Consider the following 57,671-nt stretch of genomic DNA (forward strand, 5'->3'; position numbering starts at 1 on the left):
AAAGCAGCCAACAAAGCAGCAGTTTGAAAGATGAAGGGTATAATTGTCATTTTTATATTTTTTTTACACATTCATTCACTCTTTTATCAGCTTCTTTGCATCTCCTTCCCTAATCTTTATCTATCCAAGTTTTCAGGAGATAAGCAGTGAACATATTCTTCATTTCCGGCGCGTTATTAGTAGCTCTGTTACTGGTTTATCTGATTTATGCGCTACTCCATGCGGAGGATTTTTAAATGGCCGCATCCGCTTTTTTATTGATCACCAGTTTCTTATTGATTTTGATGGTACTGGCAAAACCACTCGGAAACATTATCGCCAACATGATCGACGGTAATATTCCGCGCGGGCTGACTAAAGCAGAATCTGGCCTTTGGCGTTGCTGTGGTTTACAGAAACCCGGCGGCACAGTTAAAGAAATGAACTGGTGGCAATACGCATTAGCTATCATTATTTTTAATCTGACCGGACTATTACTGCTATTAACGCTCTTAGTCACACAACAAGCCCTCCCCCTTAATCCCGAACATTTCCCAGGACTCAAATGGGACCTGGCGCTGAATACAGCAATCAGCTTTATCACCAATACGGATTGGCAGGCATACAGTGGAGAAAACACACTAAGCTACCTTAGCCAAATGACAGGTCTAACCGTGCAGAACTTTCTTTCCGCAGCGACCGGTATTGCGGTGGCATTTGCGTTGATACGCGCATTTTCCCGTCATAGTGTCAACACCGTAGGAAACGCCTGGGTTGATATCACACGTATCACACTTTATTTGCTATTACCGCTGTCTATAGTTATCGCGCTAGTTTTTGTCAGTCAGGGAGTGATTCAGAATTTCGAACCCTATCAATTAGCTCATACCATTGAAGGCCAACCGCAATTGATCCCGATGGGGCCCGTCGCTTCACAGGAAACCATCAAATTATTGGGCACCAATGGGGGTGGATTCTTTGGTGCTAACTCATCACACCCCTTTGAAAATCCAACCGCTATCAGCAACTTCATTCAAATACTGTCTATCTTCTTGATCCCTTGTGCACTCTGTTTTGCCTTTGGGCAAGTGGTTGGTGATAACCGTCAGGGGCATGTTTTATTGTGGGCAATGAGTATCATCTTTGTCGTTGCCACCGTAGGCGTCATGTATGCCGAACTGAAAGGGAATCCCCATTTCAGTCTGTTAGGTGCCAACAGTAATATCAATATGGAAGGTAAAGAGAATCGCTTTGGCATCCTCGCAACCTCAATTTATGCCGTCGTCACAACCGCCGCTTCCTGTGGGGCAGTCAACGCTATGCATGATTCTTTTACTGCTCTTGGCGGCATGATCCCAATGTGGTTGATACAAACTGGCGAAGTGGTGTTTGGCGGTGTGGGTTCTGGTTTATATGGTATGTTACTGTTCGTTCTGCTGACCGTTTTTATCGCCGGTTTAATGATAGGCCGTGCGCCTGAATATCTCGGTAAAAAAATCGAAGTATTCGAGATGAAAATGGTGGCACTGGCGATTCTGGTTACCCCTACACTGGCTCTTTTAGGAACAGCCCTTACCATATCCACCACCAGTGGACGTGCCGGTATTCTGAACCCCGGCGCTCACGGTTTCAGTGAAGTGCTCTATGCCCTCTCCTCTGCTGCCAACAATAATGGCAGTGCTTTCGCGGGCCTCAGTACCAACAGCATGTTCTACAACCTGTTGCTAGCCATCATCCTATTTTTGGGTCGCTTTGGCATGATCCTGCCAGTACTTGCTATTGCCGGTTCTTTGGTCGTAAAAAAACGCCAGCCTGCCAGCAACGGTACACTCCCCACCTATGGCCCACTGTTTATCAGTCTATTGATTTTGACCATCATGCTAATCGGTGCGTTGACTTTTATTCCGGCTCTGATCCTTGGCCCGGTAATTGAACATTTACAAATCTGGCTAATGGCCCGGTAAGCGCCAAAGAGAGGAATACCATGACCAACAAGCAACAGACATTATTCGAGCCCGTTTTGATTCGTAATGCCCTGATTGATTCAGTCAAAAAATGTCATCCGGCTGCACAATGGCGTAACCCAGTGATGTTTGTCGTCTATCTAGGCAGTGGGTTAACCACCATTTTATGGATTGCCATGTTAGCGGGTCAATTTAAGGGAAATGCATTGTTCACCGGTAGCATTGCCTTATGGCTGTGGTTTACTGTGTTATTCGCTAACTGTGCCGAAGCGCTGGCAGAAGGCAGAAGCAAAGCTCAGGCGGCCAGCCTTAAAGGGGTAAGAAAAACCAGTTGGGCAACTAAGCTCACTTCAACCAAACGTAATGGTTCCAGAGAAAAAGTCCCTTCTGACAGCCTACGCAAAGGGGACATCGTCATTATTGAAGCAGGTGAAACTATCCCTTGCGATGGTGAAGTTATCGAAGGTGGCGCTTCTGTTGACGAAAGTGCAATCACCGGAGAATCTGCCCCAGTTATCCGCGAATCTGGCGGTGATTTTTCCTCTGTGACTGGCGGCACCCATGTACTATCTGACTGGCTGGTGGTCGAATGTTCAGTTAATCCCGGTGAAACTTTTCTTGACCGCATGATTTCAATGGTGGAAGGGGCTAAACGTCGTAAAACCCCAAACGAGATCGCACTGACTATCCTGTTGACGGCTCTGACAATTATCTTTCTATTGGTGTGTGTCACCCTGCTACCATTTTCAATATTCAGCGTGGAGATTAACCATTCTGGCCAACCTATCACTGTCACGGTATTGATAGCGTTATTAGTCTGTCTTATTCCTACCACCATTGGCGGTTTACTTTCTGCCATCGGTGTCGCAGGCATGAGCCGCATGTTAAGCGCGAATGTTATTGCCACCAGCGGACGAGCCGTTGAAGCAGCGGGTGATGTGGATGTGCTGCTACTGGATAAAACGGGGACCATCACTTTGGGAAATCGCCAAGCCTCTCAGTTTCTGCCCGTACCGGGCATAACAGAACAGCGGTTGGCAGATGCCGCCCAACTCTCTTCTTTAGCCGATGAAACACCAGAAGGCCGCAGCATTGTCATTCTGGCAAAACAGCGATTCAATCTGCGTGAACGTGATCTGCGCTCACTGAACGCAACTTTTGTACCTTTCTCTGCCATGACTCGAATGAGTGGTGTTAATGTAGAAAACCGCATGATCCGCAAAGGCGCTGTCGATGCCATCCGCCGCCATATTGAAGTCAATCACGGAAAATTCCCAGAAGCAGTGGAAATTTTGGTACAGACAGTGGCACGTAAAGGGGGTACCCCGCTGGTTGTCGCAGAAAATCAACAGGTACTGGGAGTTGTCGCACTAAAAGACATCGTAAAAGGCGGCATTAAAGAGCGGTTCAGTGAAATGCGCCGTATGGGAATCAAGACCGTTATGATTACCGGCGATAACCGTCTGACCGCAGCTGCGATTGCCGCAGAAGCCGGGGTAGATGATTTTCTGGCGGAAGCTACCCCTGAAGCCAAACTAGCCCTGATCCGCCAATATCAATCCGAAGGGCGTCTGGTCGCCATGACAGGTGATGGCACTAACGATGCTCCTGCTCTTGCTCAGGCCGATGTTGCCGTTGCTATGAATTCAGGCACTCAAGCAGCCAAAGAAGCAGGCAATATGGTGGATCTGGATTCCAACCCAACCAAACTGATTGAAGTTGTCCATATCGGTAAACAGATGCTGATGACACGGGGCTCGCTGACCACATTCAGTATCGCCAATGATATCGCAAAATATTTTGCCATTATCCCGGCGGCGTTTGCCGTCACTTACCCACAATTAAATGTCTTGAATATCATGCACCTGCACTCGCCTACTTCGGCGGTTTTATCGACAGTTATCTTTAATGCACTGATTATTGTTTTCTTGATCCCACTAGCTCTAAAAGGCGTGAGCTACCGACCCATGAATGCATTGTCACTTTTACGCCGCAACCTGTGGATTTATGGTCTGGGTGGTCTGATAGCGCCTTTCATCGGCATCAAACTGATAGATATGTTGCTGACTTTGCTGATACTTCAATAAAGGTGATGAAAATGATTTGGTTACGTTCCTCTGTTGTGTTGTTGATATTTCTGACACTGATTACCGGCGTAGCTTATCCATTGCTGGCAACAGGTTTGTCAGAACTGATGTTCCCTTATCAAGCACAAGGCTCAATGGTAAAACAAGATGGTCAAACCGTTGGCTCTGAACTGATTGGTCAACCCTTCACTAAAGCGATCTATTTTCAGGGGCGCCCTTCTGCTACCGTAGATTATCCCTATAACACGCTGTCCTCTGGCGGCAGCAATTTAGCGGCTTCCAACCCGATATTGGATGATGAAATCAAACGCAGAGTTGAGCAACTGCGTCAATTTAACCGTCAATCAGACATTCCTGTGCCGGTTGATCTGGTCACCGCATCCGCTAGCGGCCTTGATCCTCACATTTCACCCGCAGCCGCTGACTTTCAAGCACAAAGAGTCGCTGATGCACGCCATTTACCCGTTAAAGTGATAAAACAATTAATCAGGGATAATATTGAGCCACCACCATCGGAATTCCTCGGTGAGCCAGTGATTAATGTGTTAAAACTTAATCTTGCCCTTGATCATTTGCAAAAGAAAAAACAGAAAGGCTGAACATGGATCAACACGAACCACAACGCCCTGACCCGGATGAATTACTGACACTGGTTAACGAGAAACAGCGCGGTAAATTAAAAATATTTTTCGGTGCCTGCGCTGGTGTGGGAAAAACCTATGCCATGTTGCAGGAAGCGCAAAGATTGCGTGCTCAAGGGCTGGATGTGGTTATCGGCGTAGTAGAAACCCATGAGCGGCAAGGAACAGCCGCTTTACTTGATGGTCTGCCGCAACTGCCACTGAAACAGATCTACTACCGACGACGCAGAATCAGCGTCTTTGATCTTGATGCCGCCATTGCCCGCCACCCGGCGATCATCTTGATGGATGAGTTGGCATTCAGTAATCCTCACACCAGCCGTCACCCCAAACGCTGGCAGGACGTTGAAGAACTACTTGAGGCTGGCATAGATGTACTGACTACCATCAACGTTCAGCATCTGGAAAGCCTCAATGATGTTGTGGGGGATATTACCGGTATCCGGGTCAGGGAAACCATCCCAGATCATATCTTTGATCAGGCGAATGAAATTGTCTTAGTTGATCTGCCCCCAGATGATCTGCGCCAGCGGCTCAATGAAGGTAAGGTATATATTCCTAGCCAAGCAGAACGTGCTATTGAAAACTTTTTTCGCAAAGGTAATTTGATTGCATTGCGAGAGCTCGCTTTGCGCCGGACAGCTGATCGCGTTGATGATCAAATGCGGGCTTTCCGCGACACACAAGGGCATGAACCCGTCTGGCATACCCGTGATAATCTCCTACTATGCATTGGTAACAGCTCAGGTAATGAAAAGCTCATCCGCACTGCCGCTCGCCTTGCGGCCCGATTAGGCTGTATCTGGCATGCAATCTATGTTGAAACCCCAAAACTGTACCAATTACCCGAAGGTAAACGGCGCACTATTTTAAAAGCACTCAGATTAGCGCATGAATTGGGAGCTGAAACCGCGACACTTTCCGATCCAAGCAAAGAAAAAGCCGTATTACGTTATGCCAGAGAACATAACCTCGGCAAAATTCTGATAGGCCGTCGCTGTACATCCAAACAGAAGTTATTTGGCTGGCAATGGCGTCCAGGTTTTGCTGACCGACTGGGGAAACTAGGGCCAGATTTGGATCTGGTCATTGTCGCATTAGAAGAACGCAGCCACTGGGATAAAGAACAAGACAATCGCTCTGTAAGTGAAAAATGGCGAGTACAGATTCAGGGCTGCCTGATCGCTATTGTGCTCTGTACCCTTATCACCTTGTTCTCCCGAACATTCTTGCTGACCCTTGATAAAGCCAATCTTGTCACGCTTTATCTGCTTGGCGTCGTCATCATTGCGCTATTTTACGGACGCCGACCATCAATCTTTGCCGCTTTTATTAATGTCATTAGTTTCGATATCTTCTTTGTACAGCCTCATTGGTCTCTTGCTGTTACCGATATGCAGTATCTGCTGACTTTTAGTGTCATGCTGATCGTGGGTGTGGTCGTTGGAAACTTAACAGCGGGAATGAGATATCAAGCGCGAATTGCCCGTTACCGCGAACAACGAACCCGCAATCTCTATGAAATGACCCGTGAACTAAGCCGGGCGCTAAATGAAGAAGATATTGCCCGTACCAGCTACCATTTTCTTGCCAATAGTTTTCAGGCTAAAACCGGCCTCTTTTTACCCAACGACGATGGCAATTTATATCAACTGACGACCAATAATGGCGGTCATATGCTGATTGATGATGCCATTGCAAAATGGAGTTTTGATAAAAATCTGCCGGCCGGAGCGGGAACAGATACCCTACCCAGTGTACCTTACCAACTACAGCCTATCGCTACACCTTCTCAGACACTGGCTGTATTGGCTATTGAGCCATCCTATTTGCGCCAATTACTGATCCCTGAACAACAGCGATTGCTGCAAACATTTACCGGCCTGATCGCCAATGCACTGGAAAGATTGCAACTCTCACGCCGGGCAGAATCCGCTAAACTGGATACAGAAAGGGAACAGTTACGTAACTCGCTTCTGGCGGCCCTGTCTCATGATTTACGTACACCGCTGACAGTCCTGTTCGGACAAGCAGAAATCCTGATGTTGGATTTATCGGCCGAAGGCTCTCCACATACCAAACAGGTGAATCAGATCCGCCAACAAATTCTCAGCACTTCCCGTTTGGTCAATAACTTACTGGACATGGCGCGTATCCAATCGGGAGGAATTCAGCTCAATCTGGAATGGCAATCGCTAGAAGAGATCGTCGGCAGTACCTTACGTTCACTGGAATATGCACTCAATCGTCACCCAGTCGCGGTTTCCCTGCCATCCGATTTACTGTTGCATTGTGATGCCAGTTTACTGGAACGGGTATTTATCAACCTGTTGGAAAACGCAATTAAATATACTGATGAGCAAACACCACTGGGCATTAAAGCGACAACAGAAAAAAATCAAATTCGTATTGAAGTTTGGGATGCAGGTAAAGGCATTCCACCGGAGCAAGAACAGTTAATTTTCGATAAATTCTCCCGCGCTCGTAAAGAATCTGCCATTCCGGGCGTGGGCCTTGGATTGGCAATTTGCCGGGCAATTATTGACATTCACAAAGGAAAGATTTGGGCGACCAATAACGAAAAGGGTGGAGCAAGTTTTCACTTTGTTCTACCGTTAGAGAAACCACCAGAAATTATTACTGAGGAGATGTGATTATTACCAACAATAACACTATTTTGATTATTGAAGATGAAAAAGAGATCCGACGCTTTGTCCGGCTAGCGTTGGAAGGTGAAGGCTATCGCGTATTTGACAGTGATACGCTGAAACGGGGCCTGATTGAAGCAGGAACTCGTAAGCCTGATTTAATTATTCTTGATTTAGGCTTGCCGGATGGTGACGGTATCAACCTGATCCGTGATCTGCGCCAATGGAGCTCAATTCCCGTTATTGTTCTCTCTGCCCGCGATAAAGAAGCGGATAAAGTTGCGGCATTGGATGTCGGCGCTGATGACTACCTGAGTAAACCTTTTGGCATCAGTGAACTGTTGGCAAGAGTCCGAGTTGCTTTACGCCGTTTTGCCAGAACCAATAAAGAAGAATCGATCATCCATTTTTCTGATGTAGTTGTCGATCTGGTTAACCGCCGAATTACCAAAAACGATGAAGAACTGCATCTCACCCCGATTGAATTCCGGTTACTAGGTGAATTATTAGCGAATAGCGGCAAAGTACTCACCCAACGCCAATTACTCAATCAAGTTTGGGGCCCTAATTATGTTGAACATAACCATTATTTACGGATTTATATGGGGCATCTGCGGCAAAAATTGGAAACCGACCCAACCAGACCAAAACATTTACTGACTGAAACCGGCATTGGTTATCGGTTTATGCCATGACTTGCTCCCGCGGCTAAGTCACAAGATTCTTATTGCAGCAACCCACATGTGAAATATCACAAATCTGTATTTATCGCGTTTTTCGGCTAACATTAGCTGCAATTTACTGGTGCTCAAACTCATTATGAAGATACGGTGAGATCGCGGAGTGAGAATATTTTGAATTAATAAAGGGGAAATAAATTCCCCATATTACCAACATACCAACAACACCCCTATTCGGCTGATAAGGTTGTTTATTCTTCCCAACAATCGAAACAACCGCAGCTTTACCGCCGACAGCGCCACCAATACCGGCAGATTCTACTGCTTCTTTGGCTATGCCACTACAGCCACTACAGCCACTACAGCCACTACAGCCACTACAGCCACTAGAATTATGCTGCCCTTACGATGTAGTTAAATGCTACGTTGCGGGGCCTATTTTCGTGAGCGGTTGGGACTTGTCTTGATGCATCAATGTCAAAATATGTAAGATCAGTACTACTGCCGCCATTTGCTGAACGTGTATCTGCCGTAGCATATCGCGACGATGCCATGACCCCACTCAAAATAGGCGTCTGGGGAGCACCGCCCATCTGAGCATGTATAACTTGAGTTGACCCTGTAATATTTCTGATTGCATCTCCCTGCCAAGATAAAAGCCCACGACCACCATCAACACCTCGATTATCATCCCATCCGCGGATAAATTCTCCTCTTAAATCAGGTAATCTACCGCCAGGATAAGCCTCCGCTAACTTCGGATACTGTAATTTATTAAAAGGTGAGCCATTACAAATGAAATAACCGAAAGGTGGATGGGGTAACGGCCAAGGAATAGGAGAACCCACAGGTATATTAATCTCTTCACGTAATGAATTTATTACCTCCTGAACAAGCTTTTGTGTAGCCGCCAATGTGTCACTATTGCCAATCACATTTGTAAGCTGAACAACACCTTTTTGTGTTAATGAAGCACTGGGAATATCTGTTGTAATTTTTTGCTCTATCGCTTTATTTAATTGATCGGTAAGTTTGGCTACATTTCCATCATCCAGAACATCATTGCCAGATCCCGTCGCGATAAAATCAGCGACGACAGATGATATGGTTGACGATTGACGTAACACCTTATTTAACAAGTGTGTGGGAACATTCTCCGGAGAAAATCCTGTCTGCAAACCCTGGTTTTGTTCATATTTTTCTTGGCTAATGACATTTGCATTATTGCTAATAGAAAAAGCCTTAAAATCATTCTTGTGACTCATATACTTTCCTTAAATTAAATAATGTTATTTTATAATCAACATATTGAATTGTTGTAGAAATAGTCTCCTGCAATTCATGCCAATCAAAGTCTAGTCCAGGGAAAAGAGAATACTGTGTTCTTATTAATTATAAGGTTAACCGTTTTTGTATCATTGGCAGTAATAAGCAGTTCAATATTTTCGAGTCGGAAATATATCCCCAAATTTATATTTAATATCTGGAAACTATTTTTCTTTTATTTCTATTTCATCCTATAACTTTTTCTGTTTTAAATTCCAAACTGAATATCCTGGCATTTGGACAAGAATATCTAAACAACCGTGTTCTGGAATTTCATCGGGTTCTCCATATTAATAAAACACACGCTCGCTATCCTCATTAATACAATTAAATCGTTAGTCCTAAAAAATATCAAATAATATCATTTCATAGAAAACATATTAAAATATTTATTACAAAGATAATTTTTCGCGATTCACACAAATAACAGCCTAGTTCATAAAAATAGCAATGGAGTATTCTTATTATTTATAATGTTAACCGTTTTTTTATTGTTATTAGCAATAATTAATTCAACACTTTGGAATCTAAAATATATCAAAAATTTATATTTAACATACATAAATTATTTTTCTCTTATTTTATTGTTGTCACTATTAATACTAGGCTGGGCCCCGAAATAGATTAAAATAAGATAATCATCTGGCTCTCTCTTTCCGGAAAATCATGTTATGGCTCGTTACGATCTTCCTGTAGCCGCAGAATGCAGATAGAGCAGAATTTTCAGGATGACAAAATGAGCGGTTTGATATCATGCTGAAAATAAAGGATTATATCTGAGATATAAAGCCAATAGTCTTAAATTCAGACCGATTATCTCACATTTGATATTAGCAGAGAATATCTTGCGACACTCTCCGCTAATTTTAAGCTAAGCCTTTTTATATAGTTAACTCTTAAGTCCCATTTGGGTGTAATTACAAGAGAGGATTATTATTCGACCCAACCTCCACTTCAATTTCTGCGTTTAAATAACTGGCGAGATTGGTGGCTGTAACTTTATAGTAGTAAATAAGGTTAGGAGGCGGTATAAGTATTTCACTTCTGCCGGGGTAGATCTCTATAGAATTATACAGAGTATAATTTCCAACTAAGGATGCCCAATAGCCACTCACTTTAACTAGCGCTAAGCTAACGTTTTTTATCGTTATATGAGATTGATGAGCAGGAACTAATATACTGCCATTCTTATAAATATCAATAGTCTGATTAGGGTTTATATATACTCGTGCCATTTTATTGTTTCCTTATTATTACGGTTATTTGACTGTCTATATAGCAGATGACTTTATCGGTAAAATTTAAATTAGCATTTACTCCGAACAGTTAAATATTGAACTTTATCAGTGACGTAAAAATAATAAGATAACCTGATAGTCATATCAGTATTAAATGATTAGTAGATAGAATGTTTTCTGGAATACATTAAATCTCATCATTAAAATTAGTCAGGTTAATTATGAGCTATACATTGGTATCCTTTGGGAAATAAAATAATGATGAATATCGTCTAGACGTTTAATTTTAAAATAATAGATATATTTTATTTTGACATATTTTTAATTTCAAAAAATTGGGTTACTCATTATTACTTAATAAAGCACCGCACTATAAGTCATTCATGGCGCGGTATTTGTATATACCCTTCATCTTTCAGTGTGGATCAATTCAGTCACTGGTCTTTGGCATAGATTTATATCGTCATATTTTCCTTTATCATTTCAAATAAGCCAATTCTTCTGAATACGAACCCCTCGGCTATGCATCAAAAATTCTGACAAATATCCATCATGCGGTACAAGCGGTGCCATCCAGGTTGTCGGAATATCTCCTACATAAACATTACTGATGGTCGTATCACTAAGAATAGCGTCCAGAATTTCTGGCTTTTTCGAAAATACAGTGACAACTAACGAATCTGATAGCATTTGTGAACTCTTCAAACGGTCATAAGGTGCAACAGTGACACATGGAAATGGCAGTTCGCGTTGAATTAAAGGATCTATTGGATTATCGACAACAGTAATGTAAGGTCTAAGGGTATATCCTGATGATGTTTGCTCACCAAACAGCCGAAGGTCTTCATTCTTTTCAGGATAAAGCGACTTCTGTAATAAAGCCGTGGTATTCGATGACCCTAATGGAAATACCTCTTCGGCATTCATCTGATTAAACGCTTCCAATAAACGTTTACCAAAATCAACAGGGTCCCCTTCTACTAATACCGCGCTGGCAGAAACACATGCAGCACCACCAAGAGAAGTAACCGATTGTGCAACAAGTGAAACCGCTTCATCAATATTGACATCTGAACCCACCACAATTTTCGAATGCCCCGGTCCTTGTATTAAAACTTTAGGATTCGAATGATATTTATTAACGACATCTTGCCCGCCATAAATAATAGACAGGTCTGCCGCAAAAACTATTTCGTCAGCACCTTGATGATCTGTTGGTATCAGAGCAACGTAGTTTCCGAGTCCAGCCTGCGTCAGCGAAGAAACTAATCGTTGAGCTGTGAATGGTTCACGAACAGAAGGCTTAACTAAAATTCGATACCCAAAAGCAAGGGCTTGTGGCCATAAAGCATGTGCTCCCGGCCCATTGCCACCCGTCAGAACAGCCAGCACATCCGCTCGTCGGCTGAATAAAGCACATCCTTCCGCAACTCTGTTATCATCCACATCCCAAACAGCACCATGTGGCATGGAGGCTTTGATTATCTCAGGCATCATCATAAGCACTTCTGACGTTTCCATCAGTGACCTTTCGATAATGCCCGCTGGCAGCCCAATGACACGGTGTGTCAATTGCACATATTCTGCCGGAGAAAGTCCGGCAACATTCTCACTGGAATAAATTTTTGCAGCCTTCTTCATTGCTGCATGAATTTCATCCAATCTCAGTTGGGGTGCAATTCTCATCTTGCGAACAATTTCACAAATATAAACTGGAGGGGCTATCGCAGTTTCTCCAACCACTTTATCTAACACGTTGGTAACAGCCGCACGCCGACGTGTAACATAAGATTCTCCCAGTGCGAGAGCCTCCACCTGTTGTAATTTGTTCTCCATTGCTGTTTTTACGTCAGGCTTCACACTATCGATTAGCATTAATAGACCCCTTCTATTACCGCCTGACCAGAAATCTCCTCAACAGGACGCACCAACGTAACGGAAGCTCCTGGGTAATCATCTATCCTTGGCATCCTCATCGCCGTATCACGCTCCAAAATATTAGGAAATAAAGCAAACTTGTTGATGTAGTTCATTACAACCCGACCTCGTTCCCCAAAAGGAACCGGTTTTTGCGTCAGTGGATCGATAACTTCAAACAGGACGTTAGGAGCAAAGCTGTCAAAGATAGGTGACCCTTCAAAATCCTGATTATCTCTTGATTTAGATTCGCCCAATATCATTGTACTGCCATAACTGGCTGTTATTTTGACATCAGGAAAAACTGAGGATTGCAAAAATGCCTGTGTATCTGGGTCCATGTGAGTTCCACCCCAGGCAATAAGGTCCAAAGTCTTATTCAAATGACTGACCAACTCCACTCTCCTAACCATTCGCTCTAAAAGTGGCGGCGTGACAATTAAGTAACTAATATTTTGTGTATTAATAATATCTTCAGCCTGATCAATAATATGCTCGCAATAGGACTCCATCCCGGCAAGATCACCTTGTTGGATCATCTTTTTAACCCAACGTGGATCTAAATCTACAGTGAAGAAATGTCCGCCATTAGCGCGAGCACGAAGACGGCTTATTGCTCCGATAACATGAGGCCCAGAAGGGACTAGCGCCAAAGTATTCTTTATTGCACCTTTATTAACGATATCACCCACGCGCCAAGCGACAAGCTGCTCTAGCCATTCTTCAAATACGACAACTCGCTTAGGGCGTCCTGTCGTTCCCCCGCTTTCAAATACACCGGCAATCACAGCATCTTTCAAACCGCGTGGCACTAAACTTTCAATAGGAATATCCCGAAGTTCATCAGCAATATCAGGAAATAGCATTAAATCAGAGAAAGTACGTACATCTTTCAATGGATCAAAATCTAATGTTTTATGTTTTTCGAGCCAAAATGGCGATCCTGTTTCAGGTGAAAAATGCCAATTCATAATTTGAGATAAGTGAATGTCAAAGCTATGAAAATCGATCATATATATCTCCACATTATTAAACGAAATTTACAGATACTACTGATCAGCCTAAAAAAGATAATCAATTTAAATAATTGGTAAAACGCTTGATTCTCTTTCTATATCTGGGAAAAAAGAAATTATACAACATACAATTTTAATCGGTTTTTTAAAGATAGCCTCAAATTCTTACAATAAATATAGATTGAAAATAGTAAAGTCAAAGATTGCTAATTGATTTTAAAACACATTAGCCGTTGAAAAAACATTATCACTCGTATTAATCGTGATACTTAACTTTAAAAAGATAAATTTCTTTATCGAAACTGTATATAACCAACCTGAAAGTAATTGATTTATATGATTGTATTTCTAAACAATCATTTAATTATCCATATCATTCATTATCGCTGATTAATATATTTATTTAATTTTTATATTATATCATCAGACTTTTTACTCTATTTTAAATATCCTTTATATCAGCTAATACTTTGATTTTATAGAGGGTGGCCTTTCATCTGCCTGTTACCACCCCCCAAAGTTGAATTATCTAAATCGCCTCTTCGTCCTGTTCACCGGTACGAATACGCACAACACGGGCAACATCGAATACAAAGATTTTACCATCACCAATTTTCCCGGTCTGTGCCGTCTGCATAATGGTTTCAACACAGGTATCGACAATATCATCTGGCACGACAATTTCGATTTTCACTTTTGGCAGAAAATCCACCATATATTCTGCACCGCGATACAGCTCGGTATGACCTTTCTGGCGCCCAAAACCTTTCACCTCGGTTACCGTCATTCCGGTGATACCCACTTCCGCCAGAGCTTCACGCACATCATCTAGTTTGAAAGGTTTGATAATCGCATCAATCTTTTTCATGAAGTTTTCCTGTTGTTACCAGTTTTTACGGCCGAAACCAGAGGTAATCGGGTAGCGTCTGTCTTTACCAAAATTACGGGGCGTAATACGCGGCCCCACCGGAGCCTGACGACGTTTATATTCGTTAATATCAACCAAACGAACCACTTTACGTACAATCTGTTCATCAAACCCTGCCGCCACCAGCTCATCAACCGACTTATCCTGTTCCACATAACCTTCCAGAATATCATCCAGAATGTCATAAGGCGGTAAACTGTCCTGATCAAGCTGTCCAGGCGCCAATTCTGCCGATGGCGGACGATCAATGACTCTTTGAGGTATCGCCGGCGAAACGGTATTACGATATTTTGCTAATTCAAATACCAATGTTTTCGGTACATCTTTCAACGCATTAAAACCACCCGCCATATCCCCATACAATGTGGAATATCCCACCGCTGATTCACTCTTATTACTGGTCGTCAGCACGAGACGATGGCGTTTATTAGACATCGCCATCAGAATAACGGCACGGCAACGCGCCTGTAAATTCTCTTCGGTGGTATCTTTGGTCGTACCGGCAAACAGAGGTTCAAATTGTGCCATGAATGCATCAAACATCGGTTCGATCGACACCACATTAAACTCAACACCCAACATATCAGCTTGTTGTTTAGCATCTTCTATACTCATTTCAGATGTATAGCGGAATGGCATCATAACAGCCTGAACATGATCTTTACCCAATGCATCAACAGCAATTGCCAACGTTAAGCCTGAGTCAATCCCCCCAGATAAGCCTAACAACACGCCTTGAAAGCCATTTTTGCGAACGTAATCATGTACTGAAAGGACTAATGCCTGATATACCTGCTGCAATGGCGGTAATTCAGGTGCCGGATTAACCATAGGTTCAATCTTTAATTCATTAAAGCGGCATTGTTGGATTTGTTCATTAAATGCGGCTAACCGATGAGTCATTTCACCACTTGCATTAAAAACTTTAGAACAGCCATCGAAAATCAGCTCATCCTGACCACCAATCTGATTAAGGTAAATCATCGGTAAATCTGTACGCTGGCAATGTTCTTTAATTAATTCATAACGAATATAAGGCTTTTCACGATTATATGGAGAAGCATTGATAGAAAGAATTAAATCCGCACCGGCCTGTTTCAAAGTATCAACCGGTTCGTTAAACCATAAATCTTCACAAATTAGCAGCCCAAGGTTATATCCCTTGAATGGCACCACGCAGCTTTGATCGCCTGCTTTGAAATAGCGTTTTTCATCGAAAACGCCATAATTCGGCAACCGCTGTTTAAAATAACGGGCCAGGATTTCCCCTTGCCAGAATAAGGAAAGCGCGTTGTAAATTTCCCCATCCTGCTCCCAAGGGTGACCAACCAGAATAGCGGTTTGGCAACTGGCAGCTTGTAAACGTGTAAGCTGCTCGCAACAACGCTGATGAAAATCAGCGCGGAATAATAGATCTTCTGGAGAATAACCGGATAGCGCCAGTTCAGAAAATATCACCAAATCAGCGTTTTGTTGCTGTTGTTCCTGCACTGTTTGCAACATACGTTCGCAGTTGCCTTCAATGTCACCAATCACCCAATTAAGCTGTGCGAGGGTAATATTAAGAGTACGGCTCATACAATTTGGCTCTCCCGGGCCATCAATTTTTATACCAGTGTAAAAACTTCCTGAGTAGCAGAAAAGTTATTCTTTAAAATCACTCGCATCTAATTCATTACGCGCCAGTAATTTGTAGAATTCAGTCCGGTTACGCCCCGCCATACGCGCAGCATGAGTCACATTACCTTTGGTCATTTGCAATAACTTACGCAAGTAATTCAGCTCAAATTGATTTCTGGCTTCGGCAAAAGTGGGTAACGCCGTGTTTTCCCCTTCCAGCGCCTGTGTAACCAGCGCTTCACTAATAACCGGTGCGGTAGTCAACGCGACGCATTGCTCGATTACGTTCACAAGCTGGCGCACATTTCCCGGCCAACTTGCCGCCATCAAACATTTCATTGCATCGGCAGAGAAACTACGGACAAAAGGTTTATGGCGCTTCGCTGATTCACGCAACAGATGGTTCGCCAATAAAGGAATATCTTCAACCCTGCCATTCAAAGCAGGAATTTTCAAGTTAACAACATTCAGGCGGTAATAGAGATCTTCACGGAATTCATTTTTTGCCATTGCCTTCGGCAAATCACGGTGAGTCGCTGAGATAATCCGTACATCAATATCCAGATCACGGTTATTTCCTAACGGGCGTATTTTACGCTCCTGCAATACCCGCAATAATTTAACCTGCAAAGCCAGCGGCATATCACCAATTTCATCAAGAAACAGCGTCCCCCCCTGTGCAGCAAGAAACAACCCTTCACGACTGCTAACCGCACCGGTAAATGCCCCTTTGGCATGACCAAACAGTTCTGATTCAAGCAGTTGTTCCGGCAAAGCACCACAGTTAATCGCGATAAATGGTTTTTTCGCCCGTGGACTGGCGCGGTGAATTGCCTGGGCTAACACTTCCTTCCCGGTACCACTCTGGCCGTTTATCAGTACACTGACATCAGATTGAGCAACCATTCGCGCCTGCTCCAACAAGCGCAACATAGCAGGACTGCGGGTGACTATCTGCTCCCGCCACTGTTCATCACTGGCGGGCGTGGATAACGCCAGTGCGCCATCAATCGCTTTATAAAGCGCATCCCGATCAACCGGTTTAGTCAGAAAACTAAAGACGCCTTGCTGAGTTGCCGCTACTGCGTCCGGAATGGAGCCATGAGCCGTCAGAATAATGACCGGCATACCCGGTTGCTGCTTCTGGATTTCAGCAAACAGCGCCATACCATCCATTTCATCCATACGCAAATCGCTGATCACCAAATCGATCTTTTCTTTCGCTAACAGTTTCAGTGCTTCACAGCCACTTTCTGCGGTTGTGACACGAAAACCTTCGCTAGTAAGACGCATTCCCAACAATTTCAACAAACCAGGATCGTCATCAACCAGAAGAAGATGGGCTGGCTTACGCGCTGTCATTGTGCTGCTCCTTTATCTGATTCAGAGGTATTGTTTGACGTACTGTTTTTGTTAGGTAATGTCGTGGTCACTGGCGTTTCAACATGTTTATCCGAATTGCCTGATCCAACACTCCCCTGATTTTGTTTACGGGAAGAGAGCTGACGTTCAATGTCTGTCAGGTTTTCCAGTTTACGAGAAGTTTGCTGTAGCTCAAATTCCAACCGTGAGCAACTTTCTCGCAGACGATCAAGTTTATTATCCGTATCTGCCTGTAATTTTTGGAATTTTGCCCGCTCCTCAGCAACTGCAATTTGCTGAACCTGCTGTTCGCGCCATAACTGTAATAACGGTCGCAACGGGTCTGGGAATTTCAACCGGTATTTGTTGAAGTTTTCAATTATTTTCCGACGCTCAGACAACGTAGGCCCGGCACTGTCAAGTAAAATACTTTGTTTAAAAGCCATATCCCAAGTAATCGGGAGCGTGTATTTCGCCATATTACGTGCTTTCGCTGATGTCAGACGATCTGAACAATCCATCAGTCGCAGCCAGTAAAGCGCATTCTCAATCGATGACGGCGTCTCTAAATCCCACATTAACTCACACTCGGCAATATGGTAATCCGTCACCCGTTGCTCTGGTATTACCATTTGCGTAACTGTCGCTAAATTATTATTAACCGGATTTTTAACGCAACCCGCCAATAAAAAAACGACGAAGATCAGCAGCATCATGCCAAAACCCCAAACTGAAACTCGTGGTAATAACAATCTGGCAACCAACACGTTTTTCCCAAGTTGTACTGCAATATTCTGCCGATCCGTCTTTTGTACAAAACGGTAAATAGACCTGTTATGCATTATTTATTCATTCTCAGCAGCTAATGGCAATTTAATACGGAAACATACGTCAGCAAATTCGCTCTGAATTAATATCAGTTCGCCCCCCATACGCTTAATACAATCCTGCGCAATACTTAGCCCAAGACCGCTACCTTTCACTGCACCTTTACGCTGGAGCGTTCCCTGATAGAACGGTTCAAAAATCATACTGCGTTCTGATTCAGGGATTGGCGTACCTGTATTAGCAACATTAATTTGAACATATTTGCCGATCTGACGACTTGAAACCCAGATGTTACCGGATTCGGCGCCATAGTGCACCGCATTAGAGTAGAGATTATCAATAACCCGCATTAATAGCGTAGGCTCTGCCCATAAAATATCAGCATCAAGCTGGATTTCCGTCTGAATATTTTTCGATCTCGCAGGTAAACTGTGTGATAAAACCACCTCATTAACAATTTCCCGCAGAGAAACCTGCTGTTGCTCCGTCGGGCCATCCGCCAGTTTACGGTTATAATCCAATAATTGCTCGATCAATTGCTGTAAATGTTTACTACTATTATCAAGAATAGCAACCACTTCTTGCTGATCAGCCGTTAATGGCCCGGCCACTTCATCAGCCAGTAATTCTGTCCCTTCCCGCATACTTGCCAGCGGTGTTTTCAGTTCATGAGAAATATGACGCAAAAACTCATGGCGTTGTGATTCCAACCAGGCCAAGCGTTCACTGAGCCAGATAATTCGTTGCGCCAAAGAGCGGAGTTCTCGCGGCCCCTGAAAAGAATCTATGCGAACGCCCAATGATTGCCCTTCTCCCAATCGGTTAATCATGCGTTCAATCCCTTTAACCGGCCCGATAATCATGCGAGTAAATAACGCGACCAATAACGCACTCAGTAGAAATAAAATAAGACTCTGCCAGCCAAAAAATTGCCCTTTTTCAGCAATATCTCCCTGTAATTGTTCTCCACGGCTGAAAATAATATCACGGGTAGCCTGTACCATCTGGCTATTAGCATCGGAAAATTGCTCAAGTAATTGAGCGGCAGGTTGGGTAGGTTCACTATTGAGACAAGCGATTTTTGTTAACTGCGACAGCAAATCATTAAGCATCTTAATATACTGTTGATCATCAAGTATAACCATCTGATCTTTCAGCATCTTAAGGTACTGTTGATACTGCCTTTGGTAAAGGTTTTCCAGCGTCTTATCCCCTAACACGCAATATTGGCGGTAACTGCGCTCCATCTCCAACGCAATACCTGTCATAGCCTCACTGCGGCGGGCATCCGCGAGTGTGGTACGGTTTATATCAGCCGCTTGCTCACTGAGTTGATCAAGACTCTGATAAGCCTGATAAGCCAAAACCAATAACGGCAATAACACTAGCCAGAAGGCCATGACAACTAATTGGCGCAATGAGCGCGGAAATAAACGCCATTTTTTCAAGGAAATCATCTCGTAACCTGTCAGTACACCAATGCTAACCGACAAAGGGCAGATAGAAAAACCCATCGGCTGATAAATTCTGCTATGACCGAAAATCAGTGCAAGATGCAAACAGTACAAAGGGGCAGGTAAACACCTGAGCGATGACGGCGGGATAATAGTTTTTTACTATCCCGCCAGTGAGGATGACTTATGCCTGTTGTTTATCTACAGTCAGGCATAGGTGGTGCCTCACTCCACGTGTCGCCCGATGTTTGATAAGGCTCGAAAGCGATATCACTGAGTTGGACGGTAGGCACCTTACTCTGGCATCATTCGATAGTTTATGTGGCATTTCTCCACCTAATGTGGGCCGACATAAGAAGTTGAATGAGCAACTGTGCTAGCTTAATGCAGGTTCCGTGCCAACGTTAAAATTAAAATCATAATAAATTGATTTTATTATTAAAAATAAAAAACTTAACGTTTCAGCTACAAAATATCTTGTTTCTGGCATAAATAAAATTTGCCTTCTGTCGCCAATTACAGACACTTGAAATCATAGAAATAAAAATAGATATAAATCAAATAATTATACGTCTCCTTTTTGAGACATTCATAATGGCGTTTGTCGGGTAATTGAGACAATGGAGAAATAGGGCCTGAATTCCCAAGAATTTCCGGTACAAGAACTTTTACATTTGAATAAGTAGCACTAGTATCATACTAATGGTCCATATTTGCCCCACATATGGCCTTTATTAGCAAATAATGATGTATTATTAAGAGGCAACAAGGTTTCTATCCGGAGGACAATATGTATCAAACCCCAAATTCGCGAATTACGACAGTCTCCGCGTTTAAAAAAGAACTAGCTTCTATGGATGTATCACAGCCAGTCACAGTAACCCAAAACGGGGAGCCGTTATATGTGGTTCAAGATCCTGTTCAGTTTGAAATGCAGCAAGAACAAATGGCATTGCTACGCCTGCTGTCTTTTGCTGAAAAAGACATAAAATCTGGACGAATCGTGTCATCTAGTGAACTACGAAATAACTTACGGAACTTAGCAAACGGTGATCGTAAACCAAAAGGGAGAGCAATTTTTGCTCACCCTTTTTGTATCAATTGAAAGTGTCCTTCAACTACTTCATCATCCCTGTTTACTTACCTTGCAATACTACCCTAACTGCTTACGAGCATTACGGAAAACTCGCAGCCACGGGCCATCTTCGCTCCACTCATTTGGATGCCAGGAGTTATTCACCGTGCGGGATACCCTTTCTGGATGTGGCATCATCACGGTTGCCCGCCCATCAAAGCTGGTGACTGCGGTAATGCCATTCACTGAACCATTGGGGTTAGCCGGGTAGTTTTCCGTGACCTGACCATAGTTGTTCACGTAACGCAGAGCCACTAACTGGTTGTTTTCAAGCATCTTAAGATGCTGGCTATCGCGGAATTCCACTTGCCCTTCCCCATGAGAAACCGCAATCGGTATACGAGAACCGACCATATCTTGCAAGAACAGTGACGGGCTGTCAGTAATTTCCACCAAACTGAACCGGGCTTCAAAGCGCTCTGAACGGTTACGTACAAAACGCGGCCAATGTTCTGCACCTGGGATCAACTCCCGTAAGTTAGACATCATCTGGCAACCATTACAAACACCAAGCGCCAATGTATCCGGTCGTACAAAGAAAGCCGCAAATTCATCACGAACACGTTCATTGAACAGAATTGATTTCGCCCAACCTTCACCTGCCCCCAACACGTCACCATAAGAGAAGCCACCACAAGCAACCAGTGTCTGGAATTGGCTCAATCCAATGCGCCCAGACAACAAATCGCTCATATGAACATCAATCGCCTCAAAACCTGCTTGGTGGAACGCCGCGGCCATTTCAACATGAGAGTTAACGCCTTGTTCACGCAGTACCGCCACTTTCGGCTTTACCTGCTGCAAAATGTAAGGCGCCGCAATATCGTCTGAAATATCAAAGGTCAGTTTTACATTCAGTCCAGGGTCCTGATTATCCTGTTTAGCCTGATGTTCCTGATCTGCACACTCCGGGTTATCACGCAGACGCTGCATTTGCCATGTGGTTTCTGCCCACCATAAGCGCAAGGTACTGCGATTCTGGCGGTATACCTCAGTATTGCCACTAAAGATAACAAAATCATCACCTGCTTTGGCTTTACCCAGATAATGCACGCAATCGGCCAGGCCATGTTCTGCTAAAACGCTTTCAACAAATCCTCTATCCGATGCTCGAATCTGAACTACAGCACCCAACTCTTCGGTAAAGAGGGCCGCCAGAATATCCTCATCAAATACACTGATATCAGCTTCAATACCACAATGCCCGGCAAAAGCCATTTCAGCCAAGGTTACCAGTAAACCACCATCAGAGCGGTCGTGATAGGCCAGTAATTTTTGTTCCGAAATCAGTTGCTGAATCGCATTGAAGAAACCAGCCAATTGCTCAGCACTACGTACATCCGCAGTTTTATTACCCAATTGACGGTAAACTTGTGCCAATGCGGTACCGCCCAGTGTGTTCTTCCCTTGACCCAGATCGATTAACAATAACGCATTATCTTCATCAGTGGAAAGTTCAGGCGTGACTGTACGGCGGACATCTTCCACTCTGGCAAAAGCGGTAATCACCAGTGACAAAGGTGCCGTCATCTCACGCTCTTCACCTTGTTCATGCCAACGGGTTTTCATCGACATGGAGTCTTTACCCACCGGAATAGTCAACCCTAGCGCAGGACACAAGTCCTCACCCACCGCTTTAACCGCTGCATACAAACCGGCATCTTCGCCAGGATGACCCGCAGCAGACATCCAGTTAGCTGAAAGTTTAATGCGTTTTAAGTTCTGGACATAAGCAGAAGCGATATTGGTCAGAGCTTCACCGACCGCCATTCGAGCGGAAGCAGCAAAATCCAGCAAAGCGACCGGCGCACGTTCACCCATAGACATCGCTTCGCCATAGTAGCTATCAAGGCTGGCAGTGGTAACAGCACAGTCGGCAACCGGAATCTGCCACGGACCCACCATTTGATCACGAGAAACCATGCCTGTCACAGTGCGATCACCTATCGTTATCAGGAAGGTTTTTTCTGCCACAGCCGGCAAATGCATAATGCGTTTCACCGCTTCTGCCAGATCAATATCCCGACGCTCAAGGCTTTCACCGCTCGCTTTTAATGTACTGACATTACGCAACATTTTTGGCGTTTTACCTAGCAGTACATCCAGAGGCATATCGATTGGCTGGTTATCAAAGTGTTCATCATTAAGCCGTAAATGACGCTCCTCTGTTGCCTCACCGATAATGGCGTAAGGCGCACGCTCTCGCCGACAAATCTCCTCAAACAGCGGAAGTTGTTCCGGCGCAACAGCCAGCACATAACGCTCTTGTGATTCGTTACACCAGACTTCCAGCGGGCTCATCCCCGGCTCATCATTAAGAATTTTACGTAACTCAAATCGTCCACCACGACCACCATCACTGACCAACTCAGGCATGGCATTGGAAAGCCCACCCGCACCCACATCATGAATAAACAGGATCGGGTTGTTTTCACCTAACTGCCAACAGCGATCGATCACCTCCTGACAACGGCGCTCCATTTCCGGGTTATCCCGTTGCACCGAAGCAAAATCCAGATCAGCATCGGATTGCCCGGATGCCATAGAAGATGCGGCACCCCCACCCAAGCCAATGTTCATGGACGGACCACCGAGCACAATCAGTTTTGCGCCAACAGAAATTTCACCCTTTTTGACATGTTCATCACGGATATTACCGATCCCACCCGCCAGCATGATGGGTTTGTGATAACCACGTAATTCGCTGCCGTTATGACTGTTTACTTTTTCTTCATAGGTACGGAAATAACCCAACAACGCCGGACGACCAAATTCATTATTAAATGCCGCGCCCCCTAAAGGGCCTTCCATCATGATATTCAGAGCACTAACGATACGCTCCGGTTTACCGAAATCCTCTTCCCACGGCTGTTCAAAACCCGGTATCCGCAGATTGGATACCGAAAATCCCACCAGACCCGCTTTTGGCTTAGCACCACGACCGGTCGCCCCTTCATCGCGGATTTCACCACCAGAACCTGTCGATGCACCCGGCCAAGGAGAAATCGCAGTCGGGTGATTATGCGTTTCCACTTTCATCAGAATATGAGCCTGCTCCTGATGGTAATCATATGAACCGTTTTCCGCACTGGCAAAGAAACGGCCAACAGAAGATCCCTCCATCACAGCGGCATTATCTTTATAGGCTGACAGGACATAATCAGGTGTCTGCTCATAGGTGTTTTTAATCATTTTAAACAGCGATTTTGGCTGCGTCTGACCATCAATAATCCAATCAGCATTAAAGATTTTATGACGGCAATGTTCTGAGTTAGCCTGAGCAAACATATAAAGTTCAACATCTGTTGGATTGCGCCCTAATTTCTGGAAAGCGTCCATCAGATAATCAATTTCATCCGGGGCCAACGCCAATCCAAGTTCAATATTGGCAGTTTCTAACGCACTGCGTCCTGCTTGCAGAATATCAATGCGTTTTAACGGAACGGGTTGCTGACGAGAAAATAATTTTTCCACCTGTTCCAATTGAGTAAAGACCGTTTCCATCATCCGATCATGCAGCTGTGATGACAATATTTGCCACTGTGCGTCACTCATTTCACCACTTTGGATGTAATAAGCCAGGCCACGCTCCAGACGCACAACCTGGGACAGGCCACAATTGTGAGCAATGTCGGTTGCTTTGGAAGACCACGGGGAAATCGTTCCCGGACGAGGCGTCACTAACAGCAACACACCTTGGGGTTCATGTTCAGCCAGCGAAGGCCCATATTTTAATAATTGTTGTAACTTCGCTGAATCAGCATCACTCAAAGGTGCATTAATCTCTGCAAAATGAACATATTCCGCATAAATATCATCCACCGGAAGTTGCTGTTCTTGGCACACAGAAAGAAGTTTAGTGATACGAAATGCAGATAAAGCAGGTGAACCACGTAGAATTTTCATAGTAATCAATTCTCTCATCTTAGAAGCAAAGCTTAATAGATGCCTAAGGGGAAATGAGGCCATTATAGAGGATTGTCTCCCATGACGAAACCGTTTGCGTGACGATTATTAAAGCCCATTATTCTATCGGCAGACCATACAAATAGTATCAATTAAGTTGCACAGCCAGTTTTTGTTCCGCAAAATGCTCAATCACTGGAAATTTAACCATAACAATATAGCGCGTTTACACATAGCACCACATTGCGTTATACAGAGATAACCGTTTGAATAATATAAAAATAAATTATTTCGTTATCATTGTTATCGCTCTTTTTTCTGCCGCCATCATCAGTCTGAACATCAGTTGGCCGAATAAACAACAGGAGCAGATTAACAGGATCATGACCAGAGGAGAGCTACGGATCAGCACCATTAGCTCACCTCTGATCCATCTTACCGGTAAGAAAGAACCAAATGGATTTGATTACGAGCTGGTACAACGCTTTGCTAATTACCTTGGCGTCAAATTAGAAATCAAATTTAGAACAAATATCAATCAGTTATTTGATGACCTGGAAAAGGGTGAAGCTGATTTTCTGGCCGCCGGCCTGACCTATCATCAAGAAAGGCTAGATCAAACCCGCACAGGTCCGGCTTACTATTCTGTATCCCAACAACTGATTTATCGCAAAGGAACTCCACGCCCTCGCTCTTTTAACGACTTAAAAGGTAAACTGCTGGTCGCTTCTGGTTCTGCTCATGCCAGCACATTGAAAGAAATGAAAACGGAGTCCTTCCCTGAGCTCGAATGGGAGGAGACGCCGCAATATAACACTCGCGAGCTACTGGAACAGGTAGCAGAAGGTAAACTGGATTATACGTTAGGTGACTCGATTAATGTCGCGTTACAACAACGTACTCATCCTAATCTGGCCGTCGCTTTTGATGTAAGTGAAGATAACCCGCTGACATGGTATTTAAAACGCATTGACGATTACAGCCTTTATGCTGCCATGCTGGATTTTTTCAGCCAGCTAACGGAAAAAAATGTCATGCCACGATTGGAGGAGAAATACTTTGGTCACGTCAACTCATTTGATTATTTCGATACACTCTCTTTTCTAAGTGCCATCGATAATATTCTGCCTACCTATCGGCCACTATTTGAAAAATATTCCGGTGATATCAGTTGGCAACTGCTCGCTGCCATTGCCTGGCAAGAGTCTCATTGGGACCCACAGGCAACTTCACCCACGGGTGTGCGTGGCCTGATGATGTTAACCAACCAGACCGCTAAAGGGTTAGGCGTCGTTGATCGCCTTGATCCAGAGGAGAGTATTCAGGGAGGCGCGATCTATCTGCAAAATCTAATGAAACGACTACCTGAAAATATCCCTAAAGATGAGCGCATCTGGTTTGCACTGGCAGCTTACAATATGGGTTATGGACATATGTTAGATGCCCGCAAACTGACGGCATCACAGAAAGGAAATCCCGATAGCTGGCTTGATGTCAAAAAACGGATTCCACTATTAAGCCAGAAAAAATATTATACAAATACCACCTATGGCTATGCCCGTGGACATGAAGCTTATCGCTATATTGAAAATATTCGCCGTTATCAGCTTAGTTTAGTCGGATATTTACAGGCCAAAGAAAACCGGAAAAAATTAATTTCCCAAGAAAACCAACCAAAATAAGTAAACAAATATAAGGCTCTAAGGAGTCAATTACAGCCATTATATATCCTCAGTTATATTATGTTTGACAGCTAATTCAGCTAACCATATTAAATTCATCAGGACACTATCTCTCCCATAGGATAAATCATGATTAATTTAGATATTAACGAACAAAATAAAATTATGGTCGTCAGCAGCCATGTATTTAGCTCGACGACGGCGAATGGTCGTGCCTTTACAGAGTTAATAGAAGCACTAAAAAAGAACAATTTCGCAGTTATCCTGGCTGCGACATTTCAAGATGGCATAGCCACAGTTTGTTCTGATTCCTCACTATGCTGTATTTTTGTTGATTGGACTTCCGGAGATAATAATTATGAATCTCATAAACAAGTCTTAGAATTACTGAAAGAAATACGCAAACACAATACAACCATTCCGGTATTGTTGACCGCGGAATATTCCAGCATCGACACGCTGACACTTGAAGTCATGGGATTAGCAGATGAATTCGTCTGGATGCTTGAAGACACGGCTGGATTTATCACCTCTCGCGCCAGTTCGCTAATTAAGAAATATTATGCTCAATTATTACCGCCTTTCACTCGCGCATTACTGCAATACACCCAAGAATCACCAGAATATTCCTGGACTGCTCCTGGACATCAGGGTGGTGTCGCGCTTACTAAGACAGCAGTAGGAAGAGAATTAATTAATTTCTTTGGGGAAAACTTATTCCGGAGTGATATTGGCATAGAAAGAAAAACACTTGGCTCACTGTTAGATCATACAGGCGCAATTAAAGAATCAGAAGAATATGCAGCAACGGTTTTTGGCGCGCATCAAAGTTATTGCGTCCTTAACGGCACTTCGGGTTCTAACCGTATTATCATGGGCGCCATTATTGGCGAGAAAGAGATTGTTATATGCGATCGCAATTGCCATAAATCCATTGGACAAGGTTTAATAATGACTGGGGCTTTACCCGTATATCTTATTCCTCAACGCAACCGCTATGGCATTATTGGCCCCATACCCAGAGATCAATTTCAACCAGAATATATCCAACAACTCATTGATGAACATCCGTTAAAAGCAATCGCAATAGACAGTAAACCTGTTTATGCGGTCGTGACCAACTGTACTTACGATGGAATATGTTATCACGCAGAACAAGCACAAAATTTACTCGCAAAAAGTGTTGATCAAATTCACTTTGATGAAGCCTGGTTTGCTTATGCTCGTTTTAACCCTATGTATAAACATCGTCACTCAATGCGTGATGACCCAAATGATTTTGACAGTCATGGTCCGACAATATTTGCCACTCAATCTACGCATAAGATGTTAGCAGCATTATCACAATCATCCTATATCCATATTCGCAATGGTAAAAAACCCGTTGAACATTCCCGTTTCAACGAGTCCTATATGATGCATTCCACAACTTCACCGCTATATTCGCTGATCGCCACTAATGAAATTGGCGCTGCCATGATGGATGGCCCTCAGGGACAAAGACTGATACAAAATGCAATTAATGAAGCCGTAGATTTCCGTCTAACATTAGCAAAAACCCATCATCAATTTAAACAAAAAGATGATTGGTTCTTCTTGCCCTGGAATGCCAGAGAGATTATCAGCGCAGATAACGGTAAATTAATTCCTTTTCATGAAGCAAACAGAGAACAATTGGCAACAGATCCTTCCTGTTGGGTATTAAAAGAGGGAGATAAATGGCATGGATTTACCAATCTATCAGAAGAATGGTGCCTGTTAGATCCAACAAAAGTCGGTATTTTGTGTCCAGGAATGAATGATAATGATGAATTGCTGGAAAATGGCATTCCAGCCGAAATTCTTTCCGCTTATCTCAGTCAGCATGATATTGTGCCGGCACGTACCACCGATTTTATTGTTCTTTGCCTGTTTTCTATCGGCGTCACCAAAGGTAAATGGGGAACGTTGATCAATGTATTATTGAATTTTAAGAAACACTATGACGCTAATACTTCACTTAAACAATGTTTGCCAAAACTCGCGAAGCAATACCCTGAATATTATGAAAATATGGGGCTCAAAGATATTTCGGATAAAATATTTGGGTATATAAAAGAATATGAAATAGATATTGAGCAAAAGAAATCATTTAGCCAATTACCTGAGATAGTGAAACTCCCACGACAAGCACACCTTGATCATATGGGAGGCCGTACTGAACATTTACCACTTAATGAACTCGCCGGGCGCATATCGGCTGTAAGTGTCATTCCTTATCCACCAGGTATACCAATAATCCTACCGGGAGAACGTTTTGGTGATGAACATGCCCCCCGGTTACAATATATTCGCCAACTCGGTGAATGGAATAACAAGTTCCCCGGCTTTGAAAAAATCCTGGAAGGCGCAGAGATGATAAACGGCGAGTACCATATATGGGTACTAAAAGAGTGAATCTTGATTTTCTTCCTGCTGTTTTCTGGCGGCTTTTAATGCTTTATGTTGTAACCGACGTTGTTTGAAAAAAGCACTCAACATCGTTGAACATTCCTCAGCAAGCACGCCGCTGGTAATATCAATTTGATGATTCATGCCAGGATGGCGCAATATATCAACCAAAGAACCTACGGCGCCAGTTTTCATATCACTGGCGCCATAAACCAGCCGTTGTATTCGGCTATGTATCATGGCGCCAGCGCACATAGTGCAAGGTTCGAGGGTGACGTATAAGGTGGTATTTATCAAACGATAATTTCGTAACTGCTCTCCCCCTTTGCGCAATGCAATAATTTCAGCATGAGCAGTAGGATCATGCGCAATAATAGATTGATTCCAACCTTCCGCAACGATTTTATTATCAGCAACCAATATAGCGCCAACAGGTATTTCCCCCTGTTCTTGCGCGTTCATTGCTCGTTCTATCGCCTGCTGCATCCAATATTCGTCACTATATATTTCAATCACTGCGGTATCTCATTTGATTACATCAGGGACAATTATAACGATTTGTTTTACCTGTTTTCCAGATATATTTTCTTATTAATCCATTGGGAATATACTCTCGAGATAATTTTATATATCCATTATTACTATAATATCAAAAAAATTAACAGGAAAATATATAACACCGTTCTATTCCATGACATTAACATATTCCATTTCAATAATAAGCCGAAACAAGTTCGGCTTATTATTCATTCTAAAACATTAATTAAAAACCGATTGCGAAATAATCTCCATATACATAAGTATCATTAGCAGATAACTTGATTTCAGTTCCATAAGCGTTAACTGTTCGCGCAGCAACCCAAGAATCAAAAGTATTCAACGTTCCGTTAGGCGCTGCTGACATCGGAAATATCCAATCACCAACAGGTGACATAAAAACCTTCAAACAACCATGCTTAAAAGGTGTTGGTAAAATAACCTTGTTTCTCGTTAACGGAGTAAAATTATGTCTTCCCCATTGAAGTATTAATCCACCCGGCAGTTGTTGATAACCATTAGGTGATAAATTACCAGGAAGTTGTTTATTCATATGACACTGTAATGAATCAGTAAACGTCTGATTAAGTGTTGCCAAATCACCATTATCCAAAACATCCTTGCCACACTGCGTGGACATAAAATTAGCCACAACAGAGGCTATTGTTGATGACTGACGTAATGCTTTATTTAATACATGCGTGGTGAGACCTACTGGAGGAAATCCAGTCTGCAACTCTGGACTATTTTCATATAAATTTTGAGACACCACATTAGCACCATCTCTAATAGAAAAAGCCTTAAAATCATTTTTATTACTCATTTACCCTCCTCACAAAAAAACAATATATTTCATTTGCTAAAAATTTATTTAAATAGAAACTTTCAAATACAAAGATAACATCAATGTAAAAACAAGCAATAAACTTATTTTAATCATTATATTATTAAAGAAAACATAACAAAATAAACCGACTCCACCTCAGAAATAATAGCATTACATATATCCACAAAAAAATCCTAATACGTTATCGAAATAAATAATTCATGACAATAATCAGAAATATTATTACTTCTTGCATTCTTATAATAAATTCAACATTAACAAATAAAACTCAGAAATAGTACCAACTTAAACTTCACAAAAAAACAAAAAAATAGCCCACATTATCTGTGAGCTATTTTTATTTCTACGACAATTATTTTGCTGATTTACAGAGAGCTAATTAGGCAAATTTTCCCTTGCCAAGAGTTACATCGGCCCATGCCGTGGCAACAGCAGCTCTCGCCTTACTGCCCAGACTCTCAATAAAACCATTATCGCCCACTGTCGGGGAAAAACTACTCATTGCCTGAATCAATGAATCAACCGCATTGTCAGAAAGTGCCGTAAATTTATACTCGCCTGATTTGTCTTTATCCCCCATCTGCGTCACTAATTTGGCACGATGACCATTAAAGTAATCATTAAAGGTAACTGAACCCACCGATTCAAAGATCTCCTGAGCAGTGTTGTCCTGAGTATGGCGGTTCACTGACAGCACCAAATCATATCCACTGCGCTGGAACCATAAGTCCTTCCAGTCAACACCATTAAACAAGATCATATCTTCTGCGTTGATATCGTTAACCCGGTTATCAATCACTTCTGCGCTGACCACAAAGCTATCGACACCGGCTCCACCCTGGAAGCTGTTCTGATAACCGCCCAGCACTAACAAATCCTGTCCATCACCGCCGTTAAACTGGCTGAACTTCGAAATCGCAGCGGCTATTAAGTGATCATCACCTTCTCCGCCATTAATCATCGCATGGTAGCCCATCAGCTTAATCGTATCATTACCGGAATAACCATCGATCCGGTTGTCATTGCCAAATACTCTGGCAAAGTCATCGCCTTCACCTAAATCAACCCGGTTGTTATTGCCGATGGTCACCGCGTAGTCCTGACCTGCCCCAGTATCCACCCGGTTATAGTTACCGGAAGTCACGACGTAATCCTGCCCATTACCCGCATCAATAAGGCCGCCTTCACCAAAGACAAATGTCTGGTCATTACCTTCTCCCATAAAGACATGGTTAATACGTCCGGCTACCACGGCGGTATCATCACCATTGCCGCCAAACATCCAGTTTTCACGCCCCATGAGAACGCCCATATCATTACCTTCACCACCCGTAAAGATATTGGATGTTCCTAGCGAGTAATAAACATCATCACCGCGACCACCCCAGAAGTTGTTGTTATCGCCCAAATAGGCACCGAGATCTTTACCGTCACCACCCCAGTTGAAGTTATAATTTCCCAACGAAACATTAATATCGCCATCTCCTTGCAGATGACCACTGTTACGCAGGAAATCAAAGGTTTTTTGCTTCATATTGAGCAGATCTGCGGTTAGATTCTCTTTCAAATTGGTCACTAATGATTGCATCTCTGCTTGTTTATCTTTGCTAAACATCGTTGCAAACAGGTTAGGTAAATTCCGCGAATTAAAATCAAATGCACGTTCTGCTTTGCTATTAGCCTGAGCGTTATCTCCGTTGGTGCTAACCACCGCGCCTTGTTCCTGATTTTTATCGGGTGCTTTCTCTTTCAAGCCATGGCTTTCCGCAAATGTCCTGGCCCCATCTTCTCCCGCTTTAATGCCGGCCTCCAAACTATCCAGCAATTTCCCCGGGTTGGTGAAGGCTGCCAGTTGATCACCACTAAATTCCTTTATCACTTCCAGCATCTCTTTTAGCATCACCTCGCCATCAACAGGCTTGCCCGTGCGGGAAACAATACGTCCATCCGCGGTGTAATCCACACCAAAAATATCCGCCAAAGTGGTATCCGCCCCCACCTCCGATAATCGGCCAAGCAGCTTATTCTGAAGCTGACGCGGTAAATCCTGCGGGGTATAGGTGAAGGTTGTTTTCGCCATACCCGTTGCCGAGTATTGCTGGGTCATCAGACCAAACAGTGAACCCAGATTGGTATCCAAAATTGACTGAATATTGTCACCGAACGTAAAGTTCCAGTTGCCGGTCGTCACCTGAATATCGGCGCCACGCCCGCCAACAGCAAAGTTGAAGGCCAGCTTCTGATTAGCCTGACGGAATTTATCTGCCCGGCTCATTTTGCCCATTTCAATGCTATTGCCATTTTCACCTAACCACTGATTAAATTTCTTATTCAGTGCTGATTCGGCGTCATTCTGCAAACCACGGCTGCTACGTTCATGTTGTGAGTCCAAATCAAGCAGCGTTTTGTAATCCACGCTACTAGTTTGGTCTAAACCAGACATATCACGCACAAACTTCCTCGCTCCGGCAATTGTCCATTGCTGATCTTGTGCCGCTAACCAATCCTGCGTTTCACCGGAACGAGCAATACCTTTCAATACCTCAGCAATACGGGCAGTATCATCAAATGGATTGACCAACGGTGGCGTTGGGATGGATTTATCCATCATCACAATCAAGTCATTACTACGTCCTTGATTGAAACTGACATTACGGTTACCAATAAACATCTGCGCACCTTCAAGCGCCTGATAGCCGCCTATATCAACGCTATGTTTGCTATCACCATGACCAATGTGAACCATCACATTGTTGTCACCGAAAGCCAGCGATTTAAAACCACCGGTTCCCACTTTAATACCTACGTTCGAAGTTCCCCAATTAAGCGCCGTAAACTCTCCTTCACCGACATCCACTTGGATATTACCGGAGTAACTGAGCTGACGATGCGAGTTATCGCTGGTATTAACCTTTTCACGCTTTTGTGGCTTAATGAAAATTTCTGTGTTATCCGCAATTTCCCCTTTGGTAACCGAATCAGCCTGCGTATACCCGACTTTAGCAAAGTCGATATCGCTTTCAGCAATACCACGACGAACCTGTTCGGTATGCGTTATCAGTTTATTCTCAGCATTCAAGCTCAATACAATTTTGTTATCAGGCGAGTTGTTAACCCATTGGTTATTTTCGTCACGGGTAAATTTACGGCCTGTTACGTCAACCGCAACTTCGCTACTACGGGCTGACACATCACTGCGAATGCCTTGTTTATCCAATTCAGTAATAAAGCGACGCGCAAAGCCATCCCGTTTATCATCACTAATCAGTGAACAACCCACCAAACTGATGTGATCGGGTTTGCTGATGGCCTGTTTGCCCAGCTTAGCCGCCTGATAAAACTGATTTAGTTTCGTCGCCAATTCATCAGCGCTGTAACCACTCAGACGAATGTTATTCTGCTCTGACGTATCACGACCATGACCGACAACCTGCCAACGTAATTTATTTGATAATTTAGACAGATCGCCATAAACAACACGATATTTACCGTTGGCATCGAGTTGAATAACCACGCTGGAATCCGGGTGTTTACCCGCCAGATTAGCGGCTGCTCTGGCAGCTATCGGGTCATCTTCCATCTGAAGAATAATCTGACCATCAAAACGGGTTTCACGACCATCAGTCTGTGGCGTTACATCCACCTTTTGCCAGCCATCAACGGACTTTTTCAGATGACTATCGCCGATAATCGTCGGCTCTACCCCTTTATTTTTGCCAGATAACCCCTCTAAGTCTTCCACCGCAGGGCGGCTTTGTGGTTTTACTACCGCATACTTCTGATAAAACTCTTGAGTTTCTTTAAACGCGTTATCCAGCGCCTGATTTACCCATACCTTACCCGATTCCCCAGCAATATCCGCCAGATCCTGATAATTAGCCGTGTAGCTGTTCAGTATCTGTTTACGTTTTATCTCATCAGTTGCTTGTAGTGCCCGATAAACCACCAGACTTTCGTTGACAGAGTGACCACCATCAAATACCAAAAACGACAGCGTATTGAGATAGCTCTGCCCGGTTGAGAAGTCGGGTTGCTTGCTGGCAATATAGTCATTGAGGTGAACCATGATATTGGTCGAGCCAGACGCGCCAGTTACCACAGACTGGCCTCGCTCCAATGCATTACTCTCAAATGCCGTTTCCCGTCCGGGAGTCAAGATCCGGCCTGCCGCGACCTTTCTACCATACAAAAAGTCGTCATGTTTATTATTCGCAGGTTGGTAGGGCAACGCCGTGCCATAATCATTGGTCTGCTTTTCCGTAATTTTTACTTTGTACTTAACATCCTCCGCATTCGTCCCGGCAGTCAGTTCAGTACTGGTTGAACGAGCTTTGGTGATCACGTTCAGATAGAAAGAATCCCCTTTTCTCTTCCAGTCAGCAACATCCATCCCCATTCCCGATGTGGTCGCCATTTTTACCGCCAGAAACGGCACCTTAATCACAGAAAAACCATCATCAACCTTGGTCATCATGGTCTTGAAATTAGCAAAAGTCGGATCGTCCAAGAATGTCGTTACCTCAGGCACCCGACTGAACCAAGGGCGAAAATCCTTATCAATAGCCTCGGCAAAAGATTTCATCTTTTTATCAATTGCCCCGTTACGTTTCTCGCCTTCAGGATAAAGATCACCTATCCACCGCTCAAAATCTTCCACCAAGAAGTTACCTGTTCGTTCAGCGGTATTTTTCGCCTCTGGTGAAGCCGTTTTCACCAGTTCATAAGCCAGTTCAGAATCAAAATGGCGACCAAACAGGTTATCAATATATTGTCCAGTAGCCTTCTCTCTGTTGGCATCAGTCAATAGCTGTTGAGCCAGCGTGTGCAATTCAGGATATGTTTGCAACTGGGCAACAGCATCCTTAAATAATTCTTTGGTTTTTTCATTTGTCACTTGCCCGGTAAGCCAAAGTTTTCTGGCACGTTCAATCAGCGGTTTACCTGCTGGGATAGCTTCTTGTTGTAATCGGCTGACGAAAACGATAAGGCTTTCGTTTTCGGTCTTAGGTGCTTCCCGCTCTGCTACAGAGTTAGTCTGGGTTAATGGCTTAATTTGCAAATCAGTGAGACGATTAATTTCGCTTTGTGCAATATCGCCTTTCAGGCCCACCACACGGCCAATCCCATCGAACGATACCTGCTGTCCGAACTGCGCAACCTGCTCAGGGGGCACAGTGATACCCAAAATCCCGGCTGACTCAGCTCTCTGGGCCTGAATGTGAGCAACCAGCTCACCCATCTCAAAACGTAAGCTTTTCACCAGTTTGCTACGTTGAGCGAATTCCTTGGGATCATGCTGCTGCCAATGCGCCAGTGCTTGTTCAAGCTGCAATACATGCTGTTCATCGGGCTGCTCAACGGTACGGTTAAAAGCCTCACGCACGGCCACCAGCGCCTTATTAGGCAAATCGATATGACGTCTTTTAGTCGAATCAATAAACCGCTTGTCATCCTTCTTCAGTAAGATAAGTTCTAGTTTTTTAAGTACAGAAGAACGAGATCTAGGGTTATTTCCCCCTAATCCTTGCAGATCAATACCTGAAATCGTCGGCGCTTTTCTGATTAATTCTCTGGATTTATTTAAAGTTGATTTCACCGCGCCATCGGATGATGTTTCGGTAAACATTGACATGATCGAAGCACCGGTATTTTCTGAGCGCATCCCTTTATTAAGCTGTAACCGATTGACTGCTTGTTGCGCATTATTCAAAGCAGCCAAATCTTCTACTGTTAGTGCCAGATCTTCACTGAACCAACCGTCAGGTTCAGCTTTTGATGCAGGATCGATATGACTCTTCGATTTCTCCACCTCAATCGGTGTATAAGCGTTTCCAGACAAACCGCTGCCTGCTGCCCCAGTGCGATCCGGTTTAGCATTATCAGCCTGTTTCACGCTTTTTGCATTCTTCTGCGCCTGTGTCGTTTTATTTTCCGCCGCTGTACTATCACTTTCACCACGCTGTTTCGCTTTGTCATACGCGGTATTGGCGTCACTCACCGCTTTATCGGCTCGTTGTTTCTGTAATAATGCCTCTTCTTTTCTCTGCTCCGCTTTTTTCTCAGCGTCTGCAATATCGTCGTCTGCACTATCTAGATTCTCAGCGCTTTTCGTGAAACCTACTTCTGATTTCTTAATGGCTGTTATTACTGTTTCTCGTTTATCAATAAAGTGCTGCTGTGCATCAGCTAATTTTTTCTGTGCAGTAAGTTTGACATCATTTAATTTATTCTGGATATTATCCAGATATCCACCAGCAAACCGATTACGCCACTCATCACCTGATTTACCATCATAATTTCCATAGTTATTAAGCGCACCCATACCTTGAGTCAGGGAGAATAGTTCTTCCGTGACTCCCCTAGACTCTTCACTTATTGCATCACGCTGCACTTGACCATTGGTATTCAGCGCAGCCTGATTGGTTGATTCTAGTTGGCCTTGTGATTTTGAAATCGTTTTAAGCTGTTTATCTTTCTCTTGTTGCAGACGCTGATGATTTATCTCCGCTTTTTCTTTATCGCTTAACGCATTTTGCGCGGCTTTATTCTGCTTCGCATGTCTGACAACCGCATCAGCGTGTGGTGATGCCTGATCCTGAGCTGAACCAACATTATCTCCAATCTGCAAGTCATTCTGAATAACTTTAATATCAGGCGTTTCTACCGGGGTTATTGCACCACTCAAGTTGTTCGCCAGATCCGAACTCACTTCATCAATTTTATCCATCTGGAAACCATCAATGGCGGAAACTTCGGTTAAGTTAATCGCCCCTCTACCTTTATTGACGCCAGAAGTATTTGCCTCATCACCACGAATCAGATAATTAATCGCCTGGCTTCCCTCTACATTGAACACAGTTTGTTTAATATTCTCAAACAGAGAAGAGAGATGACTACTTTGTGTGTTGCTCTCTGCAATAGAAAGACTGTAGAAATCACCATTACCCACCTTAATCGCCACATTATTGCGGGCATAAGAGGCATTGATTCCCAGGCCATCGCCAATATGAATATTGGCATTACCTTTGCCTTTCATGATCGCAACATTGAGACCATTTCCAACTTTGGTATTGACGTTATATTCACCCCACACCGCGTTGACCGAAACTCCGTCACCTACTTTGGTATTCACATTCAAGTCGCCATGTGTCGCAGTGACGCTTAAACCATTCCCTACCGTAGTGGTGATATTGGCTTTACCCTTTGCCGCAGTAACCTGCATACCATCACCGACTTTGGTGACGATATTGCCTTTACTCCACAAGGCATTAAAGCTGTCACCGTTCCCGACCTGAGTCACAATGTTGGCATCAGCTTTGGCAAGTACTACATTATTCCCATCGCCTACCTTAGTAATGACATTAGCTTTGCCCCAAGCTCCCGTATAATCATCACCGTTACCAACATGGGTGATAATGTTAACATCGCCCTGAACTACCGTGACTTCTCGCATTCCGCCCACTTTGGTAATGATATTCGCTTTACCTTTCGCGAAATTGTAACGATCGCCATTACCAACATGAGTCAGGATATTAGCCTCACCCCAGACGGCGTTAATCCCTGTACCTTCCCCCACTTTAGTGATGATATTGGCTTTACCTTTAGCGAAACCCACGGTTGTGCCATCACCAACATGGGTCATGATGTTACCCACATCGGAAATAAGTAAGCCGACTGTGGTCCCGTTGCCCACTTTCGTCAGGATATTGCCTTTACCTAATAGCACGGCAGCCGTCGTTGATGCTCCCATATGAGTCACAACGTTAGCCTCGGCCGCGGCCACAACCCCCATAAAACCCTTACCCACTTTGGTGACAATATTGGCTTTACCCAGTGCCAACACCCCGGTTAAACCGTCGCCAGAATGGGTCATGATATTAGCCTGACCAAACATTGCCGCCAGCGTTGTCCCATCACCCACTTTGGTCATCACGTTTAACTTACCGGCAAACAAGCCAATGCTGGTGCCATCACCTACATGCGAATAGATATTAGCTTCACCCACCATCAAACCGAGCGCCAAATCATTGCCCGCTTTCGTCAGGATATTGCCCTGCCCGATCATCGCGGCAAAGGTTGAGCCATTACCGACATGGGTCATCACATTGGCCTCACCGATCATTGCTGCCAAAGTCGTACCATTACCCACTTTGGTAGCGATATTGCCTTTAGCCAACATCAAGGCAACGCTCATCCCATTCCCAACGTGAGTAAACACATTGCCAGCGGCTATCATCAGTGCCAACGCCTTACCATCCCCTACTTTGGTAAAGATATTGCCCAGACCACCCATCAACGCCCATGCATCACCCTTGCCAACATGGGTAAAGATATTGCCAGCACCAATCATGGCCGCAATTGCGGTTCCATCTCCCACTTTAGTAAAGATGTTACCTGCTGCTCCCATGACACCCAGTGTCTGATAGTCACCAACATGAGTCAGCACATTACCAATCCCAAGCATAATGCCGGTAGTATCACCGTTGCCTACTTTGGTCAGGATATTGGCACCACCCAACATCACCCCCGTCGTGCTTCCATGACCAATGTGAGTCAGAACATTTGCGCCACCGCCCATCAGCGCAACAGCATCACCTCTTCCCTTTTTGGTCAGGATATTGGCACCGCCCAGCGCAATTGCTGTGGTGTCTGATATTTCATTATCACCCAAAATATGCGTGATAATGTTGGCTCCCCCGAGCATGCCGGAAACCAGATTATCTCCGCCAAGCTTGGTCAACACATTAGCACCACCCAAAAGTACCGAAGAAATACTTCCTTTACCTTTTTGGGTCATCACATTAAAACCGCCGACACCTAACCAATTCGCGCTGCCATTACCTATTTGGGTATGGGTGTTATACCCCCCAAACATGATGACCCGGCTGTCGCCATTACCTTGGTGGATTGAGATATTGCCAATCGCCAGAAGGTGAGCCAGATACAGTCCATCACCGACACGTACCAGAACGTTTGCCGCACCACCGGCGTAAACATCCATTTCCCCATTCCGGCTTTGGTGAACAAGGACATTCGCCAAACCTGCACCACGGAATGTCAGATTGCCATCTATGCCACTTTTTTCGATGATATTGGCAGCACCTGCGCCTTTAAAATGTGTATTACCGGATCTCGAACTATGAAGAATGACGTTAGCAATCCCATCACCTTCAAAATTAACATTGCCATTTATTACACTGGATTTAATGACGTTTCCGCCACCCATACCGCTAAAATTAACATCACCGGAGCTATCACCGATATTCGAAGATGATTTCACCCATTCCTGAAGACTATCTTCTTCAATATGTTCTAAATGCTCAGAGACACGACGTACAGTATCGACTTGATATTTAAGGTTAGTGAGTGAATATCCTCCCGCCTCCATCGGGCTATAACCATTTGCACGTGAAAAATCTTCATTGGCTAAATCTCGGGTATGGTCGCCCGCTTTATACCAGGCACTGGCATAATATTTCAGCTCGCCGGTTTTATCATCATTCTTCAATTCCACCACAACCACTTTGGTATATGACTCGACATATTTAGCATAGACATAAGCATTTGATCGACGATTCGATTTCACCGCCGAAACATCCAATACCGAACCATTAGAATGGATTGAACGCCCATGCATTTTTGCATCAATCAGCTTGATATCTTCTGCTTTAGCCGTGGTTCCGCTGGCATAAGTCACCCACTGATTTTCTCGCAAATCTTCTTCAACAGTATGCTGAATAGTAACGGGTTGATGATGTTCAAAGATTAAATTGGAAAGACGATAATCACCATCATTGCTTATATCATCATATCCATTCTCTAAAGAGATATTTTCCGTAGCAAGATTTTTGAGTTGATTACCATTTTTACGCCATGAAGTGGCGTAATAACTCAATTTATTGGTTTTAGGATCATTTTTTAGCTGAACTTTGCTGATCTTAGTATATTTTCCGTCAGCAAATGCAAAGAGATAAGTATTAGACTCAGTCGTTGATTTAATAGCAGTCACTTGCTGAGGCTTCTGGGATCCCATCTTCGCCGTTATTAATACAATTTTCTCCGCGCTAGCGTATCCCAAAGCTTTATTATACGAATCGCTATCCTCACCTATTCTTGATATTTCATTGTAACCACCGGAACCGGAGAAACGGATATTACCATGAGCTATATCAGAATAAACTTTGTTATAACCACCGGCACCTTCAAAATCGATATTACCGCGAGTCTGTTCATATTTATCTTTACTATCTCGCAAACGTTCAATGCGATTTGATGCTCCGACACCCTGAAAGATAATATTGCCTTCTCTCCCTTTACGAATAATGTGGTTATCAACCCCAGCACCAGTGAGCGTAATATTACCGCTTTCCACCCGCGAACTGATGCTATTTGCTGCCCCTCCACCAACAAATATCACATTTCCCTTGCTTCCTTCATAACGGTCATGCCAGGTACGGTCAATTTTATTACCCGCCCCTGCGGCATTAAAGTTTAAATCCCCCTGATTAGTTTCGTGCCATAATCCGTTATAACCACCGATACCTTTAAATTCCACATTACCGGATTGACCTTTACGACTGAGGTTATTATAAGCGGCAGCCCCAGAAAAATTTAGATTACCGCTGCTCCCTCGGTGATCCATGGAAACACCACCCGCCGCGCCAACAAATGAAATATTGCCATTACCGCTTTTATCAATACTTACATAACCCGCGGCACCATGTACCTTCAGATTACTGTCAATATCCACTATTTTTAGATATCCGGCAGCACCCTCTACAGCCTTATCGCCAGAAGTGGCATAGATTGTTGTCTCAAGCGCACCAACGGTAATATTATCATTCCCTTTTTTGGCATAAATCTCCCCTCCCAATCCAATAGCAACAATATTATTCCCATCATCATCATCATCATATTTCCCAGTAAAGAAAAATTCCGCACTACGGTTTGATGATTTCCCCATAAATAATCCCTTAATTAAGTTTAGGTTAAATATACCCGTTATCTTTCAAGCAGCCTCTTTGTTGGCTGCACGCACTCACCCCGGTCACATCGTTATCTATGCGCCCGGGGATTCGCGCCCTTGCCGTCGCGATACATCTTGAAATCCATTGGGTATATAACCAAAGAAATAAGAGAGAAAATGCTTTTGTTATCACGGGTATCAAAGATGACTTGTTCTAATTTTTTAAACATATTTCTCCCTTAAGAATAAATTTATTCACAAAGACAACACAATATACCGAAAAATAGAAGCATTAATCCCAAAGATATAATGAGTTTATATCTCTATAAATATGGTCAAATGAATAAGAAAAATAAAATAATAGTTCATCTACAAAAATATCATCTAACAATAATAGTCTGATTTTTTTATAAAAATACAGATAAATCCTTAAAGCATAATATTAACAAAAGAAAAACAAAAATATATCATAAATAAAACTTCTGCTTTCTGGATATAAACGTCTTTCTGGTACAGAGAGATCACAATCGTTCAGACGACAATAATCTTTCAGTTGCTGTCCAGAGCTAACACCCATCTTTTTATAAATAAATCTTCATAATTATAATATAATCTCTAATTAAACCTTCGAGATTAATAGTTGTGGTAATATATAGCCGCCATCTTTCAAGTTGCCTCTTTGTTGGCTGCACTCGCTCACCCCGGTCACATAGTTATCTATGCTCCCGGGGATTCGCTCCCTTGCCGTCGCGATGCATCTTGAAATCCATAGGGTATATAATTTTCAGAAATAAGACATTAATAGCTTTGGTATATTTTCAATTATAAAACATTGACTATTTATTACTACCAACTACATATAAGTAGTTAACAACCTAAGTTATAAATCATTCCATTATTCCTTTTCTGAACTAAATTATAAATGAACGGATACTATCTTTACAACAACTCAAGGTATGGTCTATAAATACATAATCTAATTTGAGGAAAGTATATGAGTCCCAAAAATGATTTTAAGGATTTTTCTACTAGCAATAATGCTAATGTAGTAAATCAAGAAAAATACGAAAAAATCCTGAGTTTGTATTCTGGATTTCTACCAGATAATGTCCCCACTCATTTATTAAATAAGGTATTACGTCTATCGTCAACAACAGTCTCTGTTGTAGATAATCTTATCATGACACAATCTGGTGATAGTGTTCTCAATGATAGTGATATCGTTAAACTCAACATTCAATTAAATAGAGAGTTAGAACAAAAAATCATAACTAAAATTTCCAATTACGCATTGAAAAAATCACAAAATGTTGCAGATATTCCTAATAAAAATGTACTTGTGAAAAACTGGAAAAGTTAATTCCGGTAGGTGTACCACCTCCTTGGCCGACTAACATACACCAAATAGTGGGTGAAATGTAATGGAGCAATCTTCGATAAAACTTTATATCCAAAATTAGCAGCAGTTTATCCCAGTGGCGGATGACCGATATCGGGGTATCAAAGCCACATAACCTAGCGTTTAACTATATGATGAGGGCAGCATAATGAGCACGTTGGTACTTGAAGAAATCCCGGTAGGAATACCACTTCCTTGGCCGACTGACATACCACCAAATGGGTGGGTGAAATGCAATGGAGCGATCTTCGATCAAACTTTATATCCACAATTAGCGCAAGCTTACCCTACTGGCAGATTACCCGATTTACGGGGTGAATTTATCCGGGGCTGGGATGATGGGCGTGGGGTGGATATTGGCCGATATCTATTATCCGGGCAACTAGCAGATATTGCTCCACATAGTCACAGGGTTGTCCGGATGTGGTCCAACTCAAATGGCGGAACCGACGGGGTAGGTGCAGCGGGCCGTATTCTCAATAGTGTCTACCAAAACATTAACTACGGCATTGATCCTCGCGGAATAGGCATCGCTATCGGCATGGGATCTGGTGGTTACGGCTATATGGATAATGCGATTGCTGCTTCAACGGGAACAGAAACACGTCCACGAAATGTGGCATTTAATTACATTGTGAGGATTGCATGATGAATAAGGCTGTACTGGATAAAAATAATATTGCCATCAGTGCCGGAAGTATCGTTGTGTTTAATTACGATGCGATTACGCTGGAATATTTAAACAGTTCTGATGAGTACCTTCCCGTTGGTATCGGCCTTCCTGCCAATTCCTGCATAGACGCACCACCTAAAGCCCAAGAGGGATATATCGCCTGTCGTTCACCTGATTTAACCGGCTGGCAAATGGTACCAGACTATCGAGGGAGAATAGCTTACAACACCCAAACTGGGGAACAGAAGGAAATCATTAAACCGGGTGAATTACCAGAAACACTGACATTCAAACAACCAAGCACCGATTTTGATAAGTGGGATGGTGAAAAATGGGTAACGGATATTGAAGCTCAAAAAGCCAACCAGATTAAACAGGCAGAACAACACCGTGTCATTCTTCGTCAACAGGCTAATGAAGCTATCACTTTATTACAATATGCCATTGAAACTGAGATGGCCTCAGACGCAGAGAAAGCATTATTGCTTGCCTGGAAGAAGTATGTGGTATTACTGAGCCGTGTTGATACTTCAATGTCTTTAGATATTGAGTGGCCACAAATACCAGAATAATAAAATTATCAAGACCGGGCACTATTCTATCCCCGATCTTTTTTCCAGTGATGATAATGACTTTTTTGACCGGTCGATTTCCAATGCTTTGGCAGTATTAATCCGGTCAAACATAATTTCTAATTAGAATTATGGGCTGCATAGCAGCCCTTTTTTATTTTTACCCGTCATCTTTCAAGTTGCTTCTTTGTTGGCTGCACTCTCTCACCCCGGTCACATAGTTATCTATGCTCCCGGGGATTCGCTCCCTTGCCGCCGCGATACATCTTGAAATCCATAGGGTATAAAACAAATATAATAATCTAATCAATAGACAAAACAATAGTATTTTCGTAGTTACCACTTTGACACAATGTATTTTAATAAAACTTTTGGAAATAATTTAAAATTTCCCAAAAGAAATAAGATAAAATAATTTCCATACGTGAAATATAAACATCTTGAATATACTTTCGATAACAATATGTTAAATGATTTATTATCACCAGTCATACAGAAATAATCAATCGTTTAAGTTATAATATAATCTTACGCTCCTCTTTTTGGAGTAGACTATAATTAGAATCAATCTCGATAAATTACTTATACTATAACTTAACATGTTAATTATAACAGAACATTATTTTATTTAAGGAAAGTGTATATGAGTCCCAAGAATGATTTTAAAGCTTTTTCTATTAATAACAATGCCAACGTGGTGAGTCAAAAAGAATATGAAAAAAGCCAGAATTTACAAACTGGATTTCCACCAGAAGATATTACTACTCACGTGCTAAATAAAGCATTACGTCAATCGTCAACAATAACCTCTGCCGTGGCTGATTTTATCGCGACACAATCTGGCGATGATGTTCTGGATGATGGGGATATTGTTAAACTAATCGCCCAGTTAAATAGATCATTAGAACAAAAAATTATAACTAAAATTTCTAACTCCGCATTGGAAAAAGCACAAAACGGCGCAGATATTCCTGATAAAAATACATTTGTGAAAAACTTAGGTTTAAATGAAGCTGCAAAACGAGAAATAGGCGTTGGCGTTAATCAGGTTCCAGATATGTCATTTTTCAATGCAAATCTGAATTATAGCGGCTGGCAAAAATTACCTTCGGGTTTAATTGAAATGTGGGGGTTTGTACTAGTTAACGGCTATGGTTCTATGGAGGCCGGATATTTAAATAATTTTCCAATACCCTTTCCAAACGCATGTTTAAATATTGTGTTAGCTAACGGTGGTTATAACCCCCAAGACTCCGGAATATGTTCAGTACATGTAGTAGATCGGACTCAATTCCGATGCTATAGAAGTCTTACTAATCATGTTACGCCTGTTGGCGCATATTTTAGAGCGATAGGATATTAATTTAATAAAAATCAAATTGTTATAATTATTTAATTAAAATCAGCAAAAAACCATGAACAACAAAAACCATATATTCAGCGCATTAAATAAGGAATTATTTTCACAACAATCCAATATGTTATTTATAAAGTTTAAGGAGTATAATATGAGTCCAAAGAATGATTTTAAGGCTTTTTCTATTAGTAATAATGCTAATGTAGTGAGCCAAGAAAAATATGAAGAAAGTCATAATTTGAAGACTGGGTTTGCACCCGATGGTATTACCACTAATATATTAAATAAGGCATTACGTCAATCATCCACGATATCCTCTGTAGTCGCTAATTTTATCGCGACACAATCTGGCAATGATGTTCTGGATGATGGAAATATAGAGAAACTCACCGCTCAATTAAATAAGGCACTGGAACAGAAAATGACACCAAAGGTTCCCGATGCCTCATTAACACAGAAAGGTATTGTTCAGCTTACAGATGTGGTTGGTAATAGTAATTCACTCGCTGCAACTCAGAAGCTTATTTCTGATGTAAATGACAATGCTAACAATAGATTAGCCAAAAACCAAAATGGGGCAGATATTCCCAATAAAAATGAGTTTGTGAAAAATCTCGATTTGTTGGAAACCGTCAATTTGGCGAAAAATGCTGTACCGAATAGTAGGAAAATTAATGGCAAGGCGCTGACTGGAGATATCAATTTAGCGGCTGGTGATGTGGGGGCATTTAGGCTCGGATTAACAGGAAAATATTCTGTTGATAATCAGGTCCCTTGGAATGTAGATTCAGGATCATATGACTTACTGAGTCCGAAATTTAGTGATCATGTTGTACACTTCTATAATGGAGTTGGGAGTTGTCCGGCTTTTCAGTTGAAAGTGCATTACAAAAACGGGGGTATTGCTTATCGCTCGGCTCGTGATAATTATGGATTTGAAGAAGATTGGACTAGCATTTATACAACAAAAAACAAACCTACTGTCAACGAACTTGGCTTATCAGAAACCGTAGCATTGGCGAAAAATGCGGTTCCTAATAACAGGAAAATTAACGGCAAAATGCTGATTGAAGACATCAATCTGGAAGCCGGAGATGTCGGAGCGTATTCACGTTCGGAATCTGACAAACGATATCAAAAGAAAGGCCCTAATCAGGGATGGCAAAAAATAGGAGCCGGTGGAGACAGCGGAAGTAGTATATTACTGAGTCAGGACATACGAGGAAGATGTATATATTTACGTACTGTTAGTCCAGGTATATTTTTACCTTTACAAATGCCTCCGATCGATAATATTTTGGTTGGTACTGGATATGGATCAAAAGGATGGCTTGTTGTGCATTCGTCAGATGGAGGACTGAGGTTATCTATAGTAAATAAAGAGGATTGCCCTGACATCATAGAAATTTATATTACTGATTAGAATTATGGGCTGCATGGCAGCCCTTTTCCCATTCTATTTTTTAGGGGATAATTCATTCTCCTATTTGATAAAGACATTTACCTATATTTATCGAACAAACATAAAAAAATATAATAATCCAGCCAATAGACAAAATAACAGGATTTTTGTACCTACCATTTTGGCAATATATATCTTAATAAAACCTGTAAAAATCACTAAAAATTTTCCAGAAAGAAATAAGATGAAATAATTTTCAGGTGTAAAATATAAACATCTTAAATATGCTTTCGATTACAAGATATTAAACGATTTATTGCCATCAGCCACACATAAAGAATTAATCATTTAAGTTATAATGTTACTATACTTTTTTTGGGCCAGACTATAATTGAAATCAATCAAATAAATTATCTGCACTATAATTCAATATGTTAATTATAATTTTATTCAAGGAAAACAAATGAGCCTAAAAAATGATTTCAAAGCTTTTTCTACTAGCAATAATGCTAATGTAGTAAGTCAAGAAATATATGAAGAAAGTCAGAATTTACAAACTGGGTTTCCTCCAGAAAATATTACCACTCATATATTAAATAAAGCATTACGCCAGTCGTCCACAATAGCCTCTGTTGTAGCTGATTTTATTGCGACAGAATCTGGCAGTGATGTTTTGGATGATGGTGATACAGTCAAACTTACTGCACAATTAAATAAAGCCTTAGAACAAAAAATTACAAAAAAAATTCCTGATGCCTCATTAACACAGAAAGGTATTGTTCAGCTTACAGATGTGGTTGGCAATAGTAATACATTGGCGGTCACTCAAAAACTTGTTTCCAATATAAATGATAACGCTAATAAAAGACTAGAAAAAGCGCAAAACGGCGCAGATATTCCTGATAAAAACGCGTTTGTGAAAAATTTAGGTTTAAATGAAGCCGCAAAACGGCAAGTAGGAACTGGAGTTAATCAGATTCCAGATATGTCGTCTTTTAGCGCAAACTTAGTTCAGAATGGTTGGCAAAAGTTACCTTCGGGTCTAATTATAATGTGGGGAATAGCACTAGTTGCTTTCGGTGGAAGTGGACAACCTAATAGCGGATATCTTAATAACTTTCCAATACCATTTCCAAATAAATGTTTTAGTATCACATTAACTCACACTGGCTGGGACCCTGGCGCAGCAGGAATATTTGGAGCAAAAGTAGAAAATCAGAGTCAATTTCGGTGTTATAGAAGTAATACTGGTTATACTCCCGCTGTTCAGACAGCTTTTATAGCAATAGGATATTAATTAAAAACAATTAATTTACCATGATAATTATTTAACTAAAATTGGCAAAAAAATCATGAACAATAAAAACTATGTATTCAGTGCATTAAATAAAGCATTTTATCCGCTATCATTACAACAAGATTATATTCAAGCAGGCTCATGGCCAAACGACCCCATATCTGTAACTGATGATATATTCCATCAATTTTCAGGAGTACCGCCAGAAGGAAAAATATTGTCCTCTGGCGAAGATAGTCTTCCTTGTTGGGAAGATATTCCACCTCCAACAAAAGAGGAATTGATATCGATAGCAGAAGCCCAAAGAGCACAATTTATATCTCTTGCAAATGAAAAAATAACGCCGCTTTCTGATGCAGAAGAACTTAATATAGCAACAGACGAAGAAATGCTATTACTCAAAGAATGGAAAAAATACCGAGTGATGCTTAACCGGGTTGATACGTCAAAAGCCCCAGAAATTGATTGGCCGATCTCGCCATTATCGTAATTAACCAAAAGACCGGGGTTATAATAATCCCCGGCCTTAATCATTTTATTAATTTTGGTATTTTGTAGCCATTCAACATCGATAATCATTAAAATATTAAACCAATTCAGTTATACCATATAATTCCCCCAGGGAATAAATGAGACTTTATTAATAAAAATATAACCCAACATTGATAGCTTCATATCAGCAATGAAATTCATATTATTGAGCAAGATTATACATACCCACTACAAATAATTAGAACAAATAGACTTAAATAATAGCAATCACCCAACCTTCTCAGACCACAAATGGAATTAATAAAAATCATTTTCAAATATCAAATGCAAACATTTCAGATTACAAATCATTAACATATTCATTACCACCAATTATATAAAAATAGTTAACCCTATAAGCTATAAGAATATTCCATTATTCTTTTTTCTAACTAAACTATAGCTGGCGTGAATAGGGAGAAATTATTTTTATAAAAATTCACTATATTGTTTATAAAATGCAGTACTTAATTGGAGAAAAATATATGAGTCAAAAGAATGATTTTAAGGCTTTTTCTGTTAGTGACAATGCAAATATAGTGAAGCAAGAAGCATATGAGAAAGAGCAAAAATTGCAAACTGGGTTTCCAACAGGAGATATTACCTCTGAACTATTAAATAAGGCATTACGTCAGTCGTCAACCATATCCACTGTCGTCGCTAATTTTATCGCAACACAATCTGGCGAAGATGTTCTGGATAATGGGGATATAGACAAACTCACCACCCAATTCAAGAAAGCCTTAGAACAAAAAAACACAACAGAAATTCGCGATGCCTCATTAACAGAAAAAGGAATTATTCAGCTCACAGACCAAATAGGAGACAGTAATACACTCGCTGCAACTCAGAAGCTTGTTTCTGATGTAAATAATAATGCTCTGGCAAAAAACCAAAACGGCGCAGACATTCCTAATAAAGCTGAGTTTATAAAGAACCTTGGTTTATCAGATACAACAAATACAACAAATACAACAAATATAACGATAGGGAATGGTGAAAATCAGGTACCTAATATGTCGTTTTTCACCTCTAGCCTGAATCAGGTCGGATGGCAAAAATTACCTTCGGGTTTAATTGAAATGTGGGGAATAGCATCAGTTAAAGGCAATGCTTATGCCGAACCAGGTACTTTAAATAACTTTCCAATTCCCTTTCCTAATAAATGTCTCAACGTCACGTTAACTCACGTTGGTAACGCCCCTCAACATGCTGGCACATTTTCAATAATGACGGTCAATAATTCCCAATTCCAATGTTTTAGCAGTATTCCATATTTACAAATTCCTGTAGCAGCATTTTATAGGGCAATAGGGTATTAATATGAACGAGAAAAACTACGTATTTAGCGCATTAAATAAAGCATTTTATCCGCTATCATTACAGCAGGATTACATTGAAGCAGACTCATGGCCAAACGATCCCATATCTGTAACTGATGATATATTCCATAAGTTTTCAGGAATACCGCCAGAAGGAAAAATACTGTCCTCTGGAGAAGATAATCTTCCTTGTTGGGAAGATATTCCACCACCGACAAAAGAGGAATTGATAGCTATTGCAGAAGCCCAAAGAGCGCAATTTATATCTCTGGCAAATGAAAAAACAACGCCGCTTGCTGATGCTGTTGAACTTGATATAGCAACAGATGAAGAAATGCTATTACTCAGAGAATGGAAAAAATACCGAGTCATGCTTAACCGGATTGATACGTCAAACGCACCAGAAATTGACTGGCCAATTACGCCATTATCGTAATTAACAAACAGACCGGGATTCAGGCAGAACCCGGTCTTAATCATTTTATTATTGCTAATATTACAGCGGTAAACATTCTGTCATCATATAAGCTATTTTACGCCAAGATTTTTCAGCTCATGCGATATTAGTGAATTATATGTCATTGGAATTCACTTTCCAGAATAAACATTTCAGCATGGAAATTATTTATCACTAAAATATATGAAAAATAATTAATCCCATAAGCTATAAAAATATTTAATTATTATCTTTTATCTCTAGACTATGAGCGATAGGAAATTATCCTTACAATAATTTAAAAAATGACCTATAGAACTTTAGGGAAATATATATGAATCTCAAGAATGATTTCAAAGCGTTTTCTGTTAGAGACTGTGCTAATGTGGTGGCTCAAAATTTATATGAAGATCTTCCAGAATTACAGACTGGATTTCCGCCAATAGGTCTTACCACTCATGTATTAAATAAGGCATTACGTCAGTCATCAACAATATCATCTGTTGTAGCTGATTTTATTTCAGCAGAATCTGGCAGTGATGTTTTGGATGATGGTAATATAGCCAAACTCACTGCACAATTAAATAAAGCGCTAGAACAAAAAATTACAAGAAAAATTCCCGATGCCTCATTAACACAAAAAGGTGTTGTTCAACTCACAGATATCATTGGCAATAGTAATACACTGGCAGCAACACAGAAGCTCGTCTCCGATATCAATAATAATGTCAATAACAGACTGGAAAAAACGCAAAACGGCGCAGATATTCCTAATAAAGATGAGTTTGTGAAAAACTTAGGTTTAGATAAAGCTGTAAACTTGAAAGTAGGCAATGGAATTAATCAGATTCCAGATATGTCGTTTTTCACCGCAAACTTGGTTAAGAATGGCTGGCAAAAATTGCCTTCGGGTTTAATTATAATGTGGGGATTAGCACAAGTTTATAACCATAGCAGCCCTCAATCTGGGTATTTAAATAACTTTCCAATACCGTTTCCAAATGAATGCGTTAGCATCACGCTAACGCATCGTGGCAATGACCCTCAAGCAGCAGGTATATTCTCAGCAACGATAGAAAATAAGAATCAATTTCGGTGTTATAAAAATCTTAATTACCATAAACTCACTACTTTTACATTTTTTATGGCAATAGGATATTAATTAAAAAAATTATTTTATTATTTAATTAAAATTGGTAGAAAATTATGAACAATAAAAACTATGTATTCAGTGCATTAAATAAAGCATTTTACCCAATATCATTACAGCAGGATTATATTCAAGCAGGCTCATGGCCAAATGACCCTATATCTGTCACTGATGACATATTTAATCAGTTCTCGGGAATACCGCCAGAAGGAAAAATACTGTCCTGTGGCGAAGATAATTTTCCTTGTTGGGAAGATATTCCACCACCAACAAAAGAGGAATTGATATCTATAGCAGAAGCCCAAAGAGCGCAATTTATATCTCTTACAAATGAAAAAATAACCCCACTTTCTGATGCAGAAGAGCTTAATATAGCAACAGACGAAGAAACGCTACTACTTAAAGAGTGGAAAAAATACCGCGTAATGCTTAATCGGGTTGATACGTCAACAGCCCCAGAAATTGACTGGCCAATTTCGCCATTATCGTAATTAATAAAAAGACCGGGATTCAGGCAGGGCCCGGTCTTAATCATTGTATTATCGCCAATACTACAGCGATAAATATTCTGTCATCATACAAGCTATCCTCCGCCAATATTTGTTAGCTCATGCAATATTAGTGACCTTATCCATAATTGAAATTTATTTTTCAGAACAAACCTTTCAACATGGAAATTATTTATTACTAAAATATATGAAAAATAATTAATCCTATAAGCTATAAGAATATTCCATTATTCTTTTTTCTAACTAAACTATAGCTGGCGTGAATGGGGAGAAGTTATTTTTATAAAAAATCACTATATTGCTTGTAAAATTCAGTACTTAATCGGAGAAAAATACATGAGTAAAAAGAATGATTTTAAAGCGTTTTCTATTAGAAATAATGCTAATGTAGTGAGTCAAGAAAGATACGAAGAAAGTGAGAATTTACAAACTGGTTTTCCCCCAGAAAGTATTACTACTCATATATTAAATAAAGCATTACGCCAATCTTCCACAATATCATCTGTTGTAGCTGATTTTATTGCGACAGAATCTGGCAGTGATATTTTGGATGATGGTAATATCACCAAACTCACTGCACAATTAAATAAAGCGTTAGAGAAAAAAATCACAACAAAAATTCCTGATGCCTCATTAACACAAAAAGGTATTGTTCAACTCACAGATATCATTGGCAATAGTAATACACTGGCCGCAACTCAGAAACTTGTTTCCGATATAAATGATAATACTAACGGCAAATTGGCCAAAAACCAAAATGGTGCAGACATTCCCAATAAAAATGAGTTTGTGAAAAATCTCGGTTTATTGGAATTATTATTGGCAGGTACTCCTTTGTTTACACAAGGGAATAATTTCATGACCTTTAAAATTCCATTTTTTAGTGGATTAAAGAGAAAATATCTTTTATTCCAATCTGTATATGCAAAGGCTCCACATTTAACTAACCAGGGGAAATTCACTATCACATACCCAATTGCATACTCTTATGAACCTCATGCTATACTTTCAAGTATGGGTGGATATATCAGTGGCGGTAACTATACTGAAGGAGCTGATATATTAAAAATCAATAAAGAAAATCTAGTAATAGTATCACATTGGCAGTCTCGCAATACAACCTTTCCACCTGTACGCATATTTGTAGTAGGGGTATCAGATAACTAACTTTCAACACTCATAGTTGTTATCTATCTCAAACTTTAGAATTATCTTGATAAAGCATCGGAATTTGATTGGTCAATTGCGCCATTATCGTAATTAACAAAAAGACCGGGATTAAAGTAATACCCGGTCTTTATCATTTTATTTATTCTAATACTATATATCCTTCATCTTTCAAGTTGCTGCTTTGTTGGCTGCTTTCACTTACCCCAGTCACATAGTTATCTATGCTCCTGGGGATGCGTTCACTTGCCGCCGCGCTGCAAATTGAAATCTATTGGGTATAGGTTGTAAATATTCTGTTACTATTCAAGCTATTTTCTCTCAAGATCTATTAACTACATAATATTGGAAGTTTTACACGTCCTTGACATATTTCCTATATAGCTAACTGAATAATAAAGTTCACACATAAGCGTTTTCTAAGATCGAAAAAATTTCATATATTATGGTTTTTTGTTGCCAGACTTGGTTTTTCAATGTAATTTATGCCGTATAAAAATACAATAAGTGTGTCAGAGTAAGAAATTAAAACTGACGATAACACACTGGTATAAAATGAAAAATAAACTAAGTTATTAAAATGTCGTTATTAATCAAAAAAAGCTGTATCAATTGTGATATGTGCGAACCCGAATGCCCCAATCAGGCGATATCGATGGGAGATGAGATTTATGAAATCAATTCTGAGCGTTGCACTGAATGCATCGGTCATTATGATGTACCAACCTGTCAATCAGTCTGTCCGATAAATAATACCATTATTACCGATCCAGACCGACAGGAAACAGAAGAGCAATTGTGGGATAAATTTGTACTACTGCATCACGCAGATAAAATCTGAAATTAACGCTCAAGAATAACAGTCGCACAGGCATAGCGGCGCTCATCGGCCAATGTCACATGCAAAGAGGTCGCTCCCAATTGCTGAGCCAACACTGCGGCCGCACCATAGAGCCGCAAAATCGGTTTTCCCAGTGCATCATTGACCACTTCAAATTGGTTAAATGCCAGCCCATTACGGATACCGGTTCCCAATGCCTTTGCTGCGGCTTCTTTTACCGCAAAGCGTTTAGCCAAAAAACGAACCGGTTTTTCATGTTGCTGATATTGTTCCCATTCTAATTCACTGAGAATGCGTTTTGCCAAGCGCTCGCCTGAGCGCTCGACAACCCCTTCAATACGGGCAATTTCAACAATATCCGTACCTAACCCAATAATAGCCATTAACGGCGAGCTTTCCGCATTTGGGTTTTCATATCTACTACAGCAGCAGTCAAGCCACTGAATACCGCACGTCCAATAATGGCATGACCAATATTCAATTCATAAATTTCTGGCAGAGCAGCAATACGTTGTACATTATGATATGTCAGCCCATGACCGGCATTAACCGTTAGACCTTTACTCGCTGCATAAGTCGCGGCTGCTTTAATACGATGAAACTCTTTTTCCTGTTCTACTTCATTTTCTGCATCGGCATAAGCACCAGTATGAATCTCAATGAAAGGTGCGCCAACTTCATTAGCCGCATCAATTTGTCGATGTTCCGCATCAATAAATAACGAGACAAGAATACCCGCATCAGATAGACGCTTAACCGCCGCAGCAACTTTATCTTTCTGACCAATAACATCTAAGCCCCCTTCTGTTGTCACTTCCTGACGTTTTTCAGGTACCAAACAGCAAAATTCAGGTTTAATACGACAGGCAATATCCACCATTTCATCCGTCACGGCCATTTCAAGGTTCATCCGAGTCTGGATAGTTTTTTTCAACAGTTCTACATCCCGATCGGTAATATGACGGCGATCTTCACGCAAATGAATGGTGATACCATCTGCTCCCGCCTGTTCCGCAACAAAAGCCGCTTGAACCGGATCAGGATAATTGGTACCACGAGCATTGCGCACTGTCGCAATATGATCGATATTAACGCCTAATAATACTTCAGCCATATTTATCTCCTGTAGTCATATTGAATGTGACAAGTTTACACTTTCCATCTTGAAGAGAAACAAATTCATTAGTTTTCTTTCTTTTCAGGCTTCTGACGTACAAACTGCCGAAATAATTCACGACTTTTTAGAGGCTTGCCACCTAAATAAGGTTTTAATGCAATACGCGTGAAACGCTTTGCTGCCTTTAATGTCACAGAATCAGGGAATTCACGCGTTGCCAGTGATTTTAATTCGCGCCCGGTAAAACTGTAATGATCAACAACCAAGCTAGCGATAAATCCTTTTTCTTCTCTATAACGGTAGGTCATCGTGTCGGCTACAGGTTCACCACTTCCCGCACAATGCAGATAATCAACGCCATAACCAAGATTTGCCAGCAACGCCAGTTCAAACCGACGTAAGGCATGTTCCGGTGTATATTCACTGGCAGCAAGAACCTGCAAGCATTGGAGATAATCAAAGAATAAAGCGGGATAAGCCGTCCCCTGTTCAAGCACTCTTGACAACAATTCATTGATATATAAACCGCTGTACAACACACTGCCGGTAAGAGGAAGGGCCAGAGAGATAGGATCTGCATCACGCAGCGTTTTAACCGCCCCCCGTCCACTCCAACGAACCAGCAACGGGGTAAATGGCTGCAAGCAGCCTTTCAAATTGGAACGACGGCTGCGCGCACCTTTTGCCAACACGCTAATCCGCCCTTCATTTTCAGTAAACAGATCCAGTAACAGACTAGTTTCACTGTAAGGACGCCCATGAAGAACAAAAACACGTTGCCAGCCGTCCACAGATAATGCCTTATTTCAAATCATCGACATAACCCAAGCTACGTAACGCTCGCTCATCATCAGCCCAACCCGCTTTAACTTTAACCCACAGTTCCAAGTGGATTTTTACATCAAACAACCTTTCCATATCTTGACGGGCTTCAATACCAATGGTTTTGATTTTACTGCCTTTATTACCAATAACCATTTTCTTCTGACCTTCACGCTCAACCAGAATTAAACCGTGGATCTTGTAATCACCCCGTTCATTCACTACGAACTGCTCAATTTCAACCGTGACAGAATAGGGCAATTCATCACCCAGAAAACGCATAAGCTTTTCACGGATAATTTCAGACGCCATAAAACGCTGAGAACGGTCCGTAATATAATCTTCCGGAAAATGATGAGTCGCTTTCGGTATATATCTGCGCACAATTTTAGCAATCGTATCGACATTCATGCCTTTTTCAGCGCTCATTGGGACAACATCAAGGAAACTCATCTGGTTACTGAGAAAACCAATATGTGGCAACAAGCTGGTTTTATCGGCCACGTTATCCACTTTATTAATAGCCAGCAAAACCGGACAACGCAGATTACGCAGCTTGTTCACTACCATTTCGTCATCCGGGGTCCAATGAGTCCCTTCAACAACAAAAATGACCAATTCCACATCACCGATAGAACTGCTGGCTGCTCGGTTCATCAGCCGGTTGATCGCCCGTTTCTCTTCAATATGTAATCCAGGCGTATCCACATAAATAGTCTGATAAGCACCTTCAGTATGGATACCCATAATACGGTGACGGGTCGTCTGCGGTTTACGGGAAGTGATGGACACTTTCTGGCCTAAAAGCTGATTTAACAGCGTGGATTTTCCCACATTAGGCCGTCCAACTATTGCAACAAATCCGCAATAGGTTTCTTGTTCGCTCATTCAAGCTCCAGTTGTTTTAATGCTTGCTCAGCCGCTGCCTGTTCCGCTTTGCGACGGCTGGAGCCTGTTCCTTTAACCGGCTGTTCAATACCGCTCACTTGACAGTGAATAGTAAATTCTTGATCGTGAGCTTCACCACGAACCATAACAACCAGATATGATGGCAGAGGCAGATGATGCCCTTGCAAATATTCCTGTAAACGGGTTTTCGGATCTTTCTGTTTGTCGCCAGGGCTGATTTCATTCAGGCGGGTTTCGTACCATCTCAGAATAATTCTTTCAATAGTCTGAATATCGCTATCAAGGAAAATCGCACCAATCAGTGCTTCAACGGTATCAGCCAGTATTGATTCACGACGGTAGCCGCCGCTTTTCAGTTCCCCCGGCCCCAAACGAAGGCATTCACCTAATTCAAATTCCCTTGCCAATTCAGCCAGCGTATTACCGCGTACCAATGTGGCACGCATGCGGCTCATATCCCCCTCATCAACACGAGGAAAACGATGATACAACGCATTGGCAATAACAAAACTCAGGATTGAGTCACCAAGAAATTCCAGCCGCTCATTATGTTTACTGCTGGCACTACGATGAGTTAACGCTTGTATCAGCAAATCATGCTGCTCAAAAGTGTACCCCAGCTTACGCTGCAATCTGTTAATTACGATGGGATTCATGTGCTACCAATATTGGTCAGAATTCGTCAAATAAAAACGCACACGCAACAGACCTGTTACAGGAACCCCCGACAAAACTGTTGCGTTTGCACTGACCCCTCGTAGGAGCCAGTCATTAAGTTTGGAAGGACATTCTACACTGCGAGTAAAATTAATGCTTCGCTAATATAAAAATATTAATTAATTCCACCAATACGGCTGAAGCGAACTCCGGTAGGCCATTCCCCTTCCTGTTTTTCAAAACTCATCCAGATGGCTGAAGCGCGACCGACCAGATTTTTCTCAGGGACAAAGCCCCATGCACGGCTATCAGCGCTATT

At 41.9% G+C, this 57,671-nt stretch carries 40 protein-coding genes and 2 pseudogenes (1 of these 42 cut by a window edge); 23 read left to right on the plus strand and 19 right to left on the minus strand.

The window, feature by feature from the left end:
* Positions 1-146 precede the first annotated feature (146 nt).
* Genes kdpF through kdpE form a run of 6 tightly spaced genes read left to right on the plus strand, consistent with a single transcriptional unit; the run spans position 147 to position 8,014 of the window.
* Positions 147-236: a K(+)-transporting ATPase subunit F gene (gene kdpF / locus KZ793_RS00880; RefSeq protein ID WP_113043623.1), complete on the plus strand. Its 90-nt coding sequence runs from the start codon at positions 147-149 to the stop codon at positions 234-236.
* Complete coding sequence (gene kdpA / locus KZ793_RS00885; RefSeq protein WP_225812708.1) at positions 237-1,943, plus strand: potassium-transporting ATPase subunit KdpA; 1,707 nt, start codon at positions 237-239, stop codon at positions 1,941-1,943.
* A 20-nt stretch (positions 1,944-1,963) separates the two neighbouring features.
* Entirely contained in the window at positions 1,964-4,030 is a 2,067-nt protein-coding gene (kdpB, locus tag KZ793_RS00890) for a potassium-transporting ATPase subunit KdpB (protein WP_225812709.1), read from the plus strand.
* Positions 4,031-4,041: 11 nt separating this feature from the next.
* Positions 4,042-4,629, plus strand: coding sequence for a potassium-transporting ATPase subunit KdpC (kdpC, locus tag KZ793_RS00895; protein ID WP_225812710.1), 588 nt, complete (start codon positions 4,042-4,044; stop codon positions 4,627-4,629).
* A gap of 2 nt (positions 4,630-4,631) precedes the next feature.
* Positions 4,632-7,325 carry a two-component system sensor histidine kinase KdpD gene (gene kdpD, locus KZ793_RS00900; protein ID WP_225812711.1) on the plus strand — a complete coding sequence of 898 codons (2,694 nt, stop codon included), beginning with the start codon at positions 4,632-4,634 and terminating at the stop codon, positions 7,323-7,325.
* The gene (gene kdpE, locus KZ793_RS00905) at positions 7,322-8,014 is read left to right on the plus strand and encodes a two-component system response regulator KdpE (protein WP_225812712.1); all 693 of its coding nucleotides are present in this window, start codon (positions 7,322-7,324) and stop codon (positions 8,012-8,014) included. Before kdpD ends, kdpE begins: the two co-directional genes overlap by 4 nt.
* A 377-nt stretch (positions 8,015-8,391) precedes the next feature.
* Here the strand turns inward: kdpE and KZ793_RS00910 are convergent, their stop codons facing one another.
* Positions 8,392-9,264, minus strand: a complete 873-nt coding sequence (locus KZ793_RS00910; RefSeq protein WP_225812713.1) for a phage tail protein — start codon at positions 9,262-9,264, stop codon at positions 8,392-8,394.
* A gap of 810 nt (positions 9,265-10,074) precedes the next feature.
* On the opposite strand from KZ793_RS00910, the pseudogene KZ793_RS00915 reads away from it, so the two are divergent.
* Positions 10,075-10,194 (plus strand): annotated as a pseudogene (locus KZ793_RS00915) (IS4 family transposase); the annotation flags it as partial.
* A gap of 48 nt (positions 10,195-10,242) precedes the next feature.
* Here KZ793_RS00915 and KZ793_RS00920 read toward each other — a convergent pair.
* The 8 genes from KZ793_RS00920 to KZ793_RS00955 all read right to left on the minus strand — a co-directional run bounded on the left by KZ793_RS00920 (position 10,243) and on the right by KZ793_RS00955 (position 19,691).
* Positions 10,243-10,560 carry a hypothetical protein gene (locus tag KZ793_RS00920; RefSeq protein ID WP_225812714.1) on the minus strand — a complete coding sequence of 106 codons (318 nt, stop codon included), beginning with the start codon at positions 10,558-10,560 and terminating at the stop codon, positions 10,243-10,245.
* A 486-nt stretch (positions 10,561-11,046) separates the two neighbouring features.
* Positions 11,047-12,438 (minus strand): aldehyde dehydrogenase family protein, encoded by a 1,392-nt coding sequence (locus tag KZ793_RS00925; protein WP_225812715.1) that lies wholly within the window; start codon positions 12,436-12,438, stop codon positions 11,047-11,049.
* Positions 12,438-13,493, minus strand: a complete 1,056-nt coding sequence (locus tag KZ793_RS00930) for an AMP-binding protein (protein ID WP_225812717.1) — start codon at positions 13,491-13,493, stop codon at positions 12,438-12,440. Before KZ793_RS00930 ends, KZ793_RS00925 begins: the two co-directional genes overlap by 1 nt.
* A gap of 532 nt (positions 13,494-14,025) precedes the next feature.
* Complete coding sequence (glnB, locus tag KZ793_RS00935; RefSeq protein WP_011147501.1) at positions 14,026-14,364, minus strand: nitrogen regulatory protein P-II; 339 nt, start codon at positions 14,362-14,364, stop codon at positions 14,026-14,028.
* 15 nt (positions 14,365-14,379) lie between these two features.
* A complete protein-coding gene (locus tag KZ793_RS00940) occupies positions 14,380-16,002 on the minus strand; it encodes an NAD+ synthase (protein WP_225812718.1) in 1,623 nt (540 codons plus the stop codon).
* Between the two features lie 66 nt (positions 16,003-16,068).
* A complete protein-coding gene (glrR, locus tag KZ793_RS00945; RefSeq protein ID WP_225812719.1) occupies positions 16,069-17,406 on the minus strand; it encodes a two-component system response regulator GlrR in 1,338 nt (445 codons plus the stop codon).
* Positions 17,403-18,248, minus strand: coding sequence for a two-component system QseEF-associated lipoprotein QseG (qseG, locus tag KZ793_RS00950; protein WP_225812721.1), 846 nt, complete (start codon positions 18,246-18,248; stop codon positions 17,403-17,405). The genes glrR and qseG overlap by 4 nt, the downstream gene beginning before the upstream one ends.
* Before the next feature lie 3 nt (positions 18,249-18,251).
* On the minus strand, positions 18,252-19,691 hold the full coding sequence (locus tag KZ793_RS00955; RefSeq protein ID WP_225812816.1) for a sensor histidine kinase: 1,440 nt from the start codon (positions 19,689-19,691) through the stop codon (positions 18,252-18,254).
* Between the two features lie 787 nt (positions 19,692-20,478).
* On the opposite strand from KZ793_RS00955, the gene KZ793_RS00960 reads away from it, so the two are divergent.
* Complete coding sequence (locus KZ793_RS00960; protein WP_225812723.1) at positions 20,479-20,793, plus strand: type II toxin-antitoxin system Phd/YefM family antitoxin; 315 nt, start codon at positions 20,479-20,481, stop codon at positions 20,791-20,793.
* Positions 20,794-20,841: 48 nt separating this feature from the next.
* On the opposite strand, the gene purL is transcribed toward KZ793_RS00960, so the two are convergent.
* Positions 20,842-24,729 carry a phosphoribosylformylglycinamidine synthase gene (gene purL / locus KZ793_RS00965; RefSeq protein WP_225812725.1) on the minus strand — a complete coding sequence of 1,296 codons (3,888 nt, stop codon included), beginning with the start codon at positions 24,727-24,729 and terminating at the stop codon, positions 20,842-20,844.
* A gap of 266 nt (positions 24,730-24,995) precedes the next feature.
* On the opposite strand from purL, the gene mltF reads away from it, so the two are divergent.
* Positions 24,996-26,411: a membrane-bound lytic murein transglycosylase MltF gene (mltF, locus tag KZ793_RS00970; protein ID WP_225812727.1), complete on the plus strand. Its 1,416-nt coding sequence runs from the start codon at positions 24,996-24,998 to the stop codon at positions 26,409-26,411.
* A gap of 129 nt (positions 26,412-26,540) precedes the next feature.
* Positions 26,541-28,847 carry an Orn/Lys/Arg family decarboxylase gene (locus KZ793_RS00975; protein WP_225812729.1) on the plus strand — a complete coding sequence of 769 codons (2,307 nt, stop codon included), beginning with the start codon at positions 26,541-26,543 and terminating at the stop codon, positions 28,845-28,847.
* Here the strand turns inward: KZ793_RS00975 and tadA are convergent.
* The 3 genes from tadA to rtxA form a co-directional block, all read right to left on the minus strand.
* A complete protein-coding gene (gene tadA / locus KZ793_RS00980) occupies positions 28,836-29,357 on the minus strand; it encodes a tRNA adenosine(34) deaminase TadA (RefSeq protein WP_225812731.1) in 522 nt (173 codons plus the stop codon). The two genes, KZ793_RS00975 and tadA, sit on opposite strands and share 12 nt — an antisense overlap.
* Before the next feature lie 247 nt (positions 29,358-29,604).
* On the minus strand, positions 29,605-30,201 hold the full coding sequence (locus tag KZ793_RS00985) for a gp53-like domain-containing protein (RefSeq protein WP_225812733.1): 597 nt from the start codon (positions 30,199-30,201) through the stop codon (positions 29,605-29,607).
* A gap of 403 nt (positions 30,202-30,604) precedes the next feature.
* The gene (gene rtxA, locus KZ793_RS00990) at positions 30,605-41,188 is read right to left on the minus strand and encodes an MARTX multifunctional-autoprocessing repeats-in-toxin holotoxin RtxA (protein WP_225812735.1); all 10,584 of its coding nucleotides are present in this window, start codon (positions 41,186-41,188) and stop codon (positions 30,605-30,607) included.
* A gap of 997 nt (positions 41,189-42,185) precedes the next feature.
* On the opposite strand from rtxA, the gene KZ793_RS00995 reads away from it, so the two are divergent.
* The 13 genes and pseudogenes from KZ793_RS00995 (at position 42,186) to KZ793_RS01060 (ending at position 53,847) form a co-directional block, all read left to right on the plus strand.
* Positions 42,186-42,551, plus strand: a complete 366-nt coding sequence (locus tag KZ793_RS00995) for a hypothetical protein (protein WP_225812737.1) — start codon at positions 42,186-42,188, stop codon at positions 42,549-42,551.
* Positions 42,552-42,762: 211 nt separating this feature from the next.
* A pseudogene (locus KZ793_RS01005) lies at positions 42,763-43,239 on the plus strand (phage tail protein); the annotation flags it as partial.
* On the plus strand, positions 43,236-43,835 hold the full coding sequence (locus KZ793_RS01010) for a tail fiber assembly protein (RefSeq protein ID WP_225812739.1): 600 nt from the start codon (positions 43,236-43,238) through the stop codon (positions 43,833-43,835). The pseudogene KZ793_RS01005 and the gene KZ793_RS01010, both read left to right, overlap by 4 nt.
* 643 nt (positions 43,836-44,478) lie before the next feature.
* Positions 44,479-45,198 carry a gp53-like domain-containing protein gene (locus tag KZ793_RS01015; RefSeq protein ID WP_225812741.1) on the plus strand — a complete coding sequence of 240 codons (720 nt, stop codon included), beginning with the start codon at positions 44,479-44,481 and terminating at the stop codon, positions 45,196-45,198.
* 145 nt (positions 45,199-45,343) lie between these two features.
* Positions 45,344-46,615: a phage tail protein gene (locus KZ793_RS01020; protein ID WP_225812818.1), complete on the plus strand. Its 1,272-nt coding sequence runs from the start codon at positions 45,344-45,346 to the stop codon at positions 46,613-46,615.
* 442 nt (positions 46,616-47,057) lie between these two features.
* Positions 47,058-47,891, plus strand: a complete 834-nt coding sequence (locus tag KZ793_RS01025; protein ID WP_225812743.1) for a phage tail protein — start codon at positions 47,058-47,060, stop codon at positions 47,889-47,891.
* Between the two features lie 55 nt (positions 47,892-47,946).
* The gene (locus KZ793_RS01030; protein WP_225812752.1) at positions 47,947-48,381 is read left to right on the plus strand and encodes a tail fiber assembly protein; all 435 of its coding nucleotides are present in this window, start codon (positions 47,947-47,949) and stop codon (positions 48,379-48,381) included.
* Positions 48,382-48,907: 526 nt separating this feature from the next.
* Positions 48,908-49,744 carry a phage tail protein gene (locus KZ793_RS01035; RefSeq protein WP_225812754.1) on the plus strand — a complete coding sequence of 279 codons (837 nt, stop codon included), beginning with the start codon at positions 48,908-48,910 and terminating at the stop codon, positions 49,742-49,744.
* A 1-nt stretch (position 49,745) separates the two neighbouring features.
* Positions 49,746-50,180, plus strand: coding sequence for a tail fiber assembly protein (locus KZ793_RS01040; protein ID WP_225812756.1), 435 nt, complete (start codon positions 49,746-49,748; stop codon positions 50,178-50,180).
* 334 nt (positions 50,181-50,514) lie between these two features.
* On the plus strand, positions 50,515-51,342 hold the full coding sequence (locus tag KZ793_RS01045; RefSeq protein WP_225812758.1) for a phage tail protein: 828 nt from the start codon (positions 50,515-50,517) through the stop codon (positions 51,340-51,342).
* A gap of 44 nt (positions 51,343-51,386) precedes the next feature.
* Positions 51,387-51,821 carry a tail fiber assembly protein gene (locus KZ793_RS01050; RefSeq protein WP_225812760.1) on the plus strand — a complete coding sequence of 145 codons (435 nt, stop codon included), beginning with the start codon at positions 51,387-51,389 and terminating at the stop codon, positions 51,819-51,821.
* 354 nt (positions 51,822-52,175) lie between these two features.
* Positions 52,176-53,006 carry a phage tail protein gene (locus KZ793_RS01055; RefSeq protein WP_225812761.1) on the plus strand — a complete coding sequence of 277 codons (831 nt, stop codon included), beginning with the start codon at positions 52,176-52,178 and terminating at the stop codon, positions 53,004-53,006.
* 580 nt (positions 53,007-53,586) lie between these two features.
* Complete coding sequence (locus KZ793_RS01060) at positions 53,587-53,847, plus strand: YfhL family 4Fe-4S dicluster ferredoxin (protein ID WP_225812764.1); 261 nt, start codon at positions 53,587-53,589, stop codon at positions 53,845-53,847.
* Positions 53,848-53,849: 2 nt separating this feature from the next.
* Here the strand turns inward: KZ793_RS01060 and acpS are convergent, their stop codons facing one another.
* From acpS to lepB, 6 genes are all read right to left on the minus strand, one after another.
* Complete coding sequence (gene acpS / locus KZ793_RS01065) at positions 53,850-54,230, minus strand: holo-ACP synthase (protein WP_225812766.1); 381 nt, start codon at positions 54,228-54,230, stop codon at positions 53,850-53,852.
* Complete coding sequence (gene pdxJ / locus KZ793_RS01070; protein WP_225812767.1) at positions 54,230-54,961, minus strand: pyridoxine 5'-phosphate synthase; 732 nt, start codon at positions 54,959-54,961, stop codon at positions 54,230-54,232. The genes acpS and pdxJ overlap by 1 nt, the downstream gene beginning before the upstream one ends.
* Before the next feature lie 68 nt (positions 54,962-55,029).
* Positions 55,030-55,755: a DNA repair protein RecO gene (gene recO, locus KZ793_RS01075; RefSeq protein WP_225812769.1), complete on the minus strand. Its 726-nt coding sequence runs from the start codon at positions 55,753-55,755 to the stop codon at positions 55,030-55,032.
* A 10-nt stretch (positions 55,756-55,765) separates the two neighbouring features.
* Positions 55,766-56,674: a GTPase Era gene (gene era / locus KZ793_RS01080; protein WP_225812771.1), complete on the minus strand. Its 909-nt coding sequence runs from the start codon at positions 56,672-56,674 to the stop codon at positions 55,766-55,768.
* A complete protein-coding gene (gene rnc, locus KZ793_RS01085; protein WP_118985408.1) occupies positions 56,671-57,351 on the minus strand; it encodes a ribonuclease III in 681 nt (226 codons plus the stop codon). Before rnc ends, era begins: the two co-directional genes overlap by 4 nt.
* Before the next feature lie 176 nt (positions 57,352-57,527).
* Positions 57,528-57,671, minus strand: the 3' end of a protein-coding gene (lepB, locus tag KZ793_RS01090; RefSeq protein WP_225812772.1) for a signal peptidase I. 837 nt of this gene lie beyond the right edge of the window; 144 of the gene's 981 nt are visible here — the last part of the coding sequence; its start codon lies beyond the right edge, outside the window — the gene reads right to left on this strand; it ends in the stop codon at positions 57,528-57,530.

Source organism: Photorhabdus antumapuensis, assembly GCF_020387775.1.
In the GTDB taxonomy this organism is placed as follows: domain Bacteria; phylum Pseudomonadota; class Gammaproteobacteria; order Enterobacterales; family Enterobacteriaceae; genus Photorhabdus; species Photorhabdus antumapuensis.

Bases quoted from the DNA above. Each gene is read 5' to 3' on its own strand.
- kdpA (WP_225812708.1), top strand. From the start codon at position 237: ATGGCCGCATCCGCTTTTTTATTGATCACCAGTTTCTTATTGATTTTG.
- kdpB (WP_225812709.1), top strand. From the start codon at position 1,964: ATGACCAACAAGCAACAGACATTATTCGAGCCCGTTTTGATTCGTAAT.
- kdpC (WP_225812710.1), top strand. From the start codon at position 4,042: ATGATTTGGTTACGTTCCTCTGTTGTGTTGTTGATATTTCTGACACTG.
- kdpD (WP_225812711.1), top strand. From the start codon at position 4,632: ATGGATCAACACGAACCACAACGCCCTGACCCGGATGAATTACTGACA.
- KZ793_RS00910 (WP_225812713.1), bottom strand. From the start codon at position 9,264: ATGAGTCACAAGAATGATTTTAAGGCTTTTTCTATTAGCAATAATGCA.
- KZ793_RS00920 (WP_225812714.1), bottom strand. From the start codon at position 10,560: ATGGCACGAGTATATATAAACCCTAATCAGACTATTGATATTTATAAG.
- KZ793_RS00925 (WP_225812715.1), bottom strand. From the start codon at position 12,438: ATGCTAATCGATAGTGTGAAGCCTGACGTAAAAACAGCAATGGAGAAC.
- KZ793_RS00930 (WP_225812717.1), bottom strand. From the start codon at position 13,493: ATGATCGATTTTCATAGCTTTGACATTCACTTATCTCAAATTATGAAT.
- glnB (WP_011147501.1), bottom strand. From the start codon at position 14,364: ATGAAAAAGATTGATGCGATTATCAAACCTTTCAAACTAGATGATGTG.
- KZ793_RS00940 (WP_225812718.1), bottom strand. From the start codon at position 16,002: ATGAGCCGTACTCTTAATATTACCCTCGCACAGCTTAATTGGGTGATT.
- glrR (WP_225812719.1), bottom strand. From the start codon at position 17,406: ATGACAGCGCGTAAGCCAGCCCATCTTCTTCTGGTTGATGACGATCCT.
- qseG (WP_225812721.1), bottom strand. From the start codon at position 18,248: ATGCATAACAGGTCTATTTACCGTTTTGTACAAAAGACGGATCGGCAG.
- KZ793_RS00955 (WP_225812816.1), bottom strand. From the start codon at position 19,691: ATGATTTCCTTGAAAAAATGGCGTTTATTTCCGCGCTCATTGCGCCAA.
- KZ793_RS00960 (WP_225812723.1), top strand. From the start codon at position 20,479: ATGTATCAAACCCCAAATTCGCGAATTACGACAGTCTCCGCGTTTAAA.
- purL (WP_225812725.1), bottom strand. From the start codon at position 24,729: ATGAAAATTCTACGTGGTTCACCTGCTTTATCTGCATTTCGTATCACT.
- KZ793_RS00975 (WP_225812729.1), top strand. From the start codon at position 26,541: ATGATTAATTTAGATATTAACGAACAAAATAAAATTATGGTCGTCAGC.
- KZ793_RS00985 (WP_225812733.1), bottom strand. From the start codon at position 30,201: ATGAGTAATAAAAATGATTTTAAGGCTTTTTCTATTAGAGATGGTGCT.
- rtxA (WP_225812735.1), bottom strand. From the start codon at position 41,188: ATGGGGAAATCATCAAACCGTAGTGCGGAATTTTTCTTTACTGGGAAA.
- KZ793_RS00995 (WP_225812737.1), top strand. From the start codon at position 42,186: ATGAGTCCCAAAAATGATTTTAAGGATTTTTCTACTAGCAATAATGCT.
- KZ793_RS01010 (WP_225812739.1), top strand. From the start codon at position 43,236: ATGATGAATAAGGCTGTACTGGATAAAAATAATATTGCCATCAGTGCC.
- KZ793_RS01015 (WP_225812741.1), top strand. From the start codon at position 44,479: ATGAGTCCCAAGAATGATTTTAAAGCTTTTTCTATTAATAACAATGCC.
- KZ793_RS01020 (WP_225812818.1), top strand. From the start codon at position 45,344: ATGAGTCCAAAGAATGATTTTAAGGCTTTTTCTATTAGTAATAATGCT.
- KZ793_RS01025 (WP_225812743.1), top strand. From the start codon at position 47,058: ATGAGCCTAAAAAATGATTTCAAAGCTTTTTCTACTAGCAATAATGCT.
- KZ793_RS01030 (WP_225812752.1), top strand. From the start codon at position 47,947: ATGAACAATAAAAACTATGTATTCAGTGCATTAAATAAAGCATTTTAT.
- KZ793_RS01035 (WP_225812754.1), top strand. From the start codon at position 48,908: ATGAGTCAAAAGAATGATTTTAAGGCTTTTTCTGTTAGTGACAATGCA.
- KZ793_RS01040 (WP_225812756.1), top strand. From the start codon at position 49,746: ATGAACGAGAAAAACTACGTATTTAGCGCATTAAATAAAGCATTTTAT.
- KZ793_RS01045 (WP_225812758.1), top strand. From the start codon at position 50,515: ATGAATCTCAAGAATGATTTCAAAGCGTTTTCTGTTAGAGACTGTGCT.
- KZ793_RS01050 (WP_225812760.1), top strand. From the start codon at position 51,387: ATGAACAATAAAAACTATGTATTCAGTGCATTAAATAAAGCATTTTAC.
- KZ793_RS01055 (WP_225812761.1), top strand. From the start codon at position 52,176: ATGAGTAAAAAGAATGATTTTAAAGCGTTTTCTATTAGAAATAATGCT.
- KZ793_RS01060 (WP_225812764.1), top strand. From the start codon at position 53,587: ATGTCGTTATTAATCAAAAAAAGCTGTATCAATTGTGATATGTGCGAA.
- acpS (WP_225812766.1), bottom strand. From the start codon at position 54,230: ATGGCTATTATTGGGTTAGGTACGGATATTGTTGAAATTGCCCGTATT.
- pdxJ (WP_225812767.1), bottom strand. From the start codon at position 54,961: ATGGCTGAAGTATTATTAGGCGTTAATATCGATCATATTGCGACAGTG.
- era (WP_225812771.1), bottom strand. From the start codon at position 56,674: ATGAGCGAACAAGAAACCTATTGCGGATTTGTTGCAATAGTTGGACGG.
- rnc (WP_118985408.1), bottom strand. From the start codon at position 57,351: ATGAATCCCATCGTAATTAACAGATTGCAGCGTAAGCTGGGGTACACT.